47 protein-coding genes (1 of these 47 running past the window's edge) are annotated in these 57,671 nt (G+C 72.0%); 33 read left to right on the plus strand and 14 right to left on the minus strand.

What is annotated here, in order from left to right; translation table 11 throughout:
• The coding region (locus tag LQ326_RS33985; RefSeq protein WP_372497028.1) for a DEAD/DEAH box helicase at positions 1–1,707 on the minus strand (1,707 nt) is incomplete at its 3' end.
• A 497-nt stretch (positions 1,708–2,204) separates the two neighbouring features.
• On the opposite strand from LQ326_RS33985, the gene LQ326_RS33990 reads away from it, so the two are divergent.
• Positions 2,205–2,951 (plus strand): ferritin-like fold-containing protein, encoded by a 747-nt coding sequence (locus LQ326_RS33990; RefSeq protein ID WP_234542919.1) that lies wholly within the window; start codon positions 2,205–2,207, stop codon positions 2,949–2,951.
• A gap of 139 nt (positions 2,952–3,090) precedes the next feature.
• Here LQ326_RS33990 and LQ326_RS33995 read toward each other — a convergent pair whose 3' ends face one another.
• The 4 genes from LQ326_RS33995 to LQ326_RS34010 form a co-directional block, all read right to left on the minus strand.
• A complete protein-coding gene (locus LQ326_RS33995; protein WP_234542984.1) occupies positions 3,091–3,363 on the minus strand; it encodes a hypothetical protein in 273 nt (90 codons plus the stop codon).
• Between the two features lie 202 nt (positions 3,364–3,565).
• Positions 3,566–3,793, minus strand: a complete 228-nt coding sequence (locus LQ326_RS34000) for a DUF3107 domain-containing protein (RefSeq protein WP_234542920.1) — start codon at positions 3,791–3,793, stop codon at positions 3,566–3,568.
• A 139-nt stretch (positions 3,794–3,932) separates the two neighbouring features.
• Complete coding sequence (locus LQ326_RS34005; protein ID WP_234542921.1) at positions 3,933–4,577, minus strand: TetR/AcrR family transcriptional regulator; 645 nt, start codon at positions 4,575–4,577, stop codon at positions 3,933–3,935.
• A 188-nt stretch (positions 4,578–4,765) separates the two neighbouring features.
• Positions 4,766–4,990, minus strand: coding sequence for an Rv3202a family protein (locus tag LQ326_RS34010; RefSeq protein ID WP_234542922.1), 225 nt, complete (start codon positions 4,988–4,990; stop codon positions 4,766–4,768).
• Between the two features lie 189 nt (positions 4,991–5,179).
• Here LQ326_RS34010 and LQ326_RS34015 point away from each other — a divergent pair, with 189 nt between their 5' ends.
• The 12 genes from LQ326_RS34015 (at position 5,180) to moeZ (ending at position 19,875) form a co-directional block, all read left to right on the plus strand.
• On the plus strand, positions 5,180–6,199 hold the full coding sequence (locus LQ326_RS34015) for an alpha/beta fold hydrolase (RefSeq protein WP_234542923.1): 1,020 nt from the start codon (positions 5,180–5,182) through the stop codon (positions 6,197–6,199).
• Between the two features lie 7 nt (positions 6,200–6,206).
• On the plus strand, positions 6,207–7,733 hold the full coding sequence (locus LQ326_RS34020) for a DUF3152 domain-containing protein (protein WP_234542924.1): 1,527 nt from the start codon (positions 6,207–6,209) through the stop codon (positions 7,731–7,733).
• Between the two features lie 56 nt (positions 7,734–7,789).
• The gene (locus tag LQ326_RS48860; RefSeq protein WP_351321593.1) at positions 7,790–7,882 is read left to right on the plus strand and encodes an Ms4533A family Cys-rich leader peptide; all 93 of its coding nucleotides are present in this window, start codon (positions 7,790–7,792) and stop codon (positions 7,880–7,882) included.
• Between the two features lie 166 nt (positions 7,883–8,048).
• Positions 8,049–9,767, plus strand: a complete 1,719-nt coding sequence (locus tag LQ326_RS34025) for an ABC transporter substrate-binding protein (protein WP_234542925.1) — start codon at positions 8,049–8,051, stop codon at positions 9,765–9,767.
• 4 nt (positions 9,768–9,771) lie between these two features.
• On the plus strand, positions 9,772–10,776 hold the full coding sequence (locus tag LQ326_RS34030; protein ID WP_234542926.1) for an ABC transporter permease: 1,005 nt from the start codon (positions 9,772–9,774) through the stop codon (positions 10,774–10,776).
• Entirely contained in the window at positions 10,773–11,771 is a 999-nt protein-coding gene (locus tag LQ326_RS34035) for an ABC transporter permease (protein ID WP_234542927.1), read from the plus strand. The genes LQ326_RS34030 and LQ326_RS34035 overlap by 4 nt, the downstream gene beginning before the upstream one ends.
• Positions 11,768–13,399 (plus strand): dipeptide ABC transporter ATP-binding protein, encoded by a 1,632-nt coding sequence (locus LQ326_RS34040; RefSeq protein ID WP_234542928.1) that lies wholly within the window; start codon positions 11,768–11,770, stop codon positions 13,397–13,399. Before LQ326_RS34035 ends, LQ326_RS34040 begins: the two co-directional genes overlap by 4 nt.
• 216 nt (positions 13,400–13,615) lie before the next feature.
• Positions 13,616–15,427: a DUF3492 domain-containing protein gene (locus tag LQ326_RS34045; protein WP_234542929.1), complete on the plus strand. Its 1,812-nt coding sequence runs from the start codon at positions 13,616–13,618 to the stop codon at positions 15,425–15,427.
• The gene (locus LQ326_RS34050) at positions 15,424–16,755 is read left to right on the plus strand and encodes a hypothetical protein (protein ID WP_234542930.1); all 1,332 of its coding nucleotides are present in this window, start codon (positions 15,424–15,426) and stop codon (positions 16,753–16,755) included. The genes LQ326_RS34045 and LQ326_RS34050 overlap by 4 nt, the downstream gene beginning before the upstream one ends.
• 181 nt (positions 16,756–16,936) lie before the next feature.
• The gene (locus LQ326_RS34055; RefSeq protein WP_234542931.1) at positions 16,937–17,896 is read left to right on the plus strand and encodes an NAD-dependent epimerase/dehydratase family protein; all 960 of its coding nucleotides are present in this window, start codon (positions 16,937–16,939) and stop codon (positions 17,894–17,896) included.
• Positions 17,884–18,633, plus strand: a complete 750-nt coding sequence (locus LQ326_RS34060; protein ID WP_234542932.1) for a spherulation-specific family 4 protein — start codon at positions 17,884–17,886, stop codon at positions 18,631–18,633. Before LQ326_RS34055 ends, LQ326_RS34060 begins: the two co-directional genes overlap by 13 nt.
• A gap of 63 nt (positions 18,634–18,696) precedes the next feature.
• Positions 18,697–19,875, plus strand: a complete 1,179-nt coding sequence (gene moeZ, locus LQ326_RS34065; protein ID WP_181805304.1) for an adenylyltransferase/sulfurtransferase MoeZ — start codon at positions 18,697–18,699, stop codon at positions 19,873–19,875.
• Positions 19,876–19,937: 62 nt separating this feature from the next.
• Here the strand turns inward: moeZ and LQ326_RS34070 are convergent, their stop codons facing one another.
• The 3 genes from LQ326_RS34070 to LQ326_RS34080 form a co-directional block, all read right to left on the minus strand.
• Positions 19,938–21,488: an alpha/beta hydrolase gene (locus LQ326_RS34070; protein ID WP_234542933.1), complete on the minus strand. Its 1,551-nt coding sequence runs from the start codon at positions 21,486–21,488 to the stop codon at positions 19,938–19,940.
• Between the two features lie 193 nt (positions 21,489–21,681).
• Positions 21,682–23,223 (minus strand): alpha/beta hydrolase, encoded by a 1,542-nt coding sequence (locus LQ326_RS34075; RefSeq protein ID WP_234542934.1) that lies wholly within the window; start codon positions 23,221–23,223, stop codon positions 21,682–21,684.
• A gap of 63 nt (positions 23,224–23,286) precedes the next feature.
• Entirely contained in the window at positions 23,287–26,070 is a 2,784-nt protein-coding gene (locus LQ326_RS34080) for a lysylphosphatidylglycerol synthase domain-containing protein (protein ID WP_234542935.1), read from the minus strand.
• Positions 26,071–26,231: 161 nt separating this feature from the next.
• On the opposite strand from LQ326_RS34080, the gene LQ326_RS34085 reads away from it, so the two are divergent.
• From LQ326_RS34085 to LQ326_RS34110, 6 genes are all read left to right on the plus strand, one after another.
• A complete protein-coding gene (locus LQ326_RS34085) occupies positions 26,232–26,618 on the plus strand; it encodes an MGMT family protein (RefSeq protein ID WP_234542936.1) in 387 nt (128 codons plus the stop codon).
• Between the two features lie 266 nt (positions 26,619–26,884).
• The gene (locus LQ326_RS34090) at positions 26,885–30,250 is read left to right on the plus strand and encodes an ATP-dependent helicase (protein WP_234542937.1); all 3,366 of its coding nucleotides are present in this window, start codon (positions 26,885–26,887) and stop codon (positions 30,248–30,250) included.
• A gap of 82 nt (positions 30,251–30,332) precedes the next feature.
• The gene (locus LQ326_RS34095) at positions 30,333–33,854 is read left to right on the plus strand and encodes an ATP-dependent helicase (protein WP_234542938.1); all 3,522 of its coding nucleotides are present in this window, start codon (positions 30,333–30,335) and stop codon (positions 33,852–33,854) included.
• Between the two features lie 10 nt (positions 33,855–33,864).
• Positions 33,865–35,268 (plus strand): dipeptidase, encoded by a 1,404-nt coding sequence (locus LQ326_RS34100; RefSeq protein WP_234542939.1) that lies wholly within the window; start codon positions 33,865–33,867, stop codon positions 35,266–35,268.
• 155 nt (positions 35,269–35,423) lie between these two features.
• Positions 35,424–36,368, plus strand: a complete 945-nt coding sequence (gene nudC, locus LQ326_RS34105; RefSeq protein ID WP_234542940.1) for an NAD(+) diphosphatase — start codon at positions 35,424–35,426, stop codon at positions 36,366–36,368.
• Positions 36,369–36,378: 10 nt separating this feature from the next.
• Positions 36,379–37,002 (plus strand): class I SAM-dependent methyltransferase, encoded by a 624-nt coding sequence (locus LQ326_RS34110; protein WP_234542941.1) that lies wholly within the window; start codon positions 36,379–36,381, stop codon positions 37,000–37,002.
• Between the two features lie 61 nt (positions 37,003–37,063).
• Here LQ326_RS34110 and LQ326_RS34115 read toward each other — a convergent pair whose 3' ends face one another.
• Positions 37,064–37,306 (minus strand): mycoredoxin, encoded by a 243-nt coding sequence (locus LQ326_RS34115; protein WP_234542942.1) that lies wholly within the window; start codon positions 37,304–37,306, stop codon positions 37,064–37,066.
• 177 nt (positions 37,307–37,483) lie between these two features.
• On the opposite strand from LQ326_RS34115, the gene LQ326_RS34120 reads away from it, so the two are divergent.
• The 5 genes from LQ326_RS34120 to LQ326_RS34140 all read left to right on the plus strand — a co-directional run bounded on the left by LQ326_RS34120 (position 37,484) and on the right by LQ326_RS34140 (position 41,382).
• Positions 37,484–39,679, plus strand: a complete 2,196-nt coding sequence (locus LQ326_RS34120; RefSeq protein ID WP_234542943.1) for an ATP-dependent DNA helicase UvrD2 — start codon at positions 37,484–37,486, stop codon at positions 39,677–39,679.
• A 164-nt stretch (positions 39,680–39,843) separates the two neighbouring features.
• Positions 39,844–40,161 carry a hypothetical protein gene (locus LQ326_RS34125; protein ID WP_234542944.1) on the plus strand — a complete coding sequence of 106 codons (318 nt, stop codon included), beginning with the start codon at positions 39,844–39,846 and terminating at the stop codon, positions 40,159–40,161.
• A gap of 174 nt (positions 40,162–40,335) precedes the next feature.
• Positions 40,336–40,704 (plus strand): WhiB family transcriptional regulator, encoded by a 369-nt coding sequence (locus LQ326_RS34130; protein ID WP_010984500.1) that lies wholly within the window; start codon positions 40,336–40,338, stop codon positions 40,702–40,704.
• The gene (locus LQ326_RS34135) at positions 40,701–41,027 is read left to right on the plus strand and encodes a putative WhiB-interacting protein (protein ID WP_234542945.1); all 327 of its coding nucleotides are present in this window, start codon (positions 40,701–40,703) and stop codon (positions 41,025–41,027) included. The genes LQ326_RS34130 and LQ326_RS34135 overlap by 4 nt, the downstream gene beginning before the upstream one ends.
• A gap of 133 nt (positions 41,028–41,160) precedes the next feature.
• The gene (locus LQ326_RS34140) at positions 41,161–41,382 is read left to right on the plus strand and encodes a hypothetical protein (RefSeq protein ID WP_234542946.1); all 222 of its coding nucleotides are present in this window, start codon (positions 41,161–41,163) and stop codon (positions 41,380–41,382) included.
• 10 nt (positions 41,383–41,392) lie between these two features.
• Here the strand turns inward: LQ326_RS34140 and LQ326_RS34145 are convergent, their stop codons facing one another.
• Both LQ326_RS34145 and LQ326_RS34150 read right to left on the minus strand, forming a co-directional pair.
• Entirely contained in the window at positions 41,393–42,826 is a 1,434-nt protein-coding gene (locus LQ326_RS34145) for an ABC1 kinase family protein (RefSeq protein ID WP_234542947.1), read from the minus strand.
• Positions 42,819–44,024, minus strand: a complete 1,206-nt coding sequence (locus LQ326_RS34150) for a TOMM precursor leader peptide-binding protein (RefSeq protein WP_234542948.1) — start codon at positions 44,022–44,024, stop codon at positions 42,819–42,821. The genes LQ326_RS34145 and LQ326_RS34150 overlap by 8 nt, the downstream gene beginning before the upstream one ends.
• Positions 44,025–44,250: 226 nt before the next feature.
• Between LQ326_RS34150 and LQ326_RS34155 the strand changes: the two genes are divergently transcribed.
• From LQ326_RS34155 to LQ326_RS34170, 4 genes are all read left to right on the plus strand, one after another.
• Entirely contained in the window at positions 44,251–44,847 is a 597-nt protein-coding gene (locus LQ326_RS34155) for a M48 metallopeptidase family protein (protein ID WP_234542949.1), read from the plus strand.
• 137 nt (positions 44,848–44,984) lie between these two features.
• Positions 44,985–46,730: a TerD family protein gene (locus LQ326_RS34160; RefSeq protein ID WP_234542950.1), complete on the plus strand. Its 1,746-nt coding sequence runs from the start codon at positions 44,985–44,987 to the stop codon at positions 46,728–46,730.
• Between the two features lie 11 nt (positions 46,731–46,741).
• Complete coding sequence (locus LQ326_RS34165) at positions 46,742–47,422, plus strand: AIM24 family protein (RefSeq protein WP_234542951.1); 681 nt, start codon at positions 46,742–46,744, stop codon at positions 47,420–47,422.
• A 17-nt stretch (positions 47,423–47,439) separates the two neighbouring features.
• Complete coding sequence (locus tag LQ326_RS34170; RefSeq protein ID WP_234542952.1) at positions 47,440–48,195, plus strand: AIM24 family protein; 756 nt, start codon at positions 47,440–47,442, stop codon at positions 48,193–48,195.
• Positions 48,196–48,279: 84 nt separating this feature from the next.
• Here LQ326_RS34170 and LQ326_RS34175 read toward each other — a convergent pair whose 3' ends face one another.
• Positions 48,280–48,801 (minus strand): NUDIX hydrolase, encoded by a 522-nt coding sequence (locus LQ326_RS34175; protein ID WP_234542953.1) that lies wholly within the window; start codon positions 48,799–48,801, stop codon positions 48,280–48,282.
• Positions 48,798–50,240, minus strand: a complete 1,443-nt coding sequence (locus tag LQ326_RS34180) for a zinc-dependent metalloprotease (protein WP_234542954.1) — start codon at positions 50,238–50,240, stop codon at positions 48,798–48,800. Before LQ326_RS34180 ends, LQ326_RS34175 begins: the two co-directional genes overlap by 4 nt.
• A gap of 192 nt (positions 50,241–50,432) precedes the next feature.
• Between LQ326_RS34180 and LQ326_RS34185 the strand changes: the two genes are divergently transcribed.
• The 4 genes from LQ326_RS34185 (at position 50,433) to LQ326_RS34200 (ending at position 54,072) form a co-directional block, all read left to right on the plus strand.
• Entirely contained in the window at positions 50,433–51,596 is a 1,164-nt protein-coding gene (locus LQ326_RS34185; RefSeq protein ID WP_234542955.1) for an SDR family oxidoreductase, read from the plus strand.
• 557 nt (positions 51,597–52,153) lie between these two features.
• Positions 52,154–52,615 carry a molybdenum cofactor biosynthesis protein MoaE gene (locus tag LQ326_RS34190; RefSeq protein ID WP_234542956.1) on the plus strand — a complete coding sequence of 154 codons (462 nt, stop codon included), beginning with the start codon at positions 52,154–52,156 and terminating at the stop codon, positions 52,613–52,615.
• A 96-nt stretch (positions 52,616–52,711) separates the two neighbouring features.
• On the plus strand, positions 52,712–52,894 hold the full coding sequence (locus LQ326_RS34195) for a hypothetical protein (protein WP_234542991.1): 183 nt from the start codon (positions 52,712–52,714) through the stop codon (positions 52,892–52,894).
• Between the two features lie 80 nt (positions 52,895–52,974).
• The gene (locus LQ326_RS34200) at positions 52,975–54,072 is read left to right on the plus strand and encodes a YlbL family protein (RefSeq protein WP_234542957.1); all 1,098 of its coding nucleotides are present in this window, start codon (positions 52,975–52,977) and stop codon (positions 54,070–54,072) included.
• A 91-nt stretch (positions 54,073–54,163) separates the two neighbouring features.
• Here LQ326_RS34200 and LQ326_RS34205 read toward each other — a convergent pair whose 3' ends face one another.
• On the minus strand, positions 54,164–54,706 hold the full coding sequence (locus LQ326_RS34205; protein ID WP_234542958.1) for a PPA1309 family protein: 543 nt from the start codon (positions 54,704–54,706) through the stop codon (positions 54,164–54,166).
• A gap of 187 nt (positions 54,707–54,893) precedes the next feature.
• Here LQ326_RS34205 and LQ326_RS34210 point away from each other — a divergent pair, with 187 nt between their 5' ends.
• Positions 54,894–57,671, plus strand: partial view of a UPF0182 family membrane protein gene (locus LQ326_RS34210; RefSeq protein WP_234542985.1) — the 5' portion only. 171 nt of this gene lie beyond the right edge of the window; only the first 2,778 of its 2,949 coding nucleotides appear in the window; its start codon is at positions 54,894–54,896; the stop codon falls past the right edge of the window.

Below are 57,671 nucleotides of genomic sequence, written 5' to 3' on the forward strand. Positions count from 1 at the left end.
ACGGCGCACGGGGGCTGCCGGGGCCTCTTCGGTCTGCGGTGCCTCGGTCACCGGCGTCGCCTCCGCCACCGGCGCGGTCTCCGCGGACTTGCGGGTGCGACGGCGGCGCGGCTTCTCCGCCTCGGCCGGTTCGACCACGGCAGGTTCGACGACGGCCTCGACCGTCTCCACGACGGCCTCCGGCGTCACGGTCACCGGAGCGGCGGCCGCAACTGCCGGCTCCTGCGCCGCCCCACTGCGCGTACGGCGACGGCGGCGGGGGGTCCGGGTGGCCTCCGGCTCCGACGCCGCGAGGGCGTCGGCGGCGGGTGCGGGCGACGCGGCCTCGGTGGCCGGCGCCGTGGACGTCGTACCGGAGGCCTGGTCCAGGGCCGTACCGCCGCGCGTGCGACGCCGGCGGCGCGGGGTACGGGCCGGACGCTCGCGCTCCTCGGAGCGGGACTCGGAGCGGGCATCGGAGCGGGAGTCGGGGCGACCGCCTCGGCCACCGCGACCGCCCCGGCCACCGCGGCCGCCGGTCTCGCCCAGGTCCTCCAGCTCCTCCGCGTCGAGCCCGGCGCGCGTGCGCTCCGAGCGCGGCAGAACACCCTTGGTGCCCGCGGGGATCTTCAGGTCCTCGAAGAAGTGCGGGGAGGTCGAGTACGTCTCCACCGGGTCGCTGAAGCCCAGCTCCAGCGCCTTGTTGATCAGCTGCCAGCGCGGGATGTCGTCCCAGTCGACGAACGTGATCGCCGTACCCGAAGCGCCCGCGCGGCCGGTACGGCCGACCCGGTGCAGGTACGTCTTCTCGTCCTCGGGGGACTGGTAGTTGATGACGTGGGTGACACCCTCGACGTCGATGCCGCGCGCGGCGACGTCGGTGCAGACGAGTACGTCCACCTTGCCGTTGCGGAACGCGCGCAGCGCCTGCTCGCGGGCGCCCTGGCCGAGGTCACCGTGGACGGCGCCGGAGGCGAAGCCGCGGCGCTGGAGCTGCTCCGCGATGTCGGCGGCGGTGCGCTTGGTGCGGCAGAAGATCATCGCGAGTCCGCGGCCCTCGGCCTGCAGGATGCGCGCGATCATCTCCGGCTTGTCCATGGAGTGCGCGCGGTAGATGAACTGAGCGATGTTCGCGACGGTCGCGCCCTCGTCGTCCGGCGCGGTGGCGCGGATGTGGGTGGGCTGGCGCATGTACCGGCGCGCGAGGCCGATGACCGCGCCCGGCATGGTGGCCGAGAACAGCATGGTCTGGCGCCTGGCCGGAAGCATGTCGATGATCTTCTCGACGTCGGGCAGGAAGCCCAGGTCGAGCATCTCGTCGGCCTCGTCGAGGACGAGCGACTTGATGTGCTTGAGGTCGAGCTTGCGCTGGCCCGCGAGGTCGAGGAGCCGGCCCGGGGTGCCGACGACCACGTCGACGCCCTTCTTCAGGGCCTCGACCTGCGGCTCGTAGGCCCGGCCGCCGTAGATCGCCGTCACGCGCACGTTGCGGACCTTGCCGGCCGTCAGCAGGTCGTTGGTGACCTGGGTGCACAGCTCGCGCGTGGGGACGACGACAAGCGCCTGCGGAGCGTCGGTGAGGTCCTCGGGGGCGGCGCGCCCGGCCTCCACGTCGGCGGGGACGGTGACGCGCTCCAGCAGCGGCAGACCGAAGCCGAGGGTCTTGCCGGTGCCGGTCTTGGCCTGGCCGATGACGTCGCTGCCGGACATGGCGACCGGGAGTGTCATCTCCTGGATGGGGAAAGCGGTGACGATGCCGATGGCTTCCAGGGCCTCGGCGGTCTCGGGAAGGATTCCGAGTTCACGAAACGTCGTAGTCAGGGTGCTGCCTCTTCTGTGTGTCGCGGCGCGAGGCGAGCGCGGGGGTCTTTGACGGACCGTGCCGGGGACGTCGGCTGCCTTACGGGCGGGCCGTGGGGCACGCCGTAGTGCACGGGACCTCTGCCGACGCTCTAGCGCTCGTACCGCTGAGGGTGTCGTCCCTCCGGTCGTCGTACGCACAGTGCCGTACGAGCCGGGAGGGCTGTCGGGTCGGAGCCGATCGGGCCACCGACCGGGCATCCTCATACGTGCGGCCTGTCGAGGTACGCCGAGATTCCACGACGTACCAGCAGGCGCATTACCACCATACCCCGGAATCGTGCACATGTGACGGCCGATTCGGTCACGTCATGGTAGTCACAGCGGTTGACCAGGGGCTTCCACGAGTCGACGGGCGGGCTATTGTGCGCTTCATGACGAGCTCTGACAAGCCTGAGACCGCCTCCGCCGAACCGACCGGTGTCGCCGCCCAGGACTGGGCGCGGGCGGCTGCCGACCCGCACTATCGTGCCGCGGTCGTGGACCTGCTCGGCGCGCTCGCGTACGGCGAGCTCGCGGCGTTCGAGCGCCTCGCGGAGGACGCGAAGCTGGCGCCCTCTCTGGCGGACAAGGCCGAGCTGGCCAAGATGGCGTCGGCCGAGTTCCACCACTTCGAGCGGCTGCGTGACCGGCTGACGGAGATCGGCGAGGACGCCACGCAGGCGATGGAGCCGTTCGTCGCGGCCCTCGACGGCTTCCACCGGCAGACGGCGCCGTCGGACTGGCTGGAGGGTCTGGTCAAGGCGTACGTCGGCGACTCGATCGCCAGTGACTTCTACCGGGAGGTCGCGGCGCGCCTCGACTCGGACACGCGCGAGCTGGTGCTGGCCGTCCTCGACGACACCGGGCACGCCGGATTCGCGGTGGAGAAGGTGCGCGCGGCCATCGACGCCGACCCGCGGGTGGGAGGCCGACTGGCCTTGTGGGCGCGGCGGTTGATGGGCGAGGCGCTGTCGCAGTCGCAGCGGGTGGTGGCCGACCGGGACGCGCTGTCGACCATGCTGGTCGGGGGCGTGGCCGACGGGTTCGATCTCGCCGAGGTGGGGCGGATGTTCTCGCGGATCACCGAGGCGCACACGAAGCGGATGGCTGCGCTGGGGCTGGCGGCGTAGCGCTCTGTGGGGGGTGGTTGCGGGGAGACACGCGGCCTGCGGCCGGTGGGGGCTGGTCGCGCCCACGCGGCGGCAGCCGCACATCCGACACAGCCCCGCGCCCCTTCGGGGCGCGCCTCGGCTCGGGGCGTTCGAAGAGCTACGCCGGGATCGATCGTCGGCGCAGGCGGCGGCCCGCCGGGCGGAGCAGCAGGGACAGGGACGCCGCCGAGACGATCGCCGCGCCCAGAAGAGTGACCAGGACCGCGCCGGGGCCGAGTGCGCTGTGGGTGACGAAGTCCCCGAAGAGGGCTCCCGCGACGCCCGTGGAGAACACCAGGGGGCGGGCCGGGAGTCGGTGCGACAGGCGGTTGGTCGCGGTCCACGACAAGGCCAGGCCGAGCAGTGCTGATCCAAGGACTTCCAGGAGCATCACGAGGGGTCCCTCCCACGGCCGGCCGGTGCTTCACGGTCGTAGCCCGTCATACCCGTGACCTGCGGAATGCAATCCTCCTCTGTGGACGACTTGTGGGCCACATGTGCGAGGCGGACACGGCGGAGCGGACATGGCGGAGCGGACATGGCGGAGGGGCCGGGTGGACGTACGTCCACCCGGCCCCTCCGCGCTGCTGTGGTCAGACCGCGCTGAAGCCGACCTTGCGCACCGTCGGCTCGCCGAGCTCGATGTACGCCAGGCGGTCCGCCGGGACCAGGACCTTGCGGCCGCGCTCGTCCTCCAGGGACAGCACCTGTGACTTGCCGGCCAGCGCGTCGGCGACGATGCGCTCGACCTCCTCGGCGTTCAGACCGCTCTCCAGAACGATCTCGCGGGGCGCGTGCTGCACGCCGATCTTGACCTCCACGGCTATGTCCCTCCGACGGTCAGTGAAGTGCGCGACCTTCCGCGCTGTACGCAGCACACATTAGCCCGGTGAGGGGATCTGCACGCTGCGCGCGAGCACGCCAGGAGCGAACAGCGAACGGGAATTCCGGGCGAGGGCCTCAGTGGTGGGAGTCGATGCCGTGCAGCGGGAAGCCGGCGATGCCCCGCCATGCCAGTGAGGTCAGCAGATGCACCGCCTGGTCGCGCGGGACGGTCCGGTCGCTGTGCAGCCAGGAACGCGCCACCACCTGGGCGAGACCGCCGAGGCCGGAGGCCAGCAGCATCGACTCGGCACGCGGCAGACCGGTGTCCTCGGCGATGACCTCGCAGATCGCCTCGGCGCACTCGGTGGTGACCTTGTCGACCCGCTCGCGCACCGCGGGCTCGTTCGTCAGGTCGGACTCGAAGACCAGGCGGAAGGCCCCGCCATCGTCCTCGACGTAGCCGAAGTACGCGTCCATGGTCGCCCGGACCCGCTGCTTGTTGTCGGTGGTCGACGCGAGCGCGCCGCGCACCGCCTGGATCAGCGCTTCGCAGTGCTGGTCCAGCAGGGCCAGGTAGAGGTCGAGCTTGCCCGGGAAGTGCTGGTAGAGGACCGGCTTGCTGACGCCGGCGCGTTCGGCGATGTCGTCCATCGCGGCCGAGTGGTACCCCTGCGCGACGAATACTTCCTGGGCGGCGCCCAGCAACTGGTTGCGTCGGGCACGGCGCGGCAGGCGAGTGCCCCGCGGGCGTGCCGCCTCTGTCTGCTCGATGGCTGTCACGCCGCCTCCCAAGGTGGTCCACATGCGGATCGCTCCGCGCGGCTATCGTACTTTTCGGTAACCGTGCTGTGCGCGGTGCGAGCGCAGAATTTCACGTACCGGACGACGGCGAAAGCCGCACCGGCAAACCCCGGGGCACCCCGGGAAACGCGGACAGGCCAGGTGGGCCCGCCGAAGGCCGGTCGCGGTCAGCGGTAGTCGTCCTCGTCGAGGGAGACCACACGCGCCTGTTCGACGAGATCGGCCTCGTTGGCGCGGCCCGGGTCCACGCCGGTGAGCGGGTCGTCGTGGGACGGTGTGACGTCCGCGTGCTGCTCCGCCGCGTCGCCCTCCGGGGCCTCGACGTCGATCTCCTGGGCGTCCTCCGCCTCTCCTTCGCCGAGCACGTCGGGGTCGGTGGGGTCGTAGGTCATGGTGGGCTCCCTTCCTTCGAACGTCCCTGCCGCAGCAGGGAAGGCCACAATCGGGTGCCCTGTTTACGAGCGTAGGAGACACCGGATGCGGACGCTATGCCGTGGGAGACCGGTCAGGGCCGTTCGCCCCGGTGGCTGTGTGACGCCGAACACATGAATCACTGTGTGATCGTCTCGTAACATTGGCCCATGTCTTCGACGGAGCTGCCCTCAGTGCCGCCCACCAGCGTGCTCCCCGAGGCGGCAGCGGTCAGAGTCGCGGAGGGTGAGCGATTGCGCTCGGTAGGGCTGCCGGGCGTCACTCTCTCGGTCCGTGCCAGGCCGCCCGCGCGCGAGGGCCTGCCGCCCGCGCTGTACATCCACGGGCTCGGCGGCTCCTCGCAGAACTGGTCGCAGCTGATGGAGCGGCTCGAAGACGTCGTGGACGGCGAGGCGGTCGACCTGCCGGGCTTCGGCGACTCGCCGCCACCGGACGACGGCAACTACTCGGTCACCGGGCACGCGCGCGCGGTCATCCGCTACCTCGACGCGTCCGGCCGTGGTCCCGTCCATCTCTTCGGCAACTCCCTCGGCGGCGCGGTCGCCACCCGCGTCGCCGCCGCCCGCCCGGACCTCGTCCGCACCCTCACGCTCGTCTCGCCGGCCCTGCCGGAGCTGCGCGTGCAGCGCACCGCCGTGCCGACGGTCCTGCTCGGGCTCCCCGGCGTCGCCGGGCTCCTCACCCGCACGACCGGCAAGTGGACGGCCGAACAGCGGGTACGGGGCGTGCTGGCCCTCTGCTACGGCGATCCCAGCCGGGTGACGCCCGAGGCGTTCCGGCACGCGGTCGAGGAACTGGAACGGCGGCTGCGGCTGCCGTACTTCTGGGACGCGATGGCGCGGTCCGCGCGCGGGATCGTCAACGCGTACACCCTGGGCGGCCAGCACGGGCTCTGGCGTCAGGCCGAGCGCGTCCTCGCCCCGACCCTGCTGATCTACGGCGGCCGCGACCAGCTCGTCGGCTACCGCATGGCCCACAAGGCCGCGCGCAGCTTCCGCTACTCCCGGCTGCTCTCCATGCCGGACGCCGGGCATGTGGCGATGATGGAGTACCCGGAGACGGTGGCCGGGGCGTTCCGTGAACTCCTCGCGGCCGCCGTCGAGGCGGGCGACCAACCGGCTGCCCGGACCGTGGGCGGCGGCCCGGCCGCACCGGGGACGGGGAGCTGAGGGGGGAGTGGGACGCCACAGCCGCCGCGGCCCGGCACCCAAAGGCGACGCGGCGGACATAGCGAACGTGCGCGCGGCCCGGCAGCCGGGCCCGGGAGACGGGGGGCGCGGGCCCGCGGGAACGCCGGTTCCGCGTCCGGCCGCCGGGACACCCGCGGGCGGACCGCCGCGCTTCACGGACGGTCCGCCCGCCCAGGGCACCCCGCGCGTGCCCGACGGCACACCTGCTCGGGGGGTGCCGCGTTTCCCCGACGGGACTCCGGCGCATGGTGTTCCGCGTCTGCCGGACGGGACTCCGGCGCATGGTGTTCCGCGTTTCCCGGACGGGACTCCGGCGCACGGCGTCCCCCGCGTCCGCGGTGGGCACCCCCAGCAGCGCGAAGCGGGCGGCGGCTGGGGCGAGGCAGGTGGGGCGGCCGGGGCCGGCCCGGGGGCCCTCGGCACTGCTTCCGGGCCTGCCGGTACCGCCTTCAGGGCGGCCGGTGTGTCCATACCGCGGCAGCGGCAGCGGCAGGGCGGGCCCGGCGGTCCGCGGCAGGACTACGTCGACGCCTTCGACGAGGACGTCGACCTCTTCGCGCCCCGCCCCGGCATCGGCGCCCAGCGGGCGGAGACGTCTCCGCCCGGGTCCGGCCCGCACACCTCCGTGCTTCCGTCCGGAGCCGGCGGCGGTGACGCCGATGACGACGCCGCGCCCACCGGCGCGCCCGCGCAGCCGGGGGGCGGCAAGAGCCGGACCTTCGCCGGGGTCGCGGCCGCCGCCGTCACCACCGTGCTCGCGGTGATCGTCGCCGGTCAGGTCGTCGACGGCCGGAACGCCGGCGGCGCACGGTCACAGTCGGCCGCGGGCGAGACGCGGGCCACCGACGGCGCCGCCTCGCGCGGAAACGGCCGTACCACGCCGTCCGTCTCCGCCTCGCCTGGCGTGGCGACGCTGTCGTACGAGCAGGCGATGGGCGAGAAGTACCCGCTCAGCGCCAGACTCACCGGGTCCGGGAAGTTCACCACCGTGCCCGGAAGCGCGAAGGCGCCGGGCAACGGGCGGAAGTACACCTACCGCGTCGACGTGGAGCAGGGGCTCGGGCTGGACGGGAAACTGTTCGCCGAGGCCGTGCAGAAGACGCTCAACGACGACCGCAGCTGGGCCCACGACGGCGCCCGCACCTTCGCGCGGGTCTCCTCCGGCAAGCCCGACTTCGTGATCACGCTCGCCAGCCCCGGTACCACCGCCAAGTGGTGCGCCAAGTCCGGCCTCGACACGACCGAGGACAACGTGTCCTGCGACTCGGCCGCCACCGATCGAGTCATGATCAACGCATACAGATGGGCCCAGGGCAGCAAGACCTACGGCGACAAGATCCATGCCTACCGGCAGATGCTGATCAACCACGAGGTCGGACACCGGCTCGGCCACGGCCATGTGACCTGCGACAAGGACGGCGAGCTGGCGCCGGTCATGCAGCAGCAGACGAAGTTCCTCGACCACGACGGAATCCACTGTCTGCCCAACCCCTGGCCGTATCCCAAGAGTTGACAGGTGGCTCATACATCACATTGACATGCGCGGAAAGGTCGTACATATTTCTGGGCATGTCGTCCCTTCACGCCTCCGCGCGCGCCGCCATCGAGCTGGCGCTCATCGGCGTGACCGCGCTCTGCGTGGCCGACATTCACTGTCGCTGACGCTCGCCCTCAGGCGTTCGCGTCGCGCTTTCCTTCTGTCGCCGTGACCTGGGTCACGGCTCTCTCGGCGACCTGACGCCCGGGCAGACGTCTGATCACTTTCGTCTCACCCTTCGTCAATCTGTCTCATCAATCGAGACTTGCCTTCCGAGAGGTCGTCATTCCGATGCGTCACCCGTCCGTGAACAGCGCCCGCGCGGCGTACGTTTCGCTTGCCCTGGTCGTGGCAGCGGGCGCCGCCGCGTGCGGGCCGAAGGACAACGATGCCAGCGCCTCCGGTGGCGACTCCACGCCGCACAAGGGCGGCACGCTCACCGTCCTGAACTCCGACCCCCAGTCGGACTTCGACCCGGCCCGCCTGTACACCTCCGGCGGCGGCAACGTGCCTTCCCTGGTCTTCCGTACGCTCACCACCCGCAACCGCGCGGACGGCGCCGCCGGCACCAAGGTCGTCCCCGACCTGGCCACCGACACCGGGCGCCCGAGCAAGGACGCGACCGTGTGGACGTACACCCTGAAGCAGGGCCTCAAGTACGAGGACGGCACCCCGATCACCTCCGCCGACATCAAGTACGGCATCGAGCGCTCCTTCGCCCCCGAACTCTCCGGCGGCGCGCCCTACCTGCGTGACTGGCTGGTCGGCGCCGCCGACTACCAGGGGCCCTACAAGGACACCAAGGGGCTGCCGGCGATCGAGACGCCGGACAGCCGGACGATCGTCTTCCACCTGAACAAGCCCGAGGGCGAGTTCCCGTTCCTGGCCACGCAGACCCAGTTCACGCCGGTCCCGAAGGCCAAGGACACGGGCACCAAGTACGAGGAGCACCCGATCTCGTCCGGCCCCTACAAGGTCGTGAAGAACGAGAACGACGGTGAGCACCTGGTGCTTGAGCGCAACACGTACTGGTCGGCGGCCGTCGACGACCAGCGCAAGGCGTACCCGGACCGGGTCGACGTGCAGTCCGGGCTCGACTCGTCCGTGATCAACCAGCGGCTGTCGGCGTCCCAGGGGACGGACGCGGCCGCCGTGACGACGGACACCAACCTCGGTCCCGCCGAACTCGCCAAGGTCACGGGCGACAAGGAACTCGCCGCGCGCGTCGGCACCGGGCACTTCGGCTACACGAACTACATAGCGTTCAACCCGAAGGTCAAGCCGTTCGACGACCCCAAGGTCCGGCAGGCGATCTCGTACGCCGTCGACCGGTCGTCCGTGATCAACGCGGCGGGCGGCAGCGCCCTCGCCGAGCCCGCCACCACCTTCCTGCCCGACCAGAAGTCCTTCGGCTACACGCCGTACGACCTCTTCCCGGCGGGTGACACCGGCAACGTGGCCAAGGCCAAGGAACTGCTGAAGGAGGCCGGTCACCCGAACGGGCTCACGGTCACGCTGACCCACGACAACGCCCAGAACTTCAAGACGAGCCCCGAGATCGCGACCGCGATCCAGGACGCCCTCAAGAAGGCGGGCATCACCGTCAAGCTCCAGGGCCTGGAGGACAACAACTACTCCGACACGGTCCACAGCGTGAAGACCGAGCCGGGCTTCTTCCTCGCCGCGTGGGGTGCCGACTGGCCCTCCGGCGGTCCCTTCCTCGCCCCGATCTTCGACGGCCGGCAGATCGTCAAGGACGGCGCGAACTTCAACGCCTCCCAGCTCAACGATGCTTCGGTCAATGCCGAGATTGACGCGATCAACAAGTTGACCGACCTTGACGCGGCCGCCAAGCGGTGGGGCGCGCTGGACAGGAAGATCGGCGCCCAGGCGCTGACCGTGCCGCTGTTCCACCCCGTCTACAAGCGACTGGTCGGCAAGGACATCAAGAACGTCGTGATCAGCGACTGGACCGGTGTCCTGGACATCTCCCAGGTCGCGGTGAAGTAGCGCCGTGAGCGAGGCACTTGTCGCCACCCAGGCCCCCGAGGCACCCGCCTCGGGGGCTTCGGGGGCTCGTCAGTTCTGGCGGCGGCTGCGTGCGCAGCGGGCCGCCACGGTCGCGGCGGGGATCGTCGCACTGCTCGTCCTGGTCGCGCTCGCCGCGCCGCTGCTCACCGCCCTGGAGGGCCAGGACCCGACCACCTACCACCCCTCCCTCATCGACTCCGCGCGCGGCGGCGTGCCGATCGGCTCCCTCGGCGGCCTCTCCGGCGACCACTGGCTGGGCGTGGAGCCGCAGACAGGGCGTGATCTGTTCGCGCGGCTGGTGTACGGGGCACGGGTCTCCCTGGGCGTCGCGTTCGCGGCGACCGTGATCCAGGTCCTCCTCGGTCTGGCCGTCGGCGTGGCGGCCGCGCTCGGCGGTGGCTGGATCGATCAACTGCTGAGCCGGATCACGGACATCTTCGTCGCGCTGCCCCTGATGATCATGGCTCTGGCGCTGCTCGCGATCGTGCCGCAGAGCTTTCCCCGGCCCGTTCTGGTCACCCTCGTCATCGGGTTCATCGCCTGGGGCAACATCGCGAAGATCGTGCGCGCCCAGACGCTCACCCTGAAGGGGCTCGACTACGTCGCCGCCGCGCGGCTCAGCGGCTGGGGCGCCTGGCACATCGCCCGCCGTGAGCTGCTGCCCGGCCTGGCCGCGCCGGTCATCACGTACGCGTCCATCCTCATCCCGGTCAACATCAGCGCCGAGGCGGCCCTGTCCTTCCTCGGCGTCGGCGTGAAGCCGCCGACGCCCTCCTGGGGCCAGATGCTCACCGCTGCCGACGTCTGGTACCAGGCGGCCCCGCAGTACCTGCTGCTGCCGGCCGGCGCGCTGTTCGTGACCGTGCTCGCGATGACCGTCCTCGGCGACGGCGTCCGTACCGCCCTGGACCCGCGCGCCGCCTCCCGGCTCGGCGTCGGCGCCGGCCGGGGGCGCGTGGCCCGGACCGCGAAGGAGGAGTCCGCGTGACCGGCTTCGGCGGCTTCCTGCTCCGCCGCACCATCGGCACCCTGGCGACCCTGCTCGCCATCTCGGTGATCGTCTACGTCGTCTTCTACGTCACACCGGGCAACGTCGCCCAGATCACCTGCGGCCCGCGCTGCTCCCCCGAGCAGGTGCACCAGGTGGCCCTGCAACTGCACCTCGACGACCCCCTGTACGTGCGCTACTGGCACTTCCTGCAGGGCCTGGTCGTCGGCCAGGACTACTCCACCGGCACCTCCGTGGAGCACTGCTCCGCGCCCTGCCTCGGCCTCTCCTACCAGACCGACCAGCAGGTCCTGGGCATCATCCTGACCAGGCTCCCGGTCAGCCTCTCCCTGGTGTTCGGCGCGATGGTGCTGTGGCTGGTCCTGGGCGTCGGCACGGGCGTGCTCTCCGCCTGGCGGCGCGGCCGGCTCACCGAGCGGGTGCTGACCGCCCTCACACTGGCGGGCTGGGCCACGCCGGTCTTCGTCATCGGCCTGGTCCTGATGATCGTCGTCTGCGGCGAACTGCAGCTCCTGCCGTTCCCGCAGTACGTGAAACTCACCGACGACCCCGAACAGTGGGCGTGGAACCTGCTGCTGCCCTGGCTCTCCCTCGCCCTCATCGAGGCCGCCTCGTTCGCCCGGCTGACCCGGGCGTCCATGCTGGAGACCCTGGCCGAGGACCACATCCGCACCTTCCGCGCGTACGGCGTCGGCGAGGGGGCGATCGTCGGCCGGCACGCCCTGCGCGGGGCGCTCGCGCCGGTCATCGCGCTGAACGCCAACAACTTCGGCTCGGCCGTCGGCGGCGCCGTGCTCACCGAGACGCTGTTCGGACTGCCCGGCCTCGGCCAGGAACTCGTCCACGCCGTCAGCGTGGTCGACCTGCCCGTCGTCGTCGGCATGGTCCTCGTCATCGGCTTCTTCGTGGTCCTCGCCAACGCCGTCGCGGACGTGCTGTACGCGGTGGCCGACCGACGGGTGGTACTGACGTGAGTCTCGTCCGAGTCACTGATCTGACAGTCGAGTTCGGCGGCCTGCGAGCCGTGGACGGGCTCTCGTTCACCCTGGAACGCGGCGCCGCCCTCGCCCTGGTCGGCGAGTCCGGCTCCGGCAAGTCCACGGTCGCCTCGGCCCTGCTGGGCCTGCACCACGGCACCGGGGCGCGGGTCGGCGGCTCGATCGAGGTCGCCGGCACCGACGTGCAGGCCGCCTCGGACGGCGAACTGCGGCGGCTGCGCGGTGCGAAGGCGGCGATGGTCTTCCAGGACCCGCTGTCGTCCCTCGACCCGTACTACGCGATCGGCGACCAGATCGCCGAGGTGTACCGCGTGCACGCGCGCGGTTCACGACGAGCCGCACGCGCGCGTGCCGTGGAGGTGCTCGACCGGGTCGGCATCCCGGACGCCCGGCGCCGGTCCCGGTCCCGCCCGCACGAGTTCAGCGGCGGTATGCGCCAGCGTGCGCTGATCGCCATGGCGCTCGCCTGCGAGCCCGAGCTGCTCATCGCCGACGAGCCCACCACCGCCCTCGACGTGACCGTCCAGGCCCAGATCCTCGACCTGCTGCACACGCTGCGCGAGGAGACCGGCATGGGCCTGCTGCTCGTCACCCACGACGTGGGGGTCGCCGCCGAGAGCGTCGACCGGGTGCTCGTCATGCGGCACGGGCGGGTGGTCGAACAGGGGCCGGTCACCGCCGTGCTCGGCGCGCCCGCCGAGCCGTACACCCGCGAACTGCTCTCCGCCGTCCCGCGCGTGGACGCGGTGCGCACGCCCGCACAGGCGTCCGAGGAGGTCGAGGCGTCCGAGGAGGTCGAGGAAGTCGTCCTCGAGGCGTCCCGCCTGCGCCGCGAGTTCGGGCGCGGCAAGCGGGCCCTGGTGGCCGTGGACGACGTGTCGCTGACCGTGCGCCGGGGCGAGACCCTCGGTGTCGTCGGCGAGAGCGGCAGCGGCAAGACCACCCTCGGGCGGATGCTGGTCGGGCTGCTGGAGCCGACGGCGGGGGAGGTCCGTCACGACGGCCACGCGCGCGCGGGCGTCAACCCGGCCGTCCAGATGGTCTTCCAGGACCCGGTGTCCTCCCTCAACCCGCGGCGCAGCATCGGCGAGTCGATCGCCGACCCCCTGCGCGCGCGGGCCATGGGGCTCCGGGGGAGTGACGAGGGGCGCATCCGGGCGCGGGTGACCGAACTGCTGGAGCGCGTGGGGCTCGAAGGGGCGCACTACGAGCGCTACCCGCACGAGTTCAGCGGCGGCCAGCGCCAGCGCGTGGGCATCGCGCGGGCGCTCGCGGCCGACCCGCGCGTCATCGTCTGCGACGAGCCGGTATCCGCGCTGGACGTCACCACCCAGGCCCAGGTCGTCGCCCTGCTCGGCGAACTCCAGCGCGAACTCGGGCTCGCGCTCGTCTTCGTCGCTCACGACCTCGCCGTCGTGCGCCAGGTCAGCGACCGGGTCGCGGTCATGCGTCGCGGCCGGATCGTCGAGACCGGGACCGCCGACGAGGTCTACGACAGCCCTCAGAACCCTTACACCAGACAGCTCCTGGCCGCCGTACCCGCCCTCGACCCCGAGGCCGCGGCGCGGCGGCGGGCGGCGCGCCGGGAGCTGGCGTCGGCGTGACGTTTCCGCAGCTCGCAGTGTGACGTTCCGCCGCCGCCGGACCGCCTAGCGCGACCGAACGTCACCCGCACGGGAAAGTTACGCCCGTTCACCCCTTTTGGTGGCGCGATGGACAACCGTCCGTCGCGCCACCGCCTTGTCCGCATACGTTCGTCCCGCTGCGAGCCGCCGAGCCACGGTGGCTCCCCATACGGGAGATCGATCGGGGGTGCACACGTGCGCATCGGACTGCTTACGGAGGGTGGCTATCCGTATGTGAACGGTGAGGCCGGACTCTGGTGCGACCGGCTCGTACGCGGGCTCGGGCAGCACGAGTTCGACCTCTACGCGCTCAGCCGCACCCGTCGCCAGGAGGACGAAGGCTGGCTGCCGCTGCCGCCGCACGTCAGCCGGGTGCGGACGGCCCCCCTGTGGACCGCCGAGGAGGACGGGGTCAGGTACGGACGGCGCGCGCGCCGGCGCTTCGCCGAGAGCTACGGCGAGCTCGCCGGTGTGCTGTGCGCCGGTCCAGGCGCGGACGGCGGGGACGGCGGGGACGGTCCGAACCGTGCGGACGGTTCGAAGGGCGCGGACGGTCCGAGCAGTGCGGACGGGCCGGGCGCCACGGCCGGCTCCGGTACCGCACCCGGTTCCCTGGTGGACCGTTTCGGCGGCGCGCTCCACGGACTCGCCGAACTCGCCCGCGACGAGGGCGGGCTGGTCGGCGCGCTCCGCTCCGACACCGCCGTACGCACGCTGGAGCGCGCCTGCCGCGCGCCCCGCGCACTCGGCACGGTGCGCGAGGCGCGCGTGCCCGATCTGCTCGCCGTCGCCGGCCACCTCGAACGCGCCCTGCGTCCCCTCTCCCTGGACTGGTACGGCGACGACGGCCTCGGCGCGGCCGACCTCTGCCACGCCGCCGCCGGCGGCCCCGCCGCCCTGGCCGGCCTGCTCGCCGGGCACTTCTCCGGCGTGCCGCTGCTGGTCACCGAGTACGGCGTACACCTGCGCTCGCACTACCTCGCCTTCGGTCCCGACGCGGCCGCCCCAGCCGTCCGGGCCCTGCTCGCCGCCTTCCACGGCCGCCTCGCCGCCGAGGTCTACCGCCGCGCCGCGATCATCACCCCCGGCAACGCGCACGCCCGCCGCTGGCAGGAGCACTGCGGCGCCGACCGTGCCCGTATCCGTACCGTCCATCCCGGTCTGGCCGCCGCCCGGTTCGCCGACGTGGGCGAGGCCCCGGACCGCGCCGACCCGGACACGCTCGTGTGGGTCGGCCGTATCGAGCCCGCCAAGGACCTGGTGTCCCTGCTGCACGCCTTCGCGGAGATCCGCAAGGGGGAGCCCAAGGCGCGACTGCGGATCGTGGGCGCCCCGGCGGGGCCGGAGGGCGAGGCCTATCTGCGGCACTGCAGGGCGCTCGCCGCCCAGCTCTTCCCCGACGAGGCCGAGGGTGTGCACGCCGTCGGCGACAACCCGGTCTCCTTCGAGGAGGTGGGCGGCCCCGAGGCGCCGACCCTCGCCGACGCCTACGCGTCCGGCGCGGTCGTCGTGCTCTCCAGCGTCGTCGAGGGCTTCCCAGTGGGGCTCGTGGAGGCGATGCTCTGCGGCCGGGCGACCGTCTCCACGGACGTCGGCGCCGTGGTGGAGGCCGTCGGCGGCACCGGGCTCGTCGTACCCCCGCGCAATCCACGGGCGCTCGCGGAGGCGTGCGTGGCGCTGCTGCGCGACCCCGAGCGCCGTGAACGCCTCGGAGCGGCCGCGCGCGCCCGCGCGCTCGAACTGTTCACGGTCGAGCAGAACATCGAGGCATTTCGCAACATCTACCTGGAGATCGTCTCGCACTGCCCGGTACGCCGGGTCGTCCTCGGCCAGGCGGGCGAGCCCCGGCCGTTCGCCGTCCCCGCCGAGGCTCACGTGCCCGGCCACTGGACCAGCCCCACGGCTCGCGTCGCGCATCGTGCCGGGCCCGGCTGGGCCCAGGGCACCGCCCCGCGGCCCACCCCGGCACGGGCCACCGCGCGCACGGCCACCGAGGGAGCGCGGTGAACGGCGACGCGGCCGGCGCGCCGAACGGCGGTGTGGGAAAGCTCGACCGGCCCGGGCGGCCCGGCGCGGCCGACGCCTGGGACGCACGGTCGCAGGAATGGCTCCTGGGAGCTGACGAGGACGGCTCGGGGGACGCCTTCCCCGCGGACGGGCTCCAGGCGGCCGGCGAGGTCTCTCCGCGCGGTCGGAGGGCTGCCGAGGAAACCTCCGGCAGCCGCGGCTCCGCCCCCCGCCGAGGCGCCACCGCCGACCCCGTCAAGGCGCTGATGCACCGTCACCGCGCGCTCTGCGAGCGGGCCGTGGACCCTCTGGAGATCGCGGCCGGCCTCGAAGCGCACGGCGTCACCGACCGCACCGCCGCCCGCTTCCGACACCGTGACGTCTTCTCGCTCGCCGAAGAGCTCTACGCGCGCGTCCCCCGCGACGAGGCCCCCCACCCGCGCCCCGAACCGGCTTCCGCGCCCCGCCAGCGCGCCGACCTGGCGCTGCGCACGCTCCTCCCGGGCGCCGTGTGCGCGGCGGCCGTCACCGGCTTACGGCTCACCGAGGGCCGCCCCCGCCTCCTGGTGGCAGTCGCCGGCGTGCTCGCCGTCGCCCTGGCCGTACGCCCCGCCCTGCGCCGCGGCCCCCTGGCCGTGCCCGCCCGTACGCCCACCTGGCGCACCGCCACCGGCACGCGCGCGTGGACCTGCTGGCTCCTCGCCTACGCCCTCCTCGGCGACGGCCTGCTGCGGGCCGTCATGGACGGCGGCCCCGACGGCCTCCCGACCGGCGCCGCCCACGGCCCCTGGCCGGTGACCACGGCGCCCCTCCTCGCCCTCACCCTGGCCTGCGCCCCGGCGGCCTGGAGCACCCGCCTCCTCACGTCGAGCGCCCGCCGCAGGCTCGCGAGCAGCCGGGGCCTGGAAGAGTTCACCGGCGCCGTCCAGCCGTTGCTGCTCGGCACTCTCGCCCTCTTCCTCGGCGCCCTCACCGCCCTGCTCGCCCTGTGCGGCGCGGCCCTCGGCGAACCCGCCGGCTACCCGTCGGCCCTCCCCCTCGGCGCCCTCCTCCTGCTCGCCCGGCTCCTCGCCGTACACCACGTCCGGCTGGGCCCCGCCCTCGCCGTCGCCGCCGCCGCGGAAGCGGCGGCCGTGGCCCTCGCCCTGGCCGGCCGGCTGCCCGGCTGGGCCTTCCTGGCCGCCCCCGTCGACGCCCTGGTCGACGCCTGGGGCCCGAACAGCATCCCGTCGCTCGTCTGCGGTGCCGCCGCCCTGGCGCTGCTGTTCCGGGCGGCCCGCACCCTCACCCGGGCCGCGGCCCACGCGCCGGCGGGAGACCCGGAGTGAACACAGCCGTCGATGTCCTCGCATGCCTCGCCGAGCCGTCCCGGCGGCAGGCGCCCGGCACTCCGCCGGAGGCAACCGCACCATCCCTCGAAGGAGACCACCAGATGACCACCTCCCGACCCGGACCCGGAGCGTCCGGAAACCCCGGAGTCGCCGGAGCGCACACCCCGGGAGCCGCGCGATGAGGGTGCTGCTGATCGGGGCCAACGGATACCTCGGCCGCTTCGTCGCCGACCGGCTGCTCGCCGACCCGGCCGTCCAGCTCACCGCGCTCGGCCGCGGCGACGACGCCGACGTCCGCTTCGACCTCGCCACCGGCAGCCCCGGTGCCCTCACCCGTTTCCTCGACGCGGTCCACCCGGGTGTCGTCGTGAACTGCGCCGGCGCCACCCGCGGCGGCGCCCGCGAACTCACCCGGCACAACACCGTCGCCGTCGCCACCGTCTGCGAGGCACTGCGCCGCAGCGGCTGCGGCGCCCGCCTGGTGCAGGTCGGCTGCAGCTCCGAGTACGGCCCGAGCCAGCCCGGTTCCTCCACCGCGGAGGACGCCGTGCCCCGCCCCGGCGGCCCGTACGGCGTCAGCAAGCTCGCCGCCACCGAACTCGTCCTCGGCTCCGGCCTGGACGCCGTCGTCCTGCGCGTCTTCTCGCCGGCCGGGCCCGGCACCCCGGCCGGCTCCCCGCTCGGCCGCCTCGCCGAGGCCATGCGCCGCGCCATGCAGTCCGGCGACGGCGAACTCAAACTCGGCGGCCTCGGCGTCCAGCGCGACTTCATCGACGTACGCGACGTCGCCCGCGCCGTCCACGCGGCCTCGCTCTCCGCCGCCCAGGGCGTCATCAACATCGGCTCCGGCCGCGCCGTCCGGCTCCGCGACGCCGCCGGCGTCCTCGCCAGGGTCGCCGGATACGGCGGCGCCCTGCACGAACTGGACGGCCCGCCCGGCCCGTTGCGCGGCGCCATCGGCCACCCCCGGACGGACGGCGAGCACACCGGCCCGGTCGCGTACCCGTACCCGGACGGCTGCGGCAGCTGGCAGCAGGCCGACGTGCGCTGTGCCCGCGACCGGCTCGGCTGGCGGCCCCGCATCAACCTCGAAGAGTCCCTCGCGGACATCTGGATGGAGGCGGCATGCCGCATCTGACCAGCACCCAGGCGGGCACCGCGACCACCGGATTCCGCACCGCCGTCGGCATCCCCGGCTACGCCCACCCCCTCCTCGCCCCCGCCCAATGGGCCGAACTCACCCGCCCCGGCACCCCCTTGCACTGGGTCGTCCTCGACGTGGCGAACGGCCCCGGCAGCCGCCCCGACCCGCACTGCCTGGAGGCGGCCGGCCGGCTCCGCAACGCGGGAGTCCGCGTCCTCGGCCACCTGGACGTCACCTACGGTGCCCGCCATCACGGTGACCTGATCACCGACGCCCAGCACTTCTACGACTGGTACCGCGTCGACGGCTTCCTGCTGGACCGCTGCCCCACCGAGCGCACCGCGCTCCCCGGGATCCGCCGTGCGGTCACCGCGCTCCGCGCCATCGGTGACGAGCCTCACATCGTCCTCGGCCACGGCACCCACCCCCATCCGGGCTACGCCGAGAACGGCGACCAACTGGTGACCTTCGCGGGGCCCTGGAGCGACTACCGCTGGTCCCAGGCCGCCGAGTGGACCGCCGACTATCCGCCCGACCGCTTCTGCCACTTCGTGCACGGTGTGCCCCTCGGCCACCTCGACGAGGCACTGCGCATAGCCCGCTGGCTGGGTGCCGCCACGATCTACTTCACCGACCGGACCGACCGCTGGGGCCGGGCGGACCCGTGGGAGGCCATGCCCGGTTACTGGGACGAAATCGTCTCGCGGATCGGAACGGGTGTCTCGGAATGAAGAAGCCCGTGGCAGTGTTACAGGGAGAACAACTGTAGTGATTGACCGATCAACGGAGTCCCCGTGTCGCTGCCACCCCTGGTTGAGCCAGCCTCTGAGCTCACCGTAGACGAGGTCCGCAGGTACTCCCGCCACCTGATCATCCCTGACGTCGGGATGGACGGGCAGAAGCGGCTGAAGAACGCCAAGGTGCTCTGTGTGGGCGCCGGCGGCCTGGGCTCGCCGGCGCTGATGTACCTGGCCGCCGCGGGCGTCGGCACGCTGGGCATCGTGGAGTTCGACGAGGTCGACGAGTCGAACCTGCAGCGCCAGATCATCCACAGCCAGGCCGACATCGGCCGCTCCAAGGCCGAGTCCGCCCGTGACTCCGTCCTCGGCATCAATCCGTACGTCAACGTGGTCCTTCACGAAGAGCGGCTCGAGGCCGAGAACGTGATGGACATCTTCAGCCAGTACGACCTGATCGTCGACGGCACGGACAACTTCGCCACCCGCTACCTGGTGAACGACGCCTGCGTGCTGCTGAACAAGCCGTACGTATGGGGTTCCATCTACCGCTTCGACGGCCAGGCCTCGGTCTTCTGGTCCGAGTACGGCCCGTGCTACCGCTGCCTCTACCCGGAGCCCCCGCCGCCGGGCATGGTCCCCTCCTGCGCCGAGGGCGGCGTCCTCGGCGTGCTGTGCGCGTCGATCGGCTCCATCCAGGTCACCGAGGCCATCAAGGTCCTCACCGGCACCGGCGAGCCCCTCGTCGGCCGCCTGATGATCTACGACGCCCTGGAGATGCAGTACCGCCAGGTCAAGGTCCGCAAGGACCCGAACTGCGCGGTCTGCGGCGAGAACCCGACCGTCACCGAGCTCATCGACTACGAGGCCTTCTGCGGCGTCGTCTCCGAGGAGGCCCAGCAGGCGGCCGCCGGCTCGACGATCACTCCCAAGCAGCTCAAGGAGTGGATCGACGACGGCGAGAACATCGAGATCATCGACGTCCGTGAGCCGAACGAGTACGAGATCGTCTCCATCCCGGGCGCCAAGTTGATCCCGAAGAACGAGTTCCTGCTCGGCACCGCCCTGGAGGGCCTGCCCCAGGACAAGAAGATCGTCCTGCACTGCAAGACGGGTGTCCGCAGTGCGGAGGTCCTCGCGGTCCTGAAGTCCGCGGGTTTCGCGGACGCGGTCCACGTCGGTGGCGGCGTGATCGGCTGGGTGAACCAGATCGAGCCGTCGAAGCCGGTCTACTGAGCAAAGGCTCCGCGACGGGCGGGGGTCCCGGGCACGACAGGTGCCCGGAGCCCCCGCCTTCGTCATGAGCAGACCGTGCCGTCCTTCGGGACCGTGCCGTTGACCAGATAGGCGTTCACCGTCGAGTCCACGCAGTCGCTGCCGCTGCCGTACGCGCCGTGGCCCTCGCCCTTCCAGGTCAGCTCGACGCCGACACCCTTGCCCAGTTCGTCGGCCATCTTCCGGGCCCCCTCGTAGGGAGTCGCCGGATCGCCCGTGTTGCCGACCAGCAGGATCGGGGCCGCGCCCGGTGCGCTCACCTCCGGGGTGTCGTACTGCCCGGCCACCGGCCAGTCGTGGCACCAGCCGGCCGAGTCCCAGCCCAGGAAGTCCCCGAAGACGGGAGAGACCTTCTCGAAGCGGGGCAGCAGTTTCCTCGTCTCGGCGAGCGTCGGCCGCTCCTTGTCGTCCAGGCACGATATGACCCGTTGCGCGTGCGTGGTCGTGCCGTAGTGCCCCGAGGAGTCCCGCTCGTTGTACTGGTCCGCGAGAGACAGGAGTTCCGAGCCGTCGCCCTCCTCGGCCGCCTTGAGCGCGCTGGTCAGCGTCGGCCAGCTGTCCTTGCTGTACAGCGGCAGCACGATGCCGGTCACCGCGAGGGTCTGGGTCAGCTTCCGCCCGGACGACGTGGGCAGCGGTGTGGCATCCAGCCTCTTGAGCAGAGCGACGATCTTCTGCGAGCCCTGCTCCGGGTCCTGGCCGGTGGACCTGAGGTAGTCGTCCAGGGCCCGCTGGAAGCCGGCGGCCTGGTTCTTCTCCTGGCCGACCGAGTCGGCCGTCGGGTCCACCACCGCGTCCAGGATCAGCCGCCCCACCTTCTTCGGGAACAGGTGGGCGTACACGCCGCCCAGTTCGGTGCCGTACGAGATGCCGAAGTAGTGCATCTTCGCGTCGCCGAGCACCTGGCGCATCAGGTCCATGTCGCGGGCCGTGTCGGTCGTCGACACATGCGCGATGAGCTTGCCGGCGGCCTTCTGGCAGCCCTTGCCGAAATCGGCGGCGTCCTTGAAGTACGCGGTCTCCTCGGCCGCGGTGTCCGGTGTCGCGTCGATCGACTCGGCGCGCTCGATGCCCTTGTCGCTGCGGCAGCGGATCCCCTCACTGGCTCCCACCCCGCGCGGGTCCCAGCTCACCAGGTCGTACCGCTCGCGCAGCGCGGAGACGGTGGAGGCGTAGTACGGCATCGTCGAGACACCGGAGCCGCCCGGGCCGCCGAAGTTGAACAGCAGCGAGCCGATCCGCTTGCCCGAACCGCCGCTCGCCCGCGCCCGGATCAGCGCCAGCCCGATCGTCTCCCCGTCCGGCTTCGCCCAGTCCAACGGCACCTTGAGCGTCGCACACCGCCACTCGTCCCCGGGTGCGGCGGCGTCCGAGGTGGCCTTGCAGCGGCGCCAGTCGAGTTTCTGGGAGGTGAGGGAAGCGGGCAGGGCGGCCGAACCGGCGGCGGACGTGACGGCCGACGGGTGCCCCGACGCCTTGCCTTCGTCCGCGCTCCCGTCCGACGACCCACCGCCGCACCCGGCCACGAGCAGCCCGGCCACCACAGCGGCCGCCCACCGTACATATCGCCACATGCGCGCACACCCCCCACACAGGCCCTCCGCAGGTTCGTCGCGGAAAGCGGTCACGCCATAGTAGGCGGATCGAGCAAAGCCCGCGGGAGCCTGTGGATAACCTTCTGACCTGCGGTTCTACAGCACCCCGAGCGGGGTTGGGGCTGTGCTCGGCAGGGGAGTCCGCCGCGTGCGCGCGACCAGCCGCGGACGCCTACGTACAGACCGTTCCCGCCTTCGGCACCGTCCCCTCCAGCAGATAGCCGTTCACGGCACCCTGCACGCACTTGTTCTTGCTGTCGTACGCCCCGTGGCCCTGTCCCTTGTACGTCAGCTCGACCCCGACGCCCTTCCCGAGCGCGTCCACCATTTTCTTCGCGCCCTCGTACGGCGTGGCCGGATCCCCGGTGTTCCCCACGACCAGGATCGGCGCCGACCCGGGCGCGCTGACGTCGGGATGGTCGGCGGCGCCCGGCACCGCCCAGTTCGTGCAGCTGGCCATGCCCCAGGCGAGGAAGTCGCCGAACAGCGGGGAGGCGGCGCGGAACTCGGGCACTTTCCGCTGGATGTAGTCGGCGGTGTACCGCGGCTTCTGGTCGGCGCAGTTGATGGCGATGTTCGCCGCCGTGATGTTGCTGTACTCGCCGTTCTGGCTGCGGCCGTTCATCGCGTCGGACAACAGCATCAGGATCTTCCCGTCGCCGTCGTACGCCTCTTCGAGCCCCTCGGTGAGGTACTCCCAGAAATCCTTGGAGTAGAGGGACTGGGCGATGCCGTTGGTGGCGGCGGTCTGGGTGAGCCATCGGGGGACGATGCCGGGGATCGGTTTCCTGTCGAGGTCCGCGAGGAGCCTGGCGATACGGTCCTTCACGTCCTGCGGGGTGTCGCCGATCGGGCACTCCGCCTTCTTCGACGTGCAGTCCTCGGCGAAGTTGTCGAGCGCGAGCTGGAACCCCTTGGCCTGTCCGAGCGAACTCTGCTCCGGGTCCTGGGTGGGGTCGACGACGGCGTCGAAGACGGCCCGGCCCACGTTCTTCGGGAACAGGTGGGCGTAGACGCCGCCGAGTTCGGTGCCGTAGGAGATGCCGAAGTAGTGCAGTTGCCGGTCGCCGAGGACCTGACGCATCAGGTCCATGTCGCGGGCGGCGTCGGTGGTGGGCACGTGCGGAAGGACCGTCCGGGAGTTCTTCTCGCAGGCGGCGTTGAACTGCTTGGTGCGGTTGATCAGCTGGGTGCGTTCGGCGCTGGTGTCGGGCGTGGCGTCCTGCTGGAAGTAGTTGTCGAGCTGGGCGTCGTCCTCGCACTCGACGGGGTCGCTGCGGCCGACTCCGCGCGGGTCGAAGCTGACGAGGTCGTAGCGGGTGCGCAGGGCCGCGTAGTCCGCGCCGAACGCGGGGAGCGTGGTGACCCCGCTGCCGCCGGGGCCGCCGAAGTTGAAGATCAGGGAACCGATCCGTTCGCTCGCGTCGCCGCTGGCCCTGGCCCGGATCAGGGCGAGGCCGATGGTGGCGCCCGTCGGCTTCGACCAGTCCAGGGGGGCCTTCATGGTGGCGCACTCCCAGGGGCCGCCGCCGGGCAGCGGTGACGGCGCGTCGCCGCCGCCCTCGGCCGCGTCCGGCGCCGGGCAGCTCTTCCAGTCCAGCTCCTGCGCCGTCAGATCCCCGCCCTTGGAGTCGTCGCCGCACCCGGTCGGCAAGGAGCACAGCGCCAGGGCGGCGGTCAGGGCGGCGACGCGGATCCGGAAGGGGTTCGGCATGCTCCCATCCTGGGGTCGTGCACGGCCACGCGCGCGGGGCGCGAGCCGTCCGAGGTACCCCCCCTAGAGCGCGCCCTTGCGGGAGAGGTGGTTGAAGGCCAGCCAGCCCGGCAGGACCGGCAGCCACAGGGTCAGCAGCCGGTACAGCAGGACGGCGGGCGCGGCGACCTCCTTGGGGAGGCCGACGGCGATCAGACCGACGGTCAGGGTCGCCTCGACCGCGCCGACGCCGCCCGGGGTCGGCGCCGCGGAGCCGAGCGCGTTGCCGGCGAGGAAGACGACGGCGACGCTGGCGATGCTCAGCGAGGTCGACTGGTCGCCGAACGCGCGGATGGAGGCGTCCAGGCACATCACGAAGCAGGCGGTCAGCAGCAGCATGCCGCCGATGCCGGTGACGAGCTTCTGCGGCCGCTGCAGCACGTCCAGCATGCGCGGTACGACACCCGCGAAGAGCGACCGCACGCGCGTGCTGACGAACTTCCGCAGGAACGGCACCGAGGTCACCACGAGGACCAGCACCGCGACGGTCAGCAGGCCCGCGATGACCGTGCGGGACGGCGACAGCGACGGGGTCTTCTCGGTGCCGGTCAGATAGCCGAAGGACAGCAGCATCAGGATGTGACAGCCGAGCGAGAACAGCTGTGAGGCGCCCACGCTGGCCACCGCGAGCCCGGGACGCACGCCTGCGCGCTGCAGGAAGCGGGTGTTGAGGGCGACACCGCCGACGGCGGCGGGCGCCACGATCTTCACGAAGGAGCCGGCGACCTGTGCCGCCACGGTCCGCGGGAACGGCACCCGCTCCGGCACGAACCCGAGCAGGGACATCGCGGCGGCGACGTAGCTGAGCGCCGAGAACAGCACGGCGGCGACCACCCAGCCCCACTGGGCGTTCGCGACCAGGGGGCCGAACTCGATGTGGGTGAGCTGGGTCAGCAGGTAGTAGCCGCCGATGGCGCCGGCGATGACGCTGATCAGCGTGCGCGGCCGCACCCGCTCCAGACGGGCCGGCTCGACGGGTGCCTGCGGTCTGATCCTCAGCACCTGGTGCCGGATCTGGGTGAGCAGGTCCTCCTCGCGGGCCTCTTCCAGGGCGTCGTCCAGGGCCCGCTTCTCGGCCCGCTGCTCGGCGCGCACCGTCTTCTTGTCGGGCTTCCCGGCCTCCTGCGCGCGGGCCTGCTTGGCCTGCCGGGACGCCTCCAGGACCGCGTCCCGCTCGCGTTGGGCACGCTCCCTGGCGAGTCTTCGCAGCGTCGCGCGCGTGGAGCGCGTCAGCGCGATCGGCTGGAGCATCGGCAGACAGTCGGCGACGGCGTCGGGGCCGAGGACACCGACCGCCGAGGCCACCGCCCGCTCGGCGCCCACCCGCAGCCCGAGCGTGGTGACGAGCTGGGCGACGTCCATGCGCAGCAGCAGTTCACCGGCCGCGATCTCGCCGCCGCGCAGGTCGGTGAGGATCACCGTGCCGGAACGATCCACCAGGATGGCGTCACCCGCGAGCCTGCGGTGCGCGATCCGGCGCGACTGCAACGCCTGCACCTGGTGCCAGGTGTTGCGCAGCAGTTCGTCGGTGATCTCCTCGTCGGCCAGCGAGTCGAGGGTACGGCCGCCGGTGTGCTCGTAGACGAGCATCACGGCGTCGGGGCCCAGCTCGGAGGTGGCGATCAGCTTGGGCGCGTTGGCGCCGGCCGCGATCGCCGCGTACGCCAGCAGGGCCTCCTGCTCCAGGGCCTGGCGCAGGGACTGCAGGCTGGAGCGGGTGGCGAAGCCGCGCAGGGTCAGGTTGCGCCACGCGCGGTAGAAGAAGCCCTGTGCCTGCTGTTCCCGGTCGACGACCGTGACGTCCAGCGGCGGGCCGTCCTCCAGGGTGACGAAGTAGCGTCGGCCCCGGTCACCGTTCTCGGTGTCCAGTGCCTCCTCGCGGGCCGCGCCGACCGGGTGGAATCCGACGTGCCTGAGGCCCGCCAGCAGGGTCCGTCCGGTGGGACGCACGTTGGGGGAGCCGACCGCGTACAGCGTGCCGTAGGCGACGGTCCAGCCGATCAGCACCGTGAGGATGATCGAGAACGGTGTGGTGTAGCCCGTGACCAGCATGGAGAACGCGTCGAGCAGCAGCACGATCCACAGCACGGACCGCCATCTCGGCCGCCGGGACATGCCGACGGCCGTCATGTAGGCGATGACGGGCGCGAGATAGCCGTGCACCGGGTCGGTGAAGGCGTGGACGTCACCTGGGGAGGGCTGGGTGAGAGCCTCCCGGATCGAGCCCGGGGCGGCCCTGGCCACCCACAGGTCGGTGGCGAGCGTCACGCCGTGCGCTAGGACGGCCGCGAGCACGCCGTCGGCGATGCGCAGCCCGTCCCGTTTGATCAGCCGCTCGATCGCGAACGCGACGGGGACCAGCAGGATCGCGATGCTGGAGGCCAGTCCCGCGAACCTGATCAGCAGGTCGGGGGCCTGACCGGTGCCCTTGTTGATGTCCTGTTCGAGACCGGAGGTGGTGCCGTGTGCGACCGCCGAGATGCCGAGCAGCACGGCGATGGCGAGCACGCCGACCAGGAGCCGCATGAGGTCGGAGGGGCGGTGCACGCGCGCGGGGAGCAGCGGTTCGTCGCCCTCCACCTCGTCGGTGTGCGTCTCGTCGGGCACGTGTTCCGCCTCGGCGGCGTCGGGGTCTGCGTCGGGAGCCTGGTGCGCGGAGCCGGGCTTCACGAGGTCCGACTGTGCGGCTTCGGGCTTTGCGGTACCGGGTTCCGCCGCGTTCGGGCGTGCGGCGGCGTCAGAGGTGCTCGCCCCGCCCTCGGAGGGCACACCCTGCTGCTCGGCCGTCTCTTCTTGATCTCGTATCACCAGTCACCGCCCGCACGATGGTGGCATGCCCCACCGACACCCGAGGGCATCAGGGTGCAGATGCGGGGTCGCACAGTCTGCCCCAAGCGCCGCGAGAGGGCGAGGCGGCGGCCTGCCGCGGACCGCGCCGGTTGTCGGTGGGGTGCGGCAGGATGGGGCGAATGAGCGAGCAGAGCTTTCCCGAGGACACCCGAGAGGGATCCCCGGACGAGCTGCCCGAGTACGCCGAGCGGGTCCTGGAGGTCGCCGACCTGATCCCGCCCGGGCGTGTGATGACGTACGGCGACGTCGCGGAGTGGCTGGAGGAGGGAGGGCCGCGCCAGGTCGGACGGGTGATGTCCCTGTACGGCGGTGCCGCCCCGTGGTGGCGGGTGGTGCGCGCCGACGGGGTGCTCCTCCCGGGGCACGAGCTGGGCGCACTGGACCGCTACCGGGCCGAGGGCACCCCGCTGAAGGAGGCGGGCAGGGCCGCGGAGGGCCATCTGCCGCGGCTCGACATGAAGCGGGCGCGGTGGGACGGCGGCGCGGACGCGGGGGCTCACACCTGACAGCTTCCGCCATCGCGGGCCCTCGGGGGGAGCCTGTGGCCCGTACGAGGGACACCCGGGACGTCCGTGGCATGACGTACGTTCGTGAGATGTGCGGCGCGTGTGCCGCGAGTGCCGCCCGGGGCGGACGGGAAGAAGCGGAAGCTCTGCTTCCGTGCGGTTCGTCGGCGTAGCGTCGGCTGCGCGTGTCCCGCTCACCCCGCGGCCACCCCCGCGCACGCGCGACCGCGAACCGACCAGCACACCCACCAGGACCGGCGAACCACGTGAGCTCCTCTTCCTCCACCAGACGCCTGCCGCACCCCCAGGTGCGGCAGGGGAACCGTGGCGCTTACCGACTGGTCCGTACCCCGCCGGCCGACGTGGATCCCCCTCGACTGGACGCCGCACAGCGCGCCGTGGTTGACCACGGGTCCGGCCCGCTGCTCGTCCTGGCTGGTCCCGGCACCGGGAAGACCACCACCCTGGTGGAGTCCGTGGCCGCGCGGATCGCCCGCGGCGGGGACCCCGAGCGGATCCTGGTGCTGACGTTCAGCCGCAAGGCCGCCGTCGAGCTGCGCGACCGCATGGCCCTGCGGGTGGGCGCGGCCCGCGCGCCCCGGGCGACCACCTTCCACTCGTACTGCTACGCCCTGGTCCGGGCCCACCAGGACAGCGGTCTGTTCGTGGATCCGCTGCGGCTGCTGTCCGGCCCCGAGCAGGACGTGGCCGTCCGCGAGCTGCTGGCCGGTCAGCCCGACCTGGAGCGGCTCGGACTGAACCATGTGCGCTGGCCCGACGAACTGCGCGCCTGCCTGACCACCCGGGGCTTCGCCGACGAGGTCCGCGCGGTCCTGGCCCGCAGCCGTGAACTGGGCCTGGACCCGGCCGCCCTGGACGCCTTCGCCCGCCGGATCGGGCGCCCCGACTGGCGGGCCGCGGCCGCCTTCCTCGCCGAGTACCTCGACGTCCTCGACCTCCAGGGTGTTCTCGACTACGCCGAACTCGTCCACCGCGCGGTGCTCCTCGCCCACCGTCCCGAGGTCGCCCTGGATCTCGCGGGGCGTTACGACGCGGTGTACGTCGACGAGTACCAGGACACCGACCCGGCCCAGGTGCGCCTGCTGCACGCCCTGGCCGGCGGCGGCCGCACCCTGGTCGCGTTCGGCGACCCGGACCAGTCGATCTACACGTTCCGGGGCGCCGACGTGAACGGCATCCTGGACTTCCCGTCGGCCTTCGCGCGCGTGGACGGCCGTCCCGCCCCGGTGCGGGTGCTGCGTACGTCCCGCCGCTCCGGGGTCGGCCTGCTGGCCGCGACCCGGCTGCTGACCCAGCGGATGCCGCTGACCCGGCTGCCCGCCGACAAGGTGCGCGCGCACCGCGAGCTGACCGCCGCGCGGGACGACGGCCGCGTCGAGGTCTACACGTACCCGACGCCCGGCACCGAGCTGGACAACGTCGCCGACATCCTGCGCCGGGCGCACCTGGAGGACGGCGTCAGCTGGAGCGACATGGCCGTCCTGGTGCGCGCCGGGTCCCGCACCATCCCGACGGTGCGCCGCGCCCTCACCGCGGCCGGCGTGCCCCTGGACATCGACGGCGACGACCTGCCGCTGCGCCACGAACCGGCGGTCGCGCCCCTGCTGACGGCACTGCGGGCGGTGGCCACGGCCGAGGCGGCATCCCAGGCGGAAGCCACTGTGGCGAGCCCCACGGAAGGCCTCGCGGGAGGCCTCACGGAGTCCGCCGCGGAAATCCCCGGCGAGGCGGCCCCCTGCTGGCTCGACACCGAGACCGCGCTCACCCTGCTCACCTCCCCCCTCGCCGGCATGGACGCGGCCGACCTGCGGCGCCTGGGCCGTGCCCTGCGCGACGAGGAGCGGACGGGCGGCAACGCGTTCCCGCCGCCCTCGGACGAACTGCTCGCGCGGGCGCTCGCCGAGCCCGAGCGCCTGGCCGTGCACGACCCCGGGTACGCGCGCGGGGCGCAGCGGCTCGGCGCGCTGCTCAGCCGGGCCCGGGAGCGCCTGACGGGCGGCGGTACGGCCGAGGAGGCGCTGTGGGTCCTGTGGAACGGCACACCCTGGCCCTCACGCCTGGAGCGCGCCGCCCGCCGCGGCGGCGCGGCCGGCCGCAACGCCGACCGTGACCTGGACGCCGTGTGCGCCCTGTTCGCCACCGCCGCCCGCGCGGAGGAGCGCAGCGGCGGCCGGGGCGCGCTGAACTTCCTCGCGGAGATCGAGGCCGAGGACATCGCCGCGGACACCCTCGCCGGCCGCGCGGTACGCCCCGACGCCGTACGTCTGATGACCGCGCACCGCGCCAAGGGCCTGGAGTGGCGGCTGGTCGTCGTGGCCGGCGTCCAGGAAGGGCTGTGGCCGGACCTGCGCCGCCGCGGTTCGCTCCTGGAGGCCGACCGCATCGGCCGCGACGGACTCGCCGAGCCGCTCACCCCGGGCGCGCTCCTCGCCGAGGAACGCCGCCTGTTCTACGTCGCCGCCACGCGCGCGCGTGAACGCCTGGTCGTCACCGCCGTGAAGGCCCCCGCGGACGACGGCGACCAGCCCTCGCGGTTCCTCAGCGAACTCGGCGTCGAACCCCAGGACGTCTCCGGCCGGCCCCGCCGCCCGCTCGCCGTGGCCGCCCTGGTCGCCGAGCTGCGCGCGACCACCGTCGACCCGCGCGCGTCCGACGCCCTGCGGGAGGCCGCCGCCCGCCGCCTGGCCCGGCTGGCGGCGCTCGCCGACGAGGACGGCCGTCCCCTGGTGCCGTCCGCCCACCCCTACCGGTGGTGGGGCATGTTCGAACCGACCGAGAGCAAGGTGCCGCTGCGCGACCGCGACCAGCCCGTGGTGCTCTCCGGCAGTGCCCTCGACCAGCTCGCCAACACCTGCAGCCTGCAGTGGTTCCTGGGCCGCGAGGTGAAGGCCGACGCACCCGCCACCACCGCCCAGGGCTTCGGAAACGTCGTGCACGTCCTCGCCGACGAGGTCGCCTCCGGGCGCACCCCCGCCGACCTCGCCGTCCTCATGGAGCGCCTGGACTCCGTGTGGAACGCGCTCGCCTTCGACGCGCCCTGGAAGTCGGCGCAGGAGAAGGACAACGCGCGCGTGGCGCTCGAACGCTTCCTGAAGTGGCATGTCCTGGACCGCACCGCACGCACCCCGGTGGCCAGCGAGCAGGACTTCGACGTCACCCTCGGAGCGGGCGACTACGAGGTGCGCATCCGCGGCCAGATGGACCGGGTGGAGGCGGACGGCGAGGGCCGCGCGTACGTCGTCGACTTCAAGACCGGGAAACAGGCGCCCAGCGCGGCCGAGGTGGCCCGCCATCCGCAGCTCGCCGTCTACCAGCTCGCGGTCCGCGAGGGGGCCGTCGACGAGGCCTTCGACGGCGTCCGGCCCGAGCCCGGCGGCGCCGAACTGGTCCACCTCAGACAGGGCGCCGCCCAGCGCGACGGCGGTGAGACCCTGCCCAAGGTGCAGGCGCAGGAGCCGCTGGAGGGAGAGTGGGTCGGAGATCTGCTGGCCACCGCCGCCGGCAAGGTCCTCGACGAGCGGTTCGGGCCGACCACCGGCCAGCACTGCACCCACTGCGCCTTCCGCGCGTCGTGCAGCGCGCGACCGGAGGGGCGGCACGTGGTGGAGTGAGCGCCGCGGCATCGGTCGTGCTGTGGCACCGGTTTGTGCTGTGTGCATCGATTGTCAGTGCCCGCCGCTAGCCTCTTGTCTCATGCTCGCCCGTCTCACCGACCCCGATCAGCTCAAAGAGCTCCTCGGTATCCCGTTCACCCCGGAGCAGACGGCCTGCATCACCGCGCCGCCCGCCCCGCAGGTGATCGTGGCCGGGGCCGGATCGGGCAAGACGACGGTGATGGCGGCCCGCGTGGTCTGGCTGGTCGGCACCGGGCAGGTGGCCCCGGAGCAGGTCCTCGGCCTGACCTTCACCAACAAGGCGGCCGGTGAACTCGCCGAGCGCGTCCGCAAGGCACTCGTCAGGGCCGGCGTCACCGACCCGGACACCATCGACCCGGACAATCCGCCCGGCGAGCCGGTCATCTCCACGTACCACGCCTTCGCGGGCCGGCTGCTGACCGACCACGGCCTGCGCATCGGCCTGGAGCCGACCTCCCGGCTGCTCGCCGACGCCACCCGCTACCAGCTCGCCGCGCGGGTGCTGCGCGAGGCCCCCGGTCCCTACCCGGCCCTCACCCGCTCCTTCGCCGACCTGGTCAGCGACCTGCTCGCCCTCGACTCCGAGCTCGCCGAACACCTGGTGCGCCCCGAGGAGCTGCGGGCCTGGGACGCCGGCCTGCTGAACACCCTGGCAGGGGTGAAGCTCGGCAACGCCGACCTGCGCAAGGTCCCCGAGACCGCCGCGGCGCGCCGTGAACTGGCCGAGCTCGTCGTCCGCTACCGGGCCGCCAAACGGGAGCGGGACCTGCTCGACTTCGGCGACCAGATCGCGCTGTCCGCGTCCCTGGCCGGCGTCGCCGAGGTGGGCCGGCTGCTGCGCGACGAGTTCCGGGTCGTACTCCTCGACGAGTACCAGGACACCTCGGTCGCGCAACGCGTGCTGCTCGCAGGCCTGTTCGGCGCCGGCACCGGCCACCCCGTGACCGCGGTCGGCGACCCCTGCCAGGCCATCTACGGCTGGCGCGGCGCCTCGGTCGCCAACCTCGACGACTTCCCCGAACACTTCGCGCACGCCGACGGGCGCCCCGCCACCCGCCAGGCGCTCAGCGAGAACCGCCGCAGCGGCGGTCGCCTCCTCGACCTCGCCAACGACCTCGCCGAGCCGCTGCGGGCCATGCACGCGGGCGTGCAGGCCCTGCGCCCGGCCCCGGGCGCCGAGCGGGACGGCACGGTCCGCTGCGCCCTGCTGCGTACCCACGGCGAGGAGATGGACTGGATCGCCGACTCGCTCGCCCACCTCGTCCGCACCGGCACGGCGCCCGGCGAGATCGCGGTCCTGTGCCGTACGGCGACCGACTTCGCGGAGATCCAGGGCGCCCTCGTCGCCCGTGACATCCCCGTCGAGGTCGTCGGCCTCTCCGGGCTGCTGCACCTGCCCGAGGTCGCCGACCTCGTCGCCGTCTGCGAGGTGCTTCAGGACCCGGGCGCCAACGCGTCCCTGGTCCGGCTGCTGACCGGCCCGCGCTGGCGCATCGGCCCCCGTGACCTCGCCCTCCTCGGCCGCCGCGCCCGGCTGCTGGTGACGCACGCGCGCGTGGGCGACGCCGACGATCCGGACCGCAGGCTCGCCGAGGCCGTCGAAGGGGTCGACCCCGCCGAGGTGATATCCCTCGCGGACGCCCTGGACACGTTCCTGGAGCTGCCGTTCGACAGCGACCGGCAGGACGACGGGCTGCCGTTCTCGCCGGACGCGCGCGTGCGCTTCGCCCGCCTCGCCACCGAACTGCGTGAGCTGCGCCGCTCCCTGTCCGACCCGCTGATGGACGTCCTGCACCGCGTCCTCGCGGTCACCGGCCTGGAGGTGGAGCTGTCCGCGTCCCCGCACGCGCTGGCAGCCCGCCGCCGCGAGACGCTCTCCAACTTCCTGGACGTCGCCGCCTCCTTCGCGGCTGGTGACCAGGAGGCGAGCCTGCTGGCCTTCCTCGGCTTCCTGCGTACCGCCGCCCAGTACGAGAAGGGCCTGGACAACGCCCTGCCCGGCGGCGAGAACACCGTCAAGGTGCTCACCGCGCACAAGTCCAAGGGCCTGGAGTGGGACGTCGTCGCCGTCCCCGGGCTGGTCAAGGGCACCTTCCCGAGCAGCCAGGGGCGCGAGAAGTGGACCGCCCAGGCCAAGGTGCTCCCGCACGCCCTGCGCGGCGACACCGCCACCCTGCCCGACGTCGAGGCCTGGGACTCGCGGGGCATGAGGGCCTTCCACGAGGCCATGAAGGACCACCAGCACACCGAGGAACTCCGCCTCGGCTACGTCACGTTCACCCGCCCCCGGACCCTGCTCCTCGGCTCCGGCCACTGGTGGGGCCCCAGCCAGAAGAAGCCGCGCGGCCCCTCCGACTTCCTCCGGGCCCTGTACGACCACTGCGCCGCCGGACACGGCGAGATCGAGGCCTGGGCCGACGAACCGGAGGCGGACGAGGAGAACCCGGCCCTGCACACGGCGAGCGCCGACCAGGTGTGGCCGCTGCCCCTGGACGCGGCCGCCCTGGACCGCCGCCGCGCGGCCGCCGCGACCGTCCTCGCCCACCTGGACGCCCTCACGGCCGGAACCGGCTCGGGCACTCCCGCGGACCACGACCCGGCCACCGCCGTGGAGGACCCGGACTGGCCCCCGCCGCCCGAGGAGGACGAACCCGACCCCTACGGGGACGACTTCCCGGACGCGGACTCCGCCGACTGGGACTCCTGGAGCACCGACCGCCCCGACCCCTGGAGCACCGACCGCCCCACCGTCCCGCACCAGGTCACGCCCGCCGAGCGCACCCCCCGGCGCACGCCGGCTCAGGACCGTGCTCCGCTCGGCCCCCGCACCCCCCTCAGCCACAGCCCCCTCAGCCCCGAGGAAGCTCGCGTCGTCGCCTCCTGGGACCGCGACCTCGACGCGCTCACCGGCGAGCTGCTGCGCGCCCGCCAGAACGTCACCGACGTCCCCCTGCCGGCCACGCTGTCCGCGACCCAGCTGATGCGGCTCGCCGAGGACCCGGACGGGCTCGCACAGGAACTCGCGCGCCCCATGCCACGCGCTCCGCAACCGGCCGCGCGCCGGGGCACCCGCTTCCACGCCTGGGTCGAGGCACGCTTCGAAGAGCTCACGCTGCCCATGCTGGAGCCCGACGAACTGCCCGGCGGCGACGCGGAGATCGCGGACGAACGCGACCTCGAAGCCCTCAAGGAGGCCTTCGAGCGCACCGAGTACGCGCGGCGAACGCCGTACCGCGTCGAGGCCCCCTTCCAGCTCACCCTCGCGGGCCGGGTCGTCAGGGGCCGTATCGACGCCGTCTACCGGACGGACCGCGGCGACGGGGCGACGTACGAGATCGTCGACTGGAAGACGAGCCGCGTGCGCCCCGCCGACCCGCTCCAGCTGGCGATCTACCGGATCGGGTGGGCCGAGCAGCAGGGTGTGCCGCCCGAGTCGGTCACCGCCACGTTCGTGTACGTGCGCACCGGTGAGGTCGAACGACCGGAGGACCTCCCCGACCGAGCCGCCCTGGAAAGGCTGATGGTCGGACAAACTGAGTGTGACGAATCGCCCGCCGAGGATGTCGGTCCGGGCCGATAGGCTCGTGACCATGAGCCAGACCCCGGACAGCGCTGTCCGTACGTACATCGAGCAGTACCGCGCCGCCTTCCTCGACGACCTCGCCGAATGGCTGCGCATCCCCTCCGTGTCGGCCCAGCCCGACCACGCCCCCGATGTACGCCGCAGTGCCGACTGGCTCGCCGCCAAGCTGACGGAGACCGGCTTCCCGACGGTCGAGGTCTGGGAGACACCCGGCGCCCCGGCCGTCTTCGCCGAGTGGCCCGCGGGCGACCCCGAGGCCCCCACGGTCCTGGTCTACGGCCATCACGACGTGCAGCCCGCCGCCCGCGAGGACGGCTGGGACAGCGAGCCCTTCGAGCCCGTCGTCCGGGGAGACCGCCTCTACGCGCGCGGGGCTGCCGACGACAAGGGCCAGGTGTTCTTCCACACACTCGGCGTCCGAGCCCATCTCGCCGCCACCGGCCGCACCGCACCCGCCGTCACCCTGAAGCTGCTGATCGAGGGCGAGGAGGAATCCGGCTCGCCGAACTTCCGGGCGCTCGTCGAGCGGCGGGCCGAGCGGCTCGCCGCCGACGTGGTGATCGTCTCCGACACCGGAATGTGGTCCGAGGACACCCCCACGGTGTGCACCGGCATGCGCGGGCTCGCCGAGTGCCAGATCGTTCTGCACGGCCCCGACCAGGACATCCACTCCGGTGCCTTCGGCGGCGCCGTCCCCAACCCGGCCACCGTCGCGGCCCGCCTGGTCGCCGCCCTGCACGACGAGCACGCGCGCGTGGCGATCCCCGGCTTCTACGAGGGCGTCGTGGAACTCAGCGAGCGCGAGCGGCGGTTGTGGGCCGAGTTGCCGTTCGACGAGGAGGGCTGGCTGCGCGAGGCGCATTCCTACGCCACCGAGGGCGAGGCGGGGCACACCACGCTGGAGCGCGTCTGGGCCCGCCCCACCGCCGAGGTCAACGGGATCGGCGGCGGCTACCAAGGCCCCGGCAGCAAGACGATCATCCCGTCCTCGGCGCTGCTGAAGCTGTCGTTCCGGCTGGTGGCCGGGCAGGAACCCGACCACATCGAGAAGATCGTCCGCGCCTGGGCCACCGAACGGATCCCCGCCGGGATCCGCGCCGAGATCACCTTCCTTCCGGCCACGCGCCCGTGCCTGACCCCGCTCGACCATCCCGGCCTCCAGTCCCTGGCCCGCGCCATGGGCCGGGCCTTCGAAGGACCGGTCCGGTTCACCCGTTCGGGTGGCTCGGGACCCGCCGCGGACCTGCAGGACGTCCTCGGCGCGCCCGTCCTCTTCCTGGGCATCTCCGTCCCCTCCGACGGCTGGCACGCCCCGAACGAGAAGGTCGAGCTGGACCTTCTCCTCAAGGGCGTCGAGACCAGCGCCTACCTGTGGGGCGACCTCGCCGAGAACTGGCGCCATGCCACCTGAGACACCGACGCCGTCCGCGACGGCACCGCGGGCGGGGCACACTGGAAGGACCGCCCCGCCTGCCCCGCCGCCGCCCGACCCGGTCCCCTCCCGCCCTTCGTCCCGCTGAACCGCCCGCTGAAACATCCGTTGCACTGGGGGAGTTGGAAGCACCCGTGACCACCTGGACCGACCACACCGCCGATCGACCCATCTCGCTCACCGCCCCGAGCGGCATCGACCGAGCCGCCCACCACCGGCTCGACGAGGCCTGGCTCGCGGCGGCGTGGAGCCACCCCGACACCCGCTGTTTCGTGGTCTCCGGCGGCCAGGTCCTCATCGACGAGACGCCCGACGGCCGCACCGAACTCGTCATGACGCCCTCCTTCGAGGCCCCCCTCACCGAGGCACACCGCTACTTCCTGGGCACCGACGAGGACGGCGTCAGTTACTTCGCCCTCCAGAAGGACGCCCTGCCCGGCCGCATCGACCAGTCCGCGCGCCCGGCCGGTCTGCGCGAGGCCGGACTGCTGCTGTCACCCCGGGACACGAGCCTGATGGTGCACGCGGTCGGCCTGGAGAACTGGCAGCGCACCCACCGCTTCTGCTCCCGGTGCGGCGAGCGCACGGTCATCGCCGCCGCCGGCCACATCCGCCGCTGTCCCGCCTGCGGCGCCGAGCACTACCCGCGCACCGACCCGGCAGTGATCATGGCCGTCACCGACGAGGACGACCGCATCCTGCTCGGCCGCCAGGTCCACTGGCCCGAGGGCCGCTTCTCCACGCTCGCCGGTTTCGTGGAGCCCGGCGAGTCCATCGAGCAGGCGGTGCGCCGCGAGGTCTTCGAGGAGGCCGGGGTCACGGTCGGCCCGGTCGAGTACGTCGCCAGCCAGCCCTGGCCGTTCCCGTCCAGCCTCATGCTCGGCTTCATGGCCCGCGCGACCTCGACCGAGATCAACGTGGACGGTGACGAGATCCACGAGGCCCGCTGGTTCTCCCGCGACGAACTCGGCGCCGCCTTCGACTCCGGCGACGTCCTGCCGCCGTACGGCATCTCCATCGCGGCCCGCCTGATCGAGATGTGGTACGGCAAACCGCTGCCGACGAGGAGCTTCGTCTGAGACGGCCGTCGTGACCGCACAGGAGTACTGGAACCACAACGTCCACTACCACCCCGTGGTGCTGGACGCGGTACCGGAAGGCTGCCGCGCCGCCCTGGACGTCGGCTGCGGCGACGGCCTGCTGGCCGCCGAGCTCGCGGCCAGGGCGGAGTCGGTGACCGGTGTGGACCGGTCGGCGGAGATGATCAGGCAGGCGCGCAAACGGGACGCCGGGAACGTCACCTTCCTGGAGGGTGACTATCTCGACGGCGCCCTCCTGGACGAGGGAGGTTACGACTTCGTCAGCGCGGTCGCCGTCATCCACCACGCCCCCTTCGACGACGCGATCGACCGGCTGGTGCGGCTGCTCGCGCCCGGCGGCCGGCTGGTCGTCGTCGGCCTGGCACGCGACCACACCCTGCTTGACTGGGTCATCAGCGGCTGCGGGGTCCCCGCCGGCCGGCTGAACGCGCGCCGGTTCGGCGGCAAGCGGGCCCCGGCCGACATGCCCGTCGAAGACCCGATCATGACCTGGCGAGAGGTCCGGCAGTCCACCGCGCACCTGCTCCCCGGCCGCCGGTACCGGCGCAGGCTGCTGTGGCGTTACACGCTGGTGTGGGACAAGCCGGGCGGAACGCGCGAAGGCGGTCCCTGATCTGGATCAGGGACCGCCCTGTGCCGGGAAACGCCGGGGAGCCTGGGAAACGCCGGGGAACCTACGCGCTGACCTTCTGCTTCACCTGGGCCAGCGACGGGTTCGTCAGCGTCGAGCCGTCAGCGAAGAGCACCGTGGGCACCGTCTGGTTTCCGCCATTCGCCTTCTCCACGAACGCGGCCGACTCCGGGTCCTGCTCGATGTTGATCTCGGTGTACGCGATGCCTTCGCGGTCCAGCTGGCTCTTGAGCCGGCGGCAGTAGCCGCACCACGTGGTGCTGTACATCGTCACAGTGCCCTGCATCTCGCTCGCACTCCTTCGGCAGGTCGGGGAAGGTCGTCCAGGGGAGGAACGTACGCGACCCGTCCGCCATTCCCGGGGCACGGGCGCCAGGCGGCACCTGCCGCATCAGTACGACTGCGCGGGATCGCCTGTGGACAACCGGCACGGCCGTCTCGGGCGACCTGGCAGCATGGCCATGTGACAGCAGCAACGCACTCCTCCCTCTTCCCGCCGGTACCGGACTCTGCCGACGCGGTGCTCGAAGGGCTCGACCCCGAGCAGCGCGCGGTGGCGACCGCGCTGCACGGTCCCGTGTGCGTGCTGGCCGGAGCCGGTACCGGCAAGACCCGGGCGATCACCCACCGGATCGCCTACGGAGTGCGGGCCGGCATCCTCCAGCCGTCCAGCGTGCTCGCCGTCACCTTCACCAACCGCGCCGCCGGGGAGATGCGCGGCCGGCTGCGCCAGCTCGGCGCCCAGGGAGTGCAGGCCCGTACGTTCCACTCGGCCGCGCTGCGCCAGCTCCAGTTCTTCTGGCCGAAAGCGGTCGGTGGCTCCCTGCCCCGGCTGATCGACCGCAAGATCCAGCTCGTCGCCGACGCGGCCGTCGCCTGCCGTATCCGCCTCGACCGGGGTGAGCTGCGGGACGTCACCGCCGAGATCGAATGGTCCAAGGTCACCCGGACCGTCCCCGCCGACTATCCGCTCGCCGTCGTGAAGGCCGGCCGGGAGGCCCCCCGCGACCCCGCCGAGATCGCCCAGCTCTACTCGGTCTACGAGGACCTCAAGCGCGACCGTGCGGTGATCGACTTCGAGGACGTCCTGCTGCTGACCGTCGGCATCCTCCAGGACCGGCACGACATCGCCGAGCAGGTTCGCGCCCAGTACCAGCACTTCGTCGTCGACGAGTACCAGGACGTCAGCCCGCTCCAGCAGCGGCTGCTGGAACTGTGGCTCGGCGACCGCGACAGCCTGTGTGTCGTCGGCGACGCCAGCCAGACGATCTACTCGTTCACCGGAGCAACCCCCGACCATCTGCTCGACTTCCGCACACGTCACCCCGGGGCCACTGTCGTCAAGCTGGTCCGTGACTACCGCTCCACCCCCCAGGTCGTCCACCTGGCCAACGGCCTGCTGGCCCAGGCCCGTGGCCGAGCCGCCGACCACCGCCTGGAGCTGATCTCCCAGCGCCCCGCCGGACCCGAGCCCGTGTACACCGAGTACACCGACGAGCCCGCCGAGGCCGAGGGCGCGGCCCGCCGTATCCGGGAGCTCGTCGACGCCGGGGTGCCGGCCGCCGAGATCGCCGTGCTGTTCCGCACCAACGCCCAGTCCGAGACGTACGAACAGGCCCTCGCGGATGCCGGGGTGCCCTACCAGCTGCGCGGTGCCGAGCGGTTCTTCGACCGGCCCGAGGTGCGCAAGGCGGGCGTCGCCCTGCGCGCCGCGGCCCGCTTCGGCGGCAACGACGCGCTGCTCGACGACACCGTCGACCTGCCCTCCCAGGTGCGCGCGGTCCTCTCCGGAGAGGGCTGGACCACCCAGCCCCCGGCCGGCTCGGGCGCGGTCCGGGAGCGCTGGGAGTCGCTGGCCGCCCTGGTCAACCTGGCCCACGACGTCGCCGCCGCCCGGCCCGCCGCCACCCTCTCCGACTTCGTCGCCGAACTCGACGAGCGCGCGGGCGCCCAGCACGCCCCGACCGTCCAGGGCGTCACCCTCGCCTCCCTGCACTCGGCGAAGGGCCTGGAGTGGGACGTCGTCTTCCTGGTCGGCGTCGCCGAGGGCATGATGCCGATCACCTATGCGAAGACCGACGAACAGATCGAGGAGGAACGCCGTCTTCTCTACGTCGGAGTGACCCGGGCCAGGGAACGGCTCCATGTCTCCTGGTCCCTCTCCCGCACCCCCGGCGGCAGACCCGGCCGCAGGCCCAGCCGCTTCCTGGACGGTCTGCGCCCCGGCTCCACCGGCACCGTCGGCCGTGGTGGCGGCGTCGGCGGCGGAGGCGTCGAACGCGGCTTCACCGGCGGCCCCGCAGCCGCACCCCGGCGCACCCAGCGCACCCCCGCCCGCTGCCGGGTCTGCGGACGCACGCTGACCGACGCCGGCGAGATGAAACTGATGCGCTGCGACGACTGCCCGTCCGACATGGACGAGGGCCTCTACGAGCGGTTGCGTGAGTGGCGTGCGGACCAGGCTCGGCTCAGCGGCCAGCCGGCCTTCTGCGTCTTCACCGACAGGACGCTGATGGCCATCGCCGAGAGCGCTCCGGACGACGATCGCGAGCTGGCCCGCATCCCGGGTGTCGGGATGCGCAAGCTCAACCGCTACGGGGCCGATGTTCTGGCCATATGCGCGGGCCAGGAGCCCGTCGGCGAGGACGCGGGGGACTGATGCCAACTCGTCGAAAAAATAGTTTGCGCATGCCCCGGCAATCCCCATAGGTTCTAGGCACGGAAGCGGCGGCCTTCTCGAAGGCCCGGTTCCGTGTTGTACTTGCATATCCGAGCGGATCGGCTCAACACCGGTCCCCCAGACGCCGAGAGGAGGCGAGCCCAGTGATCAGCATCGAGACCAACATCAGCGCGGCCAAAGTGACCGATCTCTCGGCCGTCTCCGTGTGCATGCTCGGCGTCTCCAACCTGGGCACCGGTCTGTCCGGCATTCCTGCCGTGCGTCCGGCGTCCTCCGTTTCTCTCGCGGGTCTTCCCGCCCGTGAGCGTGACGAGCGACCGACCAAGGCACTGGAAGCAGTAGCGGCACAGGCGCAGGCCTATGCCTTTACGGCAGCCGGTGCCGCAAGCCGGAAGCAGACGACGCAGCACCACCTGATGTGGGCCTTCCGTGGGCCAGAACCCTGGAGTGATCCAGCCTGATCGATCAGGCCGGCGCCTTCAGGGCCGCGGAACCCCACCCGGGATCCGCGGCCCTTCTGTTTGTCCCCATCACAGGGACGGACGGGCGAAGGGGCCTCGGGGCAAGAGCAGAACCCGGTACCAGCCGCCAACCGGTCCAACCCGACCGGCACGACCAGACGAGGAAGAACAGCCGTGCAACTCGAAGCGCACGCCCCGTCCGTACCGCCTTCCGAAACGATCCCCCCGCCCGGCCTCACGGAGGACTCCACCTTGATCCCGCTCACCGCGCTCACCGCGCTCGACGACGCCATCGAGAACCTCGGCGTACCCGTCCCCTGCCGTTCCTACGACCCGGAGGTCTTCTTCGCCGAGTCGCCGGCGGACGTCGAGTACGCCAAGTCCCTCTGCCGCACCTGCCCGCTGATCGAGGCCTGCCTCGCCGGGGCCAAGGAGCGGCGCGAGCCCTGGGGCGTCTGGGGTGGCGAGCTGTTCGTCCAGGGTGTCGTCGTCGCCCGCAAGCGGCCGCGTGGCCGCCCGCGCAAGAACCCGGTCACGGCATGAACATCCACGGAACGATCGACCGCCCTCTCACGCACGACCCCAAGAAGCAGGCCCCGATGAAGCCGTCCACCAGCGAGCCCGCAGGCTCCGCGATCCCAGACTTCACCACCGCCGGTACCGCCACCGGCTCGCGTCAGAACAGGACCCGAGAGATGCAACTCATCCCAGAAGCCCTGGCTCGTGCGCATATGCACGACCGACTGCACGAGGCCGAGCGGGAACGCCGGGCCGTGCGCCTGGCGACCGCTCGCCGGATGCAGCGCCGGGCCGAGCGCGCCTCGATGCGCGCCCGCCGTGCGCTCGCCATGGCCGTGATGCAGTGACCCAGTACACCTGAAGCGGTGGCCTCCCGACCTGGGGGCGAAGACTTCCCTGCGGGGGCCGGTCCGGCCGAACGGACCGGCCCCCGCGGTGCGTTGTCCCCTTGGATTCGCGCCGCGGAGTTATCGTCACCAGGTGACGAGTCTTCCCGGAGGCAGTGATCACGGCGGCTCCGCCATGGAGCCCCACCCGCTCGTGTGCGCCCGCTGCGGCGCCCCGGCCCGCGTGGCCGACGGCCCCCCGCCTGTCACCTGGACCTGCTCCGTGGAGAGCGGCGTCCGCCAGTTCTTCTGCGACACCTGCTCCAGGGACAACCTCAGAGCGATCGAGGGCAGGCTCGACTCGTCCTGGTGGTGAACACCGTCCCCTACTGCGCCTCCACGGCCTCCTCAGGCTCCTCGGCCTCCACAGCCTCCTCGGCCTCTTCGAGTTCCTCGGCCTCTTCTAGTTCCGCGAACGCTTCGAACCCGTCCGGCACGAACCCGGGCAGCCATGCCTCCAGTTCCTCCCGCAACCGGACGGTCGCGCCCAGCTGGCACAGCACGCCGATGGTGCTCAGGGTCACCCGGTGTATCAGGAGGTAGGCCGGCGGCAGGTTGAGCTGCTTGCCCAGCTGGTGGGCGGGGTTGCGCGGGTCGGCGATGCGGGCCGCCTGGCTGCGCATCCAGTTGCGGGTGAAGGTGAACTCGTCGACCTGGGCCGGTTCGATGATCGGCACCAGATAGTCCAGGACGGCGTCGGGGTCCAGCTCTATGGACTCCTTGACGAACCCCTCCTCGCGCAGCAGTTCGTAGACCGCCTCGGCGTCACCGTCCAGCGTCATCCGCAGCGAGTCGCCGATCGGGCTGGGCAGGCCGCCGGGGAGCCGGTCGACGGTGCCGAAGTCCAGCACGCCGAGGCGCCACTCCTCCTCGTCCCCCGGCTCACCGGGCAGCAGGCGGAAATTGCCGGGGTGCGGGTCGGCGTGCAGCAGGCCCGTGCGGGCCGGCCCCGAGAACAGGAAGCGGGCCAGGAGCTGACCGGCCCGGTCGCGCTGCTCCCGCGTACCCTCCGAGATGACCTCGGAGAGCGGTATCCCGTCGATCCACTCCGTGACCAGGACCTGGTCGCACTGGTGCACCACCGCGGGGACCACCACATCGGGGTCCCCCGCGAACTCCTCCGCGTGCGCCGCCTGGGCCTGCGCCTCCAGGGAGTAGTCCAGTTCCTCGGAGACCCGGTCGCGCAGCTCCGCGATCAGCGGCTTGATGTCCATGCCGGGGATCAGCGGCCCCAGCAGGCGGGCGAAGCGGCTCAGCTGTCCCAGGTCGGACAGCAGGGCCTCGCCGGCTCCCGGGTACTGCACCTTGACCGCCACCGCCCGGCCGTCCTGCCACACCGCCCGGTGCACCTGGCCGATCGAGGCCGCCGCCGAGGGCTTGTCCTCGAACTCCAGAAACAGCTCCCGCCAGTCCTCCCCGAGGCGCTCCGCGAGCACCGAGTGCATCGTGCGGGTCGGCATCGGCGGCGCGGCGTCCTGGAGTTTGGTGAGCGCCGCCCGGTAGGGGCCGGCGACCTCCTCCGGGAGGGCCGACTCGAAGACGGACAGGGCCTGCCCGAACTTCATGGCCCCGCCCTTCAGCTCGCCCAGCACCTTGAACAGCTGCTCCGCGGTGCGCTGTTGCAGTTCCCGGCCGACGATCTCCGCGGACTCGCCCACGATGCGCTTGCCCAGACCCCAGGTCGCCCGGCCGGCGAAGCCGAGCGGGAGCGCGGCGAGCTTGGCGGTCCGGGTGACCGCCTTCCGGGGAAGATCAGACATGCGCCCTCCAAGTCCCAGTCGGCCGTGCCGCGTCCGCGTGCTCTCGACGCTCCGCCGACGGCCGTTGCACCACCATTGTCGCGTGTGGATCCCCGTTGGTTGAGGAGTGTTCCCCCTTAGCTTTCTCCGCGGCCCCGCACGGGCATGCGGGGTGCGGCCAAACCGGCCGAGCGTGCCAGTGCAGAACCGGCACGGACGCCTCCCAGCGGACCCCCGTGCCGGCCGGCGACTCGCCGTCGAGGAAGGCCAGGGCGTGCGCGGCGGCCAGCCCGGCCACGGCCGCCGCCAGCGTCAGATCGCAGGCCCCCACCCGGCGGGCCTGCCCGGACCGCCACTGGGCGATCAGGCGCGGCCAGACCGGATCCCGGTCCGTACGGTGTTCGTGCAGACAGCGGGCGCAGCCCGTCCCACCGGGCAGGACGAGGGGGCCGACCACACCCGTGCCCTCCACGACCCCTGTGTAGAGATGCGGGGTCCCCGAGGCCATCAGCGGTTCGGCGGCACGCGCGTCCGGGGCGTGCACCAGCACGTCGTCGCGCGGGGCGATGACCACCAGCGCGAGGCCGGGCTCCTGCGCCGAAGGGTCCGGGCGACGGGGCGGACGGTCCGGGGCAGCCCGGCGGACGACCCTGTGCGCGGCCTCGTCGCGGCGCTCGCCGACCGCCTCCGCCGGCAGCCCGCCCGGTGCCACGTCCCACGGCTGGACCCGGCCCACGTCCCGGACGTCGACCGTGCCGACGCCCGCGCCCGAGAGCAGCGCGGCCAGTGTGACACCGACCCGGCCGGCGCCCTGGACCTGCACGCGCAGTGTCTGCCGGGCCGCCAGCCGGCCGATCGCACCGCCCGGCTCCGCAGTGGTCAGCGAGAGCGAGGCGAGATCGGGGCGCAGCCGCTCCAGTACCTCCTTCTTCTCGTGCAACGCCTGCGCCGCCGGGCCGCCGCCGCGTGCGTCGTCGACGAGCCCGGCCCTGGACAGCCGCTCCACCAGGGCGTCGACATGCCCGTCCGGCAGGTCCATGCGACGCCCTTCCTCGCGCAGCAGAGCGAGCCCCTGGGCGCCGTCGAGCAGGTCCAGGAAGCTTCCGGTCGCCGTGTCCATCGGCCCCAGTGTCATCGCGTGCGCGGGAGTCATCCCGAACTGCACGGTGTTGAGATCCCGCCAGCCGCGCCGCAGCGCGGGCTTCACCAACGGATGCATGACAGGCCCCCGTAGCTGTCGAAAGGTCACAGAACATCCCCGTGTGCCGGTGGAGCCGGTCACGCTCCGTCGACGAGTGCCAGCATGCCCGGCCAGCCGGGTGGTCGCCGAAAGTTGTCCACAGGCGGTGGGTATTCGTCGCACAAATCAAACGCATGGTGGGGGATCGACATCGAACCGTCCCGGACCCGGGACTTCCCCCGTGTGCAGCGGGTAACGTCGGGGCGTGCCCGCCGACCCACTGCACCGCGCCGGAAAGCCACAGCGCAGCACGACGAGCCAGCCGCCCAGCGGCTTGGGGGCGCGCGCGATCGAGGTTCGCAGAAGCGCCCGGCGCCGCCGGACCGTTTCCGCGTACCGCGAGGGCGACCGCACCGTCGTGCTGATCCCCGCCCGGATGTCCGAGGCGGAGGAGAAACGCTGGGTGACCGTCATGCTCAACAAACTCGCCGCCCAGGAGAGCAAGCGAGTGCTGGGCGACGCTGAACTTGCCGAGCGCGCCGAGCGGCTGTCGGCCCAGTACTTCGGCGGCCGGGCCCGCCCCCTTTCGGTGCGGTGGGTCACCAACCAGAACACCCGCTGGGGCTCGTGCACCCCCTCCGAGGGCAGCATCCGCCTCTCGCACCGGCTCCAGGGCATGCCGGAGTACGTCGTCGACTATGTGCTCTGCCATGAACTCGCGCATCTGCTGGTGCCGGGGCACGGCCCCCGGTTCTGGCGGTTGCTGGAGGCGTATCCGCGGACCGAGCGGGCCCGCGGATACCTCGAAGGGGTGGTCGCGGCCGACCGGCTGCCCCGTGTGCCGGGCGCGCGCGATGAGTGACGTATCCCGGGAGCGCTCCCTTCGGGGTCGCTGAGCGCGGTTGTGTACCGGGTCTGTACCGACTTCTTCCGATGTCCGAGTTAGCCGTTAGCCTGGCGCGACGCACTCACATTCGGGATGGGGGACGGTCGTAACGCATGGCCAGGGAATTCCAACGCGGCCACAAGGCCAGGATCAGTGACCTCACGGCGGGCACGGATCTGTACGTAGGCGTGCAGATCTCCGGCCCGGGACTGACCTTCGACATCAGTTGCTTCGGGCTCGACGCCGACGAACGGCTGTCGGACGACCGGTACTTCATCTTCTTCAACCAGCCGAAGTCTCCCGAGGAGTCCATCCAGCTGCTCGGTGCGCAGGCGGGCGACACGGAGTCCTTCCGGGTCACGCTGGACCGGATCCCACCGCGGATCCAGAAGCTGGCGTTCACCGCGACCATCGACGGCGCCGGGCAGATGTCGCAGGTCGGGCCCGGATACGTCCGGATCGTCGCGGGCGGCGAGGAGGTGGCCCGGTACTCCTTCAACGGCTCGGAGTTCTCCACCGAGCGCGCCGTGATGCTCGTCGACTTCTACCTGAAGGACGTGTGGCGCTTCGCCGCCGTCGGCCAGGGCTTCGACGGCGGTCTGGACGCGCTGCTGAAGAACTTCGGCGGCGAGGTGCTGGAGGAGGAGGCGCCCGCCGCGCCGGCGCCGCAGCAACCGCAGAGCGGGTCCGCGCCCGGCTTCGCGCCGCCCGCCTTCGCCACCCCGTCCGCGCCGGCCCCGGCCCCCGTGCCGCAGGGCTTCACCCCGCCTCCGGCCCCGGCCCCCGTGCCGCAGGGCTTCACCCCGCCTCCGGCCCCGGCCCCCGTGCCGCAGGGTTTCACCCCGCCTCCGGCCCCGGCCCCCGTGCCGCAGGGTTTCACCCCGCCCCCGGCCCCGTCTCCCGGGTCGGCCCCGAACGTGCACGCCGCGCCCACCGTCATCGCCCCGCTCGCCCCCGGCACCGTGCCGCCCCCGGCCCCGGCGCCCGCGCCCTACGGCCAGCCGCCCGCCCCGCCGTCCCCGGGCGCGCCCATGCCGCCCGGCTACGGTCAGCCTCCGGGGCCGCCGCAGGCCCCCGCCCCGCCGCCCGGATACCCCCAGGCGCCGACCCCGCCCCCGGGCTACGGCCAGCAGCCGCCGTTCGGACAGGTCCCCGGCCAGCAGACCTACGCGGTTCCGCAGGGCGCCGCCCAGGGCGGTGCCGGGGTGAGTGCCGCGCTGCAGAAGTTCAAGGAAACGCCCACCGGGCAGCGCTGGACACCGCAGAACAGCAAGCTGATCCGCGCCGACCTCGGCATGGGCGGCCAGCCGGTACTGGCCCGGCAGGGCAGCATGGTGCTCTACCAGGGCAAGGTCGACTTCAGCTACAAGGGCGCCGGATTCGCCGGCCGGATCGTGGGCAACGCCACCGGCCAGGAGATGCAGCTGATGCGCTGCACCGGCAACGGCCAGGTGTTCTTCGCCGAGAACTCCGCCCATCTGCACCCCATCGAGCTCCAGGGCGACGCGATCTGCGTCTCGGCCGAGAGCGTCCTCGCCTTCGACGAGGGCCTCCAGTACGAGGTCCGCCGGATCGAGGGCCACGGCATTCCCGGCGGCGCGCTCTTCACGATGCAGTTCCAGGGCACCGGCACGATCGTCGTCAAGACGCACGGCACGCCCGTCGTGCTGCCCGTGACACCGACGACCTTCGCCGACTGCAACGCGGTCGTCGCCTGGTCGGCCGCCTCCCAGGTGATCGTCTCCAGCCAGGTGCGGATGCGCCGCAACGCCTATCCGGGCGACACCGGCGAGAGCGTGAACCTTCAGTTCCGGGGCGCGCCCGGCAACTTCATCGTCGTCCAGCCGTACGAGGTCTGAGGGAGCCCGTCATGAACCAGCCGCTCGCGGGCTATGCCCCCGCACCCGTCACCGCCCGCATGGACAACCACGGCGACCACATGCTCAAGGTCGCCATGCAGACCGGGAACGACCTCCTCGCGCGCGTGGGGTCGATGGTCGCCTACGAGGGCTTCGTCCAGTACGAGCCCAACCCGCCGGCCGTGCGCCAGATCGCCCGGGACTGGGTGACCGGCGAGGGCGCGCCTTTGATGAAGTGCTCCGGCGACGGGCTGCTCTACCTCGCCGACTACGGCGCGAACGTCGTCGTCATCAACCTCAACGGCGACGGCATCTCCGTCAACGCCACCAACCTGCTGGCCTTCGACGCCCATCTGACGTGGGGCGTGGAGCGGGTCAAAGGGCTCGCGAAGTTCGCCGGCCAGGGCCTGTGGAACACCAAGATCTCCGGGCAGGGCTGGGTCGCGCTGACCTCCCGGGGCAAGCCGATCGTCGTCGACTGCGGGGGCGGCGAGGACGAGACGTACGTCGACCCGGACGCACTGGTCGCCTGGTCCCCGAACCTCAAGGTGAAGGGCAAGCGCAGCTTCAAGGCACAGTCGCTGATCGGCCGGGGCAGCGGCGAGGCCTTCCAGATGGCCTTCTCCGGTCAGGGCATCGTCGTCGTCCAGCCCAGCGAGGACAGTACCGACCGCCTCCGGTTCCGGGGCTGAGGGGGAGTCAGGAAACCATGCAGAGCCCGCTTTTCGCCTTCAACGACTCCCAGGCCCGGGACCGCTACAGCCTGCAGAACAAGCAGATGCTGCGGGTCGTCCTGGAGGGCCACGACGACGTCCTCGCCCGCAAGGGCACCATGGTCGCCTACCAGGGGCTCGTCGAGTTCGACGCCGAGTACACGAACAACCAGCAGGCACGCGCGCGTGCGTACACCGGCGAGGGTCTGGACCTGATGCGCTGCCACGGGCAGGGCACGGTCTACTTCGCCAACCTCGCCCAGCACATCCACGTCCTGGACGTCGAGCAGGACGGCCTGACCGTGGACAGCGGCTACGTCCTCGCCATGGACTCCTCGCTGCACTACGAGGTCGTCGCCGTCGACAGCCTCTACGGCATCTCCGGGTCCGGGAAGTACCAGCTCAACATCACCGGACGCGGCAAGGTCGCCCTGATGACCTCGGGCGCGCCGCTGCTGATGCAGGTCACGCCCGACCGGTACGTCAACTGCGACGCCGACGCGATCGTCGCCTGGTCCACCGGGCTGCGCGTCCAGATGCAGGCCCAGACGCATTCCTCGGGTGTGTGGCGGCGCCGGGGCAGCACGGGGGAGGGCTGGGAGCTGAGTTTCATGGGAAGTGGCTTCGCGTTGGTCCAGCCGAGTGAACTGCTGCCGCCGCAGCACGCCCAGATCGGCCAGGGCATCGCCGCCCAGTTCGGCATGGGCCAGCAGGGCGCGCGCGGGACGAACCAGGGCAACGTCTGGAGCTGACGGCCAGGAAGACCCGCGAAGCAAGGGGCGCCCGCCGATGGCGGGCGCCCCTCACACATGCTGAGCGGCTCGGAAAGCTCCTGGTCAGAGCCGCGCGCGAGTCTCTTCCAGCAGCCGTACGACCGAGTCGTCGGCGATCTTTGGCACCTCGGCGTAGGCGAACCAGCGCAGGTCCAGGGACTCGTCGCTGATCGCGTGGGCGGCGCCCGGCGGGGCGAGGGCCGCGTACTGGACGTCGAAGTGCCAGTGGCACGGCGCCGGGATCGCGTGCCGGTCCAGGCGGACCGGACCGCCCGGCAGCAGCGTCAGCCCGGGGATGCCGGACTCCTCGGTCGCCTCCCGCAGCGCAGCCGCCGCCAGGGTGGCGTCGCCCGGTTCGCAGTGGCCGCCCATCTGCAGCCACAGCCGCAGCTTCCGGTGCAGGGTCAGCAGCACCCGGCCGTGCTCCGGATCGACGACCAGGGCGCTCGCCGTGACGTGGCCGGCGTGACAGGCCTTCCAGATGCCGTCCGGGTGCGCCGCGAGGTGGTCCAGGTACGCCTGGCGCAGCTCTTCCTGGCCCTCGTGCCCCTTGAGGACGAGGACCGTGTCGTCGTACAGGCTCACTCGGTGTCGTCGCCCTTTTCCTGGTCGCCGGCTTCCTGGGCGTCCTTCTTGTGCAGGTCGGGCTCCTGCGCGGCCTCGCCGAGCATCTTGTCCAGCTCGGAGAAGTCCAGCTGCTCGCGGTGCACGAAGCCGTCCGGGTCGTCCAGGTCGCTCGCCGTCGGCAGCATGTCCGGGTGCGCCCAGAGGGCGTCACGGCCGTCGACACCGCGCGCGTCCGTGAGCGAGGCCCACAGCCGGGAGGCGTCGCGCAGGCGGCGCGGGCGCAGCTCCAGGCCGATCAGCGTGGCGAAGGTCTGCTCCGCGGGACCGCCCGTGGCGCGGCGGCGGCGCAGGGTCTCGCGCAGCGCGTCGGCGGACGACAGACGTGGTTTCGCGGCCGCGTGGACCACCGCGTCCACCCAGCCCTCGACGAGCGCCAGAGCCGTTTCCAGACGGGCCAGGGCGGCCTTCTGCTCGGGCGTGTCCTCGGGCTGGAACATGCCCTGCTGGAGTGCGTCCTGAAGCTGCTCGGGGTTCTGCGGGTCGAACTGGCCGACCACGTCCTCCAGCTTGGCCGTGTCGACCTTGATGCCGCGCGCGTACCCGTCGACTGCGCCGAACAGGTGCGAGCGCAGCCACGGCACGTGCGAGAACAGCCGCTGGTGGGCCGCCTCGCGCAGCGCCAGGTAGAGCCGCACCTCCTCCTTCGGCACGCCGAGGTCCTTGCCGAACGCCTCGATGTTCACCGGGAGCAGCGCGGCCTTGCCGGCCGGGCTCAGCGGCAGGCCGATGTCGGTCGAACCGACGACCTCGCCCGCGAGCACACCGACGGCCTGCCCGATCTGGGTGCCGAACATGGCGCCGCCCATCGAGCGCATCATGCCGATCAGCGGGCCCGCCATGGCCTGCATCTCCTCCGGCAGGACGTCGCCCATCGCGGCGCCGACCCGCTCGGCGACCGGGTCGACCAGCTCCTGCCAGGCGGGCAGCGTCGCCTCGACCCACTCTGCGCGCGACCACGCCACGGCCGAACCGGAACCGGACGGCAGCGACGTGGCGTCGTCCAGCCACAGGTCGGCCAGGCGGACGGCCTCCTGGACAGCGGTGCGCTCGGCGGGACCGACGCTCGCGTCCTTCACGCCGTCCGAGGTGCCCTGGGAGACCGTCTGGCGGGCGATCTGCTTGGCCATGTCCCAGTTCACCGGGCCGCCCTCGTACGAGAGCATCTGGCCCAGCTGCTGGAAGGCCGCGCCCAGGTCGGTGGGGTTCAGCGAACCGAACATGGCAGCGAACGGATTGTCGGCGCCGGGGCCGCCGAAGCCGCCGGCTCCGGGCGTGCCGAAACCGAACGGATTGGCCGGTCCCTGCCCACCACCGCTCTGCTGGTCCTTCTTCTTGCCCTCGTCGCCGTCTTCCGGCTCCTCCGGCGGAAGGCCGAAACCGAATGGGGTGTCACTCACGGGAATCCTCGGCTGGTAAGGCCACCGGTCTGCTCCGGCGGCGCGGCTGCCCGACAACACCACCCAGCGTAGACACCCCGAGCCGATCGGGCCTCGGTGCTTCGCCGACAGTCGGCCTGCGGCAGGATGGATGCCACCTGGTACGTACGCGTCACTCACGCCCGTACTGAAGACAACCGCTGGAGACGCCCGGTGAGTTCCCCAGATCCGCAGGTTCGCGCAGCGCGAAACCACTCAGCCCACCCGTCGCCCGGCCGCCACCCCTCAACGAAGGCGCTTCGCGCCGGCGAGTCGACTGCGGTGCGCGGGCCCGTCGTCGCCGTGACCGGCGCCGCGACCGGGGTCGGCGCGCTGCTCACCGAGCGGCTGGCCGCGTCCGCGGAGATCAAGCAAGTCATCGCCATCGACGAGCGGCGCGGGGAGTGCGCGGACGCCCACTGGCACATCCTCGACGTACGGGATCCGGCCATCGCCGAGAAGCTGCGCGGGGCCGACGTGGTGGTGCATCTCGCGCTCGACCTGGATCTGGAGACCGATCCGGCGGCGCGCACCGCCTACAACGTGCGCGGGACCCAGACCGTGCTGACCGCGGCGGCCGCGGCCGGCGTGCACCGCGTGGTGCTGTGCACCTCCGCGATGGTCTACGGCGCGCTGCCGGACAACCAGTTGCCGTTGTCCGAGGACGCGGAGCTGCGGGCCACCGCCGAGGCCACCGGCGTGGGTGACCTGCTGGAGATCGAGCGGCTCGCGCGCCGGGCGCCCCGCGCGCACCCCGGGCTCAATGTCACCGTCGTGCGCCCTGCGGTGCTGGTCGGCGGCACCGACACCGCGCTGACCAGGTACTTCGAGTCGCCTCGGCTGCTTGTCGTCGCCGGGTCGCGGCCCGCCTGGCAGTTCTGCCACGTCGAGGATCTGTGCAGCGCGCTGGAGTACGCCGTGCTGGAGAAGGTCGACGGGGAACTCGCCGTCGGGTGCGACGGGTGGCTGGAGCAGGAGGAGGTCGAGGAACTCAGCGGGGTGCGGCGGATGGAGTTGCCGTCGGCGGTCGCGCTGGGGGCCGCGGCTCGGCTGCACCGGATCGGTCTGACGCCGTCGCCGGCCGGGGATCTCGCGTACACGATGTATCCGTGGGTGGTGAGCGGGAGCCGGCTGCATGACGCCGGATGGCGGCCGGGGTGGACGAACGAGGAGGTGCTGGCCGAGTTGCTGGAGGAGGTGGCTGGGCGGCACACGGTGGTGGGGCGGCGGCTGGGGCGTAAGGACGCGACGGCCGCGGGGGCTGCGGGGGCGACGGTGGCGTTGCTGGGGGCGGCGGCCGTGGTGCGGCGGGCGCGGAAGGCTCGGCGGCGGATCTGAGGGCGGGTTCTCGCCCCCGCCGCCCTTACCCGTCCCGTCCTCCAGGGGGTGCGCCCCCTTCGACCGCCCGGTTCGGGGGCTGCCGGCTCCGGGGGCTGCCGCCCCCGAACCCCCGCATCGGCCTGAACGGCCTCGTCCTCAAACGCCGGACGGGCTGATAGCGGGGGTGCGGGCCGGTCTTCGTCCTCGGACGCCGGGCGGCCTGGGTAGTGGGGGTGCAGGCCGACCTTCGTCCTCGGACGCCGGGTGGGCTGGTGGTGGGGGTGCGGGCCAGTCTTCGTTCTCCGACGCCGGGTGGGCTGGTGGTGGGGGTGCGGGCTGGTCTTCGTTCTCCGACGCCGGGTGGGCTGGTGGTGGGGGTGCGGACCGGCCTCCGGTCTCCGGTCTCAAATGCCGGGCGGGCCGCGGTGGGGGGTGTGGGTTGGGCTTCGTCCTTGTCGGGCGGGTGGGGTGGGTTGTGGGCTTGGTGTCGCTGCAGGAGTCTTTGGACCCGCACGCGTGCGTGCCTGGTGTTGGTCGTATTTCGTGTGGTGGTGGGGGTGCGGCACGATGGGGGTATGGCTGCTGTGAGTGATCATCCTGGGGAGCGGGGCGCCGCCGATCCCGTGAAGCTGATCGGGATCCGGGAGAGTGCGCTCTCCGTGGACGAGGTCTTCGCGGCCGTGGGGGACGACGCGGCCGGTGGGATCGCGCTGTTCGTGGGGACGGTGCGGAATCACGACGGGGGCGCTGATGTGGACACGCTCGGGTATTCGTGTCATCCCAGCGCGGAGCGCGAGATGCGGCGGATCGCCGAGAAGGTCGTCGCCGAGTACCCGGTACGGGCGCTGGCCGCCGTGCATCGGGTGGGGGACCTGCGGGTGGGTGATCTCGCCGTGGTCGTCGGCGTGTCGTGTCCGCATCGCGGTGACGCCTTTGAAGCCTGTCGGAAGTTGATCGACGACCTCAAGCACGAGGTGCCCATCTGGAAGCACCAGAAGTTCTCGGACGGGACGGAGGAATGGGTCGGAGCCTGCTGAATAGGCCTGTCCGACTCCGCTTGCGTAACCGTACCCCTCGCGTGAGCGTTGTCAGTGCGGGGGACTAATCTGTTGATCAGTCAGTCGCGGACACTCATGGGGTTGGAGGTCGGCATGGCGGCGCTCGTCTGGTTGCTGATTCCGCTTGTGGCCGCGGTCGGTGCCGGTCTGTGGGGCAGCTGGGCCAACCGGACCAGGAGAGCGCGCAGCGACGGGCCGGAACTCGACGGGTACGCACGCTTCCGCGAGGCTATGGAGAAGTCCCGCTCCGGCGGCTGAGGGCAGCTGAGGGTGGCCGAGGCGCGTGTGACGGGTGGCCCTGACGGTGCGCTGACAGACCCGTCCCGTACTGTCGTCGCATGCCACGCCGCACCGCGACGATGCTCGCCTCCACCCTGATGCTGATCGCGCTCCTGTGCGCCGGAGTGCTCATCAACGTGCCGTACTCGGAGATGTCTCCCGGCCCGACCGTGAACACGCTCGGGGACCACGACGGCGAGCCGGTGCTGCAGATCTCCGGGCACAAGACCTACGCGGCCTCCGGTCATCTGAACATGACCACGGTGAGGGTCACCAGCGCCGACTACAGGATGAACCTCGTCGAGGCCGTCTACGGGTGGCTCTCCCACGACAGCAAGGTCGTCCCGCACGACACGCTCTACCCGGACGGCAAGACGGAGCAGCAGTCCACCCAGGAGAACGCCGAGGAGTTCAGCCAGTCCCAGGAGAGCGCGAAGGTCGCCGCTCTGAAGGAGCTGGGCGTTCCGGTGAAGTCCTGGGTGATCGTCTCCACGGTCCTCAAGGGCTCGCCGGCCGAGGGCAAGCTGCACGCCGGTGACGTGATCAAGGCCGTCGACGGTACGGCGGTCAAGCAGCCGGCCGACGTCGCCACGCTGGTGACCAAGCACAAGCCCGGCCAGGACGTCGTCTTCACCGTCGTGCCGGCCAAGGAACAGGCCGCCGCCGAGAAAGCGAACAAGACGGCCACCGGGACCGAGAAGGTCACCGTCACCACGACCACCTCCGACGACAGCGGCGCGAAGCGCGCCATCGTCGGGATCTCCGCCGGGACCGATCACACGTTCCCGTTCTCCATCGACATCAAGCTCGCCGACGTCGGCGGACCGAGCGCGGGGCTGATGTTCTCGCTCGGTATCTACGACAAGCTCACCCCGGGCGACCTCACCGGCGGCAAGTTCGTCGCCGGCACCGGCACGATCGACGACGACGGCAAGGTCGGCCCGATCGGCGGCATCTCGATGAAGACCATCGGCGCGCGCAGCAAGGGCGCCCAGTACTTCCTGACCCCGGCCGACAACTGCGCCGAGGCCGCCAAGGACACCCCGAGCGGGCTCACCCTGGTCAAGGTCAAGACCATCGACGACGCCCTCGCCGCGCTCAAGGACATCCGCGGCGGAGACACCGGCGCCCTGCCGAAGTGCACCACGGGGGACTGAGACGGCGGGTACGCGGCCGGGGCGCCCCTCCTGAGGCAAGGGGGGCGCCCCGGTGCCGTCCGGGGGCTGCCGGTGCGGTCCGGCGGCGAGCTCAGTCCTCGAACGTCGCCTTCAGCGCGTCCGCCAGGCCCGGCACCAGGTCGGGGCCGGTGAGGACCTCCGTCGGCGAGTCCTTCTCGCGCAGGCGCACCGCCGCGTCACGGCTGCCGTCGCGCAGCACGCCGACCGTCATCCGGACCTCCTGACGGTCCGGGTGGCTCGCCACCCACTTGGTCAGCCCGGCCTCGCTCAGTCCCTCGGGGACCTGGGACTCGGCGGACGGAGGCAGCATCAGCCGCTCCACGGTGAGCGCGCAGCCGACCACGGCGTCCGGCCAGGCGATGGTGCCCAGGAACTCGTCCAGCGCCTTTTCCGTTGGCACTTCGTCCTGCTCGATGGGTGTGAGACCGGTGGTCGCGGACTCGTCCTCCAGACCGAGCTGGGCGGCGAGAGCCGGTTCCTGGGCGCGCAGCCGTGCGGTGTCGACGAGGGCGAAGAGGCGAGCGGGCTGGTCCCAGCCGAGGCCGGAGGCGTACTCGTCGATCTCGAGTACGGCCCGGGTGAGCGGGTTCGCTGCCATGGGAGTGTTGGACATGGTCACAATCCTGCCTCGTTCCTGGCCGGAATCGGGAACCGAGTAAGCCGTGAGTAAGTTGCATAGGTGTGGCCCCGCGATCACAGGGGGACACGTCCGGTCCGCGAACAACAGGGCCTGACGCAACAACGGTGGATCAACAGCGGATCAAACAGCGAACTTCGAGGTGCGCACCTTGGCTTTCCAGATGCCGGACCGCGGCGGAGGCCCGACGGGGCCACGGATCAGAGCGACGGGACGCCCGTCCCGGCGGGCTCGGACCCTGCTCCTGACACTGGGCGTCCTTGCCGTGCTCGGCATGGCGTTCACCATGTTCGCGGGCTTCTGGACGGACTGGCTCTGGTACCGGTCGGTGCACTACTCCTCGGTGTTCACCACCACCCTGTGGACCAAGATCGGGCTGTTCTTCGTCTTCGGCCTGCTGATGGCCGCCGCGGTGGGGTTCAACATCTGGCTGGCCCACCGGCTGCGGCCCCCGCTGAGCGCCATGTCCATGGAGCAGCAGAGCCTCGACCGCTACCGGATGGGCATCGCGCCGTACAAGAAGTGGCTGCTGCTCGCGGTCACCGCGCTGGTCGGGCTGATCGCCGGCGCGTCCGCGGCCGGTCAGTGGCGCACCTGGCTGATGTGGGTCAACGGCGTGCCCTTCCACCAGAAGGACCCGCAGTTCCACCTCGACGTCTCCTTCTACGCCTTCGACCTGCCCTGGTACCGCTTCCTGCTGGGCTTCGGCTTCGCCACCGCGATCCTCTCCCTGATCTCCGCCGCGCTCACCCACTACCTGTACGGCGGGCTGCGCGTCACCAGCCCCGGCGCGCGCGCCACGGGTGCCGCGACCGGACACCTCTCGGTGCTGCTCGGCATCTTCGTCGCCCTCAAGGCGGTCGCCTACTGGCTCGACCGCTACGGACTGGCCGTCAAGTCAAGCGACTTCAAGGCCACCGACAACTGGACCGGCCTCAGGTACGTCGACGCGAACGCGTATCTGCCGGCCAAGACGATCCTGTTCTGCATCGCGGTGATCTGCGCGCTGCTGTTCTTCGCCACCCTGTGGCGGCGCACCTGGCAGCTGCCCGTCATCGGCTTCGGCCTGATGGTCCTGTCCGCGATCCTCATCGGCGGCCTCTATCCGGCGATCGTCCAGAAGTTCCAGGTCCAGCCCAACGAGCAGGCCAAGGAAGCCCCGTACGTCCAGAAGAACCTCAAGGCGACCCGCGAGGCGTACGGCATCGACGACACCCAGGTCACCGAGTACACGGGCAAGAGCACCACCACGGACAAGACCGAGCTCCGGAACGACGTCGGTGCCACGGCGAGCATCCGGATCATGGACCCGAACATCGTGTCGCCGACGTTCCAGCAGCTCCAGCAGATGCGGAACTACTACGCGTTCCCGACCAATCTGGACGTGGACCGCTACACCAAGGACGGCAAGGTCCAGGACACCGTCATCGGGCTGCGCGAGCTGAACCTGGCCGGCATCCCGAAGAACAACTGGATCAACGACCACTTCCGGTACACCCACGGCTACGGCGTGGTCGCCGCCAAGGGCACCGAGGCCGACGACCAGGGCCAGCCGGTCTTCACCGAGTCCGACCTGCCGTCCACGGGCGCCCTGGGCACGTACCAGCAGCGCGTCTACTACGGCGAGAAGACGACCGCGTACTCGATCGTCGGCGGTCCCCAGAAGGAGATCGACTACTCCGACGACAACGGCGAGAAGACCACCAGCTACGCGGGCAAGAGCGGGGTCAGCCTCGCCAGTCCGATCAACCGGGCCGCGTACGCGGTGGCGTTCAACGAGCCGCAGATCCTGTACTCCGGCGCGATCGGCAAGGGCTCGCGGATCCTGTACAACCGCACGCCCAAGGAGCGCGTCGAGGCGGTCGCCCCCTGGCTGACCATCGACGGCGACGCCTACCCGGCCGTGGTGAAGGGCCGGATCCAGTGGATCGTCGACGCGTACACGACGTCGAACGGCTACCCCTACGCCTCCCGGACCACCCTCGGTGACACGACCGCCGACTCGCTGACCGCGACCAACAACTCCCGTGCGGTGGTGGCCCAGCAGAACCAGGTCAACTACATCCGCAACTCGGTGAAGGCGACCGTCGACGCGTACACCGGCGAGGTCAAGCTCTACCAGTGGGACACGAAGGACCCGGTGCTGAAGACCTGGATGAAGGCCTTCCCCGGCACCGTGCAGCCCAAGAGCGCCATCTCGCAGGACCTGATGGACCATCTCCGGTACCCCCAGGACCTGTTCAAGGTCCAGCGCGAGCTGCTCACCCGTTACCACGTGACGGACGCTCAGACGTTCCTGACCGGCAGCGAGGTGTGGCAGGTGCCGGACGACCCGAGCAACAACTCGGGCGACGCGGTGCCGCCGTACTACCTGAGCATGAAGATGCCCGACCAGAGCGCGCAGGCGTTCTCGCTGTCGACGACGTTCACGCCCAACGGCCGGGACAACCTCAGCGCGTTCATGTCGGTCGACTCCGAGGCCGGTTCGAAGGACTACGGCAAGATCAGAATCCTGAAACTGCCGACCAGTACGACCGTCGACGGACCCAAACAGGTCCAGAGCAAGTTCAACTCCGAACAGGACATCGCCGCCGCCATCAAACTCCTCAAGGGCGGCGACTCCGAGGTGGAGTACGGCAATCTGCTCACCGTGCCGCTGGACGGCGGCCTGCTGTACGCGGAGCCGGTCTACGTACGCGGGGCCGGGGTCAAGTACCCGCTGCTGCGCAAGGTCCTGGTGACCTACGAGGGCAGGACCGCCTTCGAGAACACCCTCGACGAGGCGCTCGACAAGGTCTTCGGCTCGGCCGGCTCGGACACGGGACCCCCGGACACCGGCACGACCACACCGCCGACGTCCGCCAACCCCACCGTCCAGCAGGCGCTGAACGACGCCCAGAAAGCCTTCGACGCGGGTCAGGAGGCCCTGAAGAAGGGCGAC

This window comes from Streptomyces shenzhenensis (assembly GCF_021462265.1).
GTDB classification, from domain to species: Bacteria; Actinomycetota; Actinomycetes; order Streptomycetales; family Streptomycetaceae; genus Streptomyces; species Streptomyces shenzhenensis.

Bases quoted from the DNA above. Each gene is read 5' to 3' on its own strand.
- LQ326_RS34160 (WP_234542950.1), top strand. From the start codon at position 44,985: ATGGCCAGGGAATTCCAACGCGGCCACAAGGCCAGGATCAGTGACCTC.
- LQ326_RS34025 (WP_234542925.1), top strand. From the start codon at position 8,049: ATGCGTCACCCGTCCGTGAACAGCGCCCGCGCGGCGTACGTTTCGCTT.
- LQ326_RS34205 (WP_234542958.1), bottom strand. From the start codon at position 54,706: ATGTCCAACACTCCCATGGCAGCGAACCCGCTCACCCGGGCCGTACTC.
- LQ326_RS34100 (WP_234542939.1), top strand. From the start codon at position 33,865: ATGAGCCAGACCCCGGACAGCGCTGTCCGTACGTACATCGAGCAGTAC.
- LQ326_RS48860 (WP_351321593.1), top strand. From the start codon at position 7,790: ATGTCGTCCCTTCACGCCTCCGCGCGCGCCGCCATCGAGCTGGCGCTC.
- LQ326_RS33995 (WP_234542984.1), bottom strand. From the start codon at position 3,363: ATGCTCCTGGAAGTCCTTGGATCAGCACTGCTCGGCCTGGCCTTGTCG.
- LQ326_RS34010 (WP_234542922.1), bottom strand. From the start codon at position 4,990: ATGACCTACGACCCCACCGACCCCGACGTGCTCGGCGAAGGAGAGGCG.
- LQ326_RS34075 (WP_234542934.1), bottom strand. From the start codon at position 23,223: ATGCCGAACCCCTTCCGGATCCGCGTCGCCGCCCTGACCGCCGCCCTG.
- LQ326_RS34070 (WP_234542933.1), bottom strand. From the start codon at position 21,488: ATGTGGCGATATGTACGGTGGGCGGCCGCTGTGGTGGCCGGGCTGCTC.
- LQ326_RS34195 (WP_234542991.1), top strand. From the start codon at position 52,712: ATGGGGTTGGAGGTCGGCATGGCGGCGCTCGTCTGGTTGCTGATTCCG.
- LQ326_RS34190 (WP_234542956.1), top strand. From the start codon at position 52,154: ATGGCTGCTGTGAGTGATCATCCTGGGGAGCGGGGCGCCGCCGATCCC.
- LQ326_RS34055 (WP_234542931.1), top strand. From the start codon at position 16,937: ATGAGGGTGCTGCTGATCGGGGCCAACGGATACCTCGGCCGCTTCGTC.
- LQ326_RS34085 (WP_234542936.1), top strand. From the start codon at position 26,232: ATGAGCGAGCAGAGCTTTCCCGAGGACACCCGAGAGGGATCCCCGGAC.
- LQ326_RS34015 (WP_234542923.1), top strand. From the start codon at position 5,180: ATGTCTTCGACGGAGCTGCCCTCAGTGCCGCCCACCAGCGTGCTCCCC.
- LQ326_RS34165 (WP_234542951.1), top strand. From the start codon at position 46,742: ATGAACCAGCCGCTCGCGGGCTATGCCCCCGCACCCGTCACCGCCCGC.
- LQ326_RS34060 (WP_234542932.1), top strand. From the start codon at position 17,884: ATGCCGCATCTGACCAGCACCCAGGCGGGCACCGCGACCACCGGATTC.
- LQ326_RS34150 (WP_234542948.1), bottom strand. From the start codon at position 44,024: ATGCATCCGTTGGTGAAGCCCGCGCTGCGGCGCGGCTGGCGGGATCTC.
- LQ326_RS34200 (WP_234542957.1), top strand. From the start codon at position 52,975: ATGCCACGCCGCACCGCGACGATGCTCGCCTCCACCCTGATGCTGATC.
- LQ326_RS34095 (WP_234542938.1), top strand. From the start codon at position 30,333: ATGCTCGCCCGTCTCACCGACCCCGATCAGCTCAAAGAGCTCCTCGGT.
- LQ326_RS34170 (WP_234542952.1), top strand. From the start codon at position 47,440: ATGCAGAGCCCGCTTTTCGCCTTCAACGACTCCCAGGCCCGGGACCGC.
- LQ326_RS34115 (WP_234542942.1), bottom strand. From the start codon at position 37,306: ATGCAGGGCACTGTGACGATGTACAGCACCACGTGGTGCGGCTACTGC.
- LQ326_RS34135 (WP_234542945.1), top strand. From the start codon at position 40,701: ATGAACATCCACGGAACGATCGACCGCCCTCTCACGCACGACCCCAAG.
- LQ326_RS34145 (WP_234542947.1), bottom strand. From the start codon at position 42,826: ATGTCTGATCTTCCCCGGAAGGCGGTCACCCGGACCGCCAAGCTCGCC.